Below are 57,671 nucleotides of genomic sequence, written 5' to 3' on the forward strand. Positions count from 1 at the left end.
CTATGAGATGTATGACATTGATGGGAAAACGTATGCACAACCTTATCGTACCGATTTTTGGGTACTTTATTATAACAAAAAGTTATTTGATGAAGCAGGGTTACCTTATCCAGATAATTTGACTTGGGAAGAATACGAAGACTTGGCGAAAAAACTTTCAAAACCAGAAGAGCAAGTATACGGTGCTTACCAACATACTTGGCGCTCGACTGTCCAAGCGATTGCTGCTGCGCAAAATAATAAAAATCTGGTCGAGCCAGATTATGGATTTTTAGGTGCGTACTATGACCGTGTATTGCGGATGCAAGAAGACCAAGCACAGATGGACTTTGGTACAGCTAAATCAACGAATGTGACCTATCAATCTCAATTTGAAAACTCCAAGGCAGCCATGATGTACATGGGTTCTTGGTACATGGGCGCATTATTGACAAATATTGATGCTGGAACAACAGATGTGGAGTGGGGGATTTCTCAAATGCCACAAAATGAAAAAGGAAAGGAAATCCAAACATTTGGGTCACCAACAGCCTTTGCGATCAATAAGAACTCGAAACAACAAGAACTAGCGCAAAAGTTCCTTGATTTTTGTTCGGGTGAAGCGGGAGCTAAAGTGTTAGCAGAAGTAGGTGTAGTACCTTCTTATCGCACAGATGCGATCAATGAGTTGTACTTTAGCCGTAAGGGAATGCCAAATGACGAAGTCTCACAAACAGCTTTCACGCCAGAGAAGATCGCCATTGAGTTTCCAGTGGATGAAAACGGACCAGCTATCGATAAGATTTTACAAGAAGAACATGAACTGATTTTAGTAGGAGACGAAACACCAAAAGAAGCAGTTGGTAATATGGAAAAACGAGTAAAACAAGAAAGTGAATAAAAAGGTGTGAGACGATTTGTCTTGAAGGTGTAAGATTTCTTTCATTTTCATATCAAATAAATAAGGGGGATAAATGATTTTCCTCCGCTATCTTGTCAACTATATGCTGAAGGAGCTGTCTCTAAGCCTTCAGTATATAGCTAACAGGAATACCTGTAATTGCCTTTAATGAAAGGGGGAGCGTTAAAAGAACCAGTTGGTTTTTTTGACATCAAGCTATGGAAGTAACGAAATCAGCTTCACACAAATTAAAACGTAAAAATACGTTGATTGCCTGGTCATTTATTGCACCGAACTTTATTGGATTTTTGATTTTTACTTTAGTACCAGTTATTTTTTCATTGATTTTAGCCTTTATGAAATGGGATTCCTTTAGTACACCCGAATTTGTTGGTATGCAAAATTTCACTCGCATGTTATCGGATGATACATTTTGGATCTCTCTTAAAAATACCTTTTTGTATACGATCGGTGTTGTTCCGTTGACATTGATTTGTTCATTGGGCTTGGCCATATTGTTGAATCAGAAAATAAGAGGAGTCAAATTTTTTCGGACGGCTTTTTTCTTTCCATATGTCACATCATTAGTTGCAATCGCAGTGGTGTGGAGCATGTTGTTCCATCCCACCATGGGACCGATCAACCAGTTTTTACGTATGGTTATCGAAAATCCCCCAGGTTGGTTGTCTAGTTCAGATTGGGCATTGACAGCGATCATTATCGTTAGTGTCTGGCGAGGGATGGGGTACTACATGATTTTATACTTAGCTGGCTTACAAGGGATCTCGAAAGAATTGTACGAAGCAGCTGCAATGGATGGTGCGAATAAATGGAAACAATTCATCCACATCACCGTGCCTGCATTGCGCCCAACAACCTTTTTTGTAACGATCATGTTGGTTATCAACTGCTTCAAGATTTTTGACCTTGTCCAAGTGATGACCGATGGAGGACCGGGGCGTGCGACTAATGTGTTAGTTTACCAAGTTTATAGTGAAGCGTTCGTAAAATTCAATTTCGGCTATGCTTCAGCGATCGCTATGGTCTTGTTTGTAATCGTCCTTGTGATTACAGTTATCCAGTTTAAATGGAATCAGATCCAAGAGAAAGTCTAAGGGAGGAGAACGGATGAACAATCGTTTAGAAAAAAAATCGTTTCATAAAATACTCGTGTTTATGTTGCTTCTAATTTTTTCACTGCTTACGTTAATTCCGTTTATCTGGATGATCTCAGCATCATTCAAAACGAACAATGATGTCTTTTCGGTTCCAATCCAATGGATACCTAAAACCTGGCATCCAGAAAACTATTCGGTCATTTGGACACGCATTCCATTATTGACCTTTTTTAAAAATACAGCCATTTTAAGTATCGTGATCACGTTGATCCAGTTATTTACATCAAGCTTTGCTGCTTATGGTTTCTCTAAAATGCATTTTAAAGGAAGAAATCTTCTTTTTCTTGCATATATTGGTACGATCGCTGTTCCATGGCAATCCTATATGATCCCACAATTTATCATGATGCGGCAATTAGGATTATCTGATACGTTACTTTCTTTGATTTTGTTACAAGCATTTAGTGCATTTGGCGTATTTTTATTGAAACAATACTATAGTAGTATTCCCGATTCACTTTGTGAAAGTGCAAGAATTGATGGATTATCCGAATGGGGCATCTATCGCAGGATCATCTTACCATTGACTAAACCAGCTTTGGCTAGTTTGACGATCATCACTTTTGTCAATACATGGAATGACTACATGGGACCATTCATTTATCTGTCATCTACAGAAAACAAAACGATCCAATTAGGATTGAAAATGTTCGTTGGCTTGTACGATACGGAATATGCCTTGATCATGGCAGCGTCTGTGTTGTCTGTTTTACCAGTTGCGATTGTCTTTTTAGCCATGCAAAAATATTTTGTTGAAGGTATTGCTTCTTCTGGGGTCAAAGGATAGAAAGGAAAGACTATGTTTAAAAAGCAAACATTTGAAACGAATGTTTACATGAAGCTGTTTCGTTTAGCATATAGTTTTCTGGCGGGCAATCTATGCTTATTACTGGTGAATCTCCCATTTTTTTTAGTCGTAGTAACTACTGCGATCGATATCAGGAATAGCCTCATTTTCTTAGGAAGTCTGTTTTTTTTCTTACCTGCCGCCATGACAATTTTTGCCTGGTTTGTTGAGGGAATCCAAGAAAACGAAGTTCCAGTCAAAACTTTTTTTCAATTGTATCGCCGGGCATGGAAAAAAAGTATGTACTTAGGTGGTCCAGGATATCTTGTAATCGTGATCTCTTTTGTCGATATCCTGTTTTTCATGCACCAACCAATCGGAAAATGGCTCATTCCTTTCTTTTTCTTATTGATCATCTTAGCTATTAGTCTGATCGCGAATAACTTTTATCTCCAAGTAAGAAATCCAGAAATCTCCATACGAAAAATCTACCACGTCTCTTTCTATTATGTATTGAAAAAGTGGTACATTAGTTTATTGAATACTATTTTGGTGTTTCTTTTGCTGATCGTGATGGTCGTTAAGCCCCAATTTGGTTTCTTACTCACTCCCTGTTTATTTCTAGGCTTGATTTATTTGAACTGTAAGCAGACCTATCGACATTTAAGTCAAAATCAGTAGACGCTAAAGAATAAAAAATTTGAAAAACAACCAGCCCCCAAAAGTGAGACCAAAAATCTAACTTTTGGGGGCTAATCATTTTGAATAATATTCATTTTGAATAATATTCATTGATCAGTGCCACGAAGATATAGGGGAAAGTTCAATAGATACTAGAATCGAAAGCTTTTTCCAACCAATAGCCATAGGACAAGTGGTATCAGGAACAGCCCGCTTGCAGTCATGATCCAATCAATTGAGATGACATCTGCTAATGGACCTAAAATCAACATCGTAGCCGGTGAAGCAATACTGATTGCCATTGTTACTAAACTCATGACACGCCCCATATGTGCATGATCGGTTTTTGCTTGGAAGAATGAAACCATAGCAGTTCGTGAGATGGGCACAACAAAACCAATTGCTACCATCATGGCGAAATACAGCCAGAAATTTGATGTCAGACCTAACAAAATAAAAGGGATGACCAACAATGAATAGCCTAAAGCAATCGTTTTGATTTTATTTTTGAAACCTCCCCAAGTACTCATCACAGATCCTCCAACTAACATCCCAGCAGCAAAACCAATCTCAATGGCTGATAGCTGCCATAGTCCGTCATGAAAATTACGAGTGATTTGTAAAGGCGCTAAATTTGCAGCAGGTGTAGAAAATATACTGCCCATAAAACCAACAAGGATCAGTGCGAGCAGGATTTTATGAGTACGGAGGTATTTGATACCTGAGTTTATTTCGGATAACACGTTTATTTTATTTGTTTCTTGAGATTTCATTGGGGAAACTGTTACTCGAAAAAACAGCATAGTCACACCGATAACCGCTGTCACAAAGTCGATCATCAATATCATCTCTAAAGGTAAAACTGTCAGTAATGTTGCTGCTAATGCAGGACTTGCAAGCATCATCACAGCTTGGATCGTTTGATCAATGCCGTTGATCCGTACTAAGTGCTTTTCTTTGGCAATTTGTGGAATGAGCGAAGAGACAGCAGGCGTTTGAAATCCTTGACCTACAGAGCGAATGAATATCAGTCCCAATAATAAGAAAAGATTATGCTCCATTTCTTTGTTTATCATCAATAAAATCGCCATGAACAAAGAAGCAAGTGCAACGCAGCTATCAGATAAAATAGCGATTTTTTTTCGGTCGTAATGATCAGCAAGTGCTCCTGCAAAAGGCATGACCAGCACCATTGGTAAGATGCCAATAGCGTTCATCAACCCAACCATCGTTCCTGATTGGGTTGATAATGTGACATGCCAAATAATAGCATACTGTACCAACATCGTTCCGATCATTGAGATGGCTTGCGATGTTAGTAAGTATGCTATGTTCGTTTTCCAATTCTTTTCATCATAAATAATTTTTGACATTTGTATTCTCTCCCTTTTGATATAAATCATGTGCTTAACAATTTATATGCCCAAAAGGGTTTTTCGGAGAATGTGTCCTAATTGCTGTCACGAATTTATCATATCTAAAAAAATTTGTAAAGAACAAATAGGAGGGAAGTACTCATGCAAACGATTATGATACTAAAAAGATCTTTTATTAGGAATGTAATAAATAACAATGTAAAAATGATAGGATGAGTTGCGTAATAAATTGATCTAAGAGATAGTAGTGAAATTGAATCCTTAAATATAAAGATGAATCAACCGCATTGATTTTGGATTTTCCAAAAATGAGCAACTATTAAATAACGATTTATTTTGATGGAGAAGTAGCTGATAAATTGTTTAGAGGATGTTTCTCAGTTTTTCGTTTTTTGATTGTCTTTGACGTATCTATTAAATAGAGAAGCGAAACTTTATTTTTGAAAGGAAAAGAGGGAGAGATGAGAAAACGAACAAACAACTTTTAATGGGTATAGTAGTGCTGATCAGTTTGGTAATGATTGGAATCGGCGGGAAAGTATACATGGATAACAGGGAAGAAAGAAAAGCGCAAGAATTGTTAGCAGTCGAGAAGCAATCGGTCCAAGTATTAAAAAATACATTTGCGGATATTGCAGAAGTTAAATTTGAACGTTCTGCTAAAAATGAAATGACAGGTTCATACACCCTATTTGTAACAATCAAAAATAAAAAAGGGGAACGTGACTCATTTTCTTTTTCTTTTTGGAAAGAGAGAAATGAAATTGGTTCATATATTATCAATAATGTAAATGTTCAAAAAGAAGGGATCACAAAAGAACCGATCCATATCGTATTCTCAAATAATATGGAGGGTAAACTATGACATTTAGTGATAAAGAATATCAAGAATTTAGTGATAAAGTATATCGGTTAGATCAAAATGATGATAAGAAATATGATTCAGATATGACAGAGGGAACTATTTTTAAAATAGATAAAAAATATAAAATTTTAAAGATTCAAGAGAACTTTGGTTCAGATGGCATGCAAGCTATGGCAGTCGCTCCGTTGGATGAAAAAGGGAACGTTGATACTTCCCGAGTAGTGATTTGTTATGCACGAACAAATATATAAGATATTAAGGATATAGAAAATGAATAAACGAATGAAAAGACAAATGTTAATAGGCATCACAGTAATAATTAGTTTGGTAATGATTGGAATCGGCGGGAAAGTATACATCGATAAGAGAGAAGAAAGAAAAGCACAAGAATTATTAATGGCAGAAAAAGAATCGGTCCAAGCTTTGAAAAATACATTTGCGGATATTGGAGAAGTGAAATTTGAAAAAACAGGATATAACAGTGTGACAGTTTCATACAGAAAGGTAGTGACTATGAAAAATTCAAAAGGACAATCCGTCTATTTTGATTTTGGATTTGGAAATCATAGTCAAGAAGTTGATGATTATGGAATTGTAGATAGACATGTACAAATTGAAGGGATAACCTATACCCAAGTAAAAGTAACTTATTCCAACGGTCAGGAGGAAGAGGGATGATTTTGGTAAAATAGTAGTTTGGTGTATTGGCGATAGTCTAAAAGCGAGAGGGATACGAATGAATAAACAACTGTTAATAGGCATCACAGCAATAATCAGTTTGATAATGATCGGAATCGGAGGGAAAGTATACATGGATAAGAGAGAAGAAAGAAAAGTGCAAGAATTATTAATCGCAGAAAGAGAATCGGTCCAAGCTTTGAAGAATATATTTGCGGATATTTTAGAGGTGAAAATGGAAGATGCAGGATATGACAATGTTTCCATGACGGGGGCTTATGGCATGCGCGTTACTCTAACAAATACTAAAGGCCAGTCTGTTTGTTTTTCCTATAGTTTTGGAAACCATAGTCGTGAAATTGGTAGCTATGGAGTTATAGATAGAACAGTACAAGTAAAAGGAATTACTAAAAATAAAGTAAAAGTGATTCATTCCAATGGTAAGGTGGATTATGTATGATAATTACAGATAAAAACTATAATCAAATAAGTGAGCAGGTATACTGGCTAGATCCTAAACATCCTAGATATAATATTGATTTAAAGGAATGGATCATTCAAAATTTCGGTGGGGCTGAATTCAAAATACTAAAACTCCGTGAAAACTCGAAAACAGATGGCATGCAAGCTATGGCAGTCGCTCCGCTGGATGAAAAAGGGAATGTTGATACTTCCCAAGTAGTGATTTCTTATGCAGGAACAAATACATCAGATTTTAAGGATATAGAAACAGATATACGAACGATCGGTGGTTTTTTTGATAAAACAGTTAGTCCGGGTTTTTCTATGACACCTAGTCAAGCACGTGTTTCAGGGCAATTGACGTCAGCAACTGAGTTTGCGAAAGAGGTAAAGAATGAGTATAAAGATGCCGAAATTTCTACAACGGGACATTCATTAGGACAGTATCTAGCCTTGTATGTCGCAGCTGAAAACCAATGGAAAAATGTTGGGTTCAATGGACCAGATCCTTACGAACTATTATCTCCAGAAGCAAAAAAATGGATAAAGGAAAATCCGGGGATGTTGACGAATTATCGTAATCGTGGGGATGAATTGCTTGGCAATCTCATGGGAGATGGAACAGGCGCAGAAATAAAAATAAGCATGGAAATGGGGTTAATGAATCCGTTTGATTATCATGGTTTAGATATTTGGAGGTTTGATAAATACGGAAATCTGATCATTCCAGAGAACGACTATAATACGAAAGCAAGTATACAACAGGAAAAACATAAAGCAATGAGTGATTTTTCAAGTCATTTGGGTACGTTGAAAAAATGGCGTGAGAAGTTTACTGCGAGTGGAGGACATTTATCAGCGAATGAGCGAATTTATTTGAATCATAGTCAAACAAAGGTAGTTGTAGAAACAATGGGACGAAAAACTAAAAGTGCAATGGAAGAAGTCATTCGAATCAATCAGAGTAGTATTGAACGAATCGAAATGAATTGGGCAGAAGAGGTACGAAGAGCGGAACATGCTGCACCTTCTTTAAGTGCTTGGGAAGTAAAAGAAACATTGGCATCTGTTGGCGTGACATGGGAAACACACGTAATGACGCCAAAGGAAAAATGTCAACAAAGAATCCAAAAAGCCAGACGAAAAGGCGAACGCTATGACGAATTGGCGAAAGAAATCAAAAATAAAATCGATGATTTAGTCGCACGAGATCAAGAATTAGCCAATCAACTAAAGGGATGAGGGAAGAAAATGACGATTGAAGAGTTGCAAGCAGACTATCAGAGAAAACGAATCAAACTAGAAGAAGAGGAAGACTTGTTGCGATATTTCAACCGAAAAGGAGAAGAAGTAGTTGAACAATCTGAACAACTGTTAAGGCGAAGTCTAAATGGTTTAGCCCGTGATAACGAACCGTTGATGAGAGCAAGGAAACAATATCAAATTGCAGAAGAGAAATATAAGACAGCATTAAATTCAGAACGACGTCAGTTACATCAACGATTCGATGATTTAGAACGAGAGTATCAAGCGGCTTATCGAAAGTTAAGTCAGTGATAAAAGAGCAATCATTACATAAAAACATACCAACATGTCGTTGAATCGGAACAATCGCACGTATCTTCTGATTGAGGGGAAATCATACCTTTTTACGAGTACAATAAACAGCTAAAAGTTAATTCTGCTTTACTCAATGAAAGTGGAGTTTTGAAATTCGAATTTTCTATATTTGGCAATTTTCTCATATAGATTAGTCTATAAAAATGTATCAATCAGAAGAGGAATTTAAGAATGATTGAGGAGCGCTTTCGTTGGTTATAGCGTAAAGTCTCTCAAAAGTAAGAGGTAGATAAGGAGGAAACTAGTTTGTCAAAATATATAATCTCTATAAATTAGATGTTAGATAACTTTATCTTGAGGAACTAATTATAGATTTTTGGCAACGGGAAGTCATGGATGAATTAGAAGATTTGTTAAATGAATTAAGAAAAACTTTAGAGCGATGGAATGTCCAAACTGTGGGAATTGCCATGCAGGGAAATTTAGCGGCAGAAAAGAAAACGACGGATAAAACCCATAAGGATGCGGTAAAGGAAGCGGAAAATTCATTTTCTAGTAGTCGTGATCAGTTAGAAAATTCTTTAAAAGGAGGATTTGCCAAAAAGGTAATAGAAGTATTCGATGAACAAGAAAAAGAATTGAAAGTGTTTGAATAAGTCAGTGTTATCACAAGAATAATAAGTGTTAGTTTGGCGGGCTGTTCACTCTATGTTTCTTTTTATAATTGATTTATCCGAACCCCAAGCTACCTTGTCTAATAAGTGGAGTTAAAATGTAAAAAAGAACTTGAGAAAACGATTTGTTTTCCCAAGTTCTTTTTCGATGTTGGATGATGGATTTCGTTTCAAAAAACACGCTATGCATTAGTCTATAGTATCAAGCCATTGCTTGGCATGGGTCAACTCATCCATTGTCAATTGATGTCCTTGATCTGTGATTTGTGTTGTTACTTTGGCGCCTCGTGAATCAAATTCGCGAACTAATTGACTAAATGAAGTATTAGAAACGATTGGATCTCCTTCGCCAAAGGATAACCAGACAGAAGTGTCAGGGAGTTCTGATTTTTCCTGATAGTCATCTAAGGACATCGGGTGAAAGAAGAGTCCTTTTTTTAGTTCTGTCTGTTGAGCCAACATGATATGAGCGGCAATATTTGCTCCGTTTGAAAAACCGACAACGATCCAATCAGTTAATGGGATATCTTGTAAGTGACTGATTTCCTTGATTTTATTATATAGGTTTGTAGATTCTTCAGCTAAACTATCATAGTCGAATTGGTTCAAGCCGTTTCTTTTGAAAAAACGATTCAAGCCTTGCTCGTTGATGTTCCCTCTAAAGGATAAAAGAGTACTTTCAGGTGCAAGAAACGCTGCAATTTCCAAAAGTGAGTGCTCATCGCCACCAGTTCCATGAAGTAAAATCAATTTTTTTTGTGTTGCTTTTCCTTGTCTATAAAGATACTTCAAATGACTCACTCCTGTCGTCGTTAATCTACCCGTTTTTGGTTCGCATCACGCGTGTCAAAAGGTCGAACATACGCTTCGATTTCTTTTCTTTTTGCTTCCAATAATGGTGGCAAAGCAAGGATCTCTCCAGCTGTTTCAGCGGGTTCATCTCCAAAGAATCCAGGGCCATCGGTGGCTAATTCAAATAAGACATGAGTAGAAGCTAAGAAATACTCAGATTCAAAGTAAAAGCGATCAACAAATCCAGAGCTAGGTAGGGAGGTCTGACTAATTTTATTGATCCAAAACTGCAGTGCTTCATGATTAGCTACACGTAAAGCGAGGTGATGGACATTGCCGTACCCTTCGATGGCTTTGGGTAGATCGGCACGATGTTCGACGATGATACTAGCGCCGTTTCCACCAGCACCGACTTCAAATAAATAAAAATCATCCACTTGTTCGATTTCTTTAAAACCGAGTAAGGCCAGCAATACTGTTCGGATCGGCTCAAGATCACTCACACGTACGATGACTGGACCAAGTCCAGTGATTGCCACGTCTGTCGGTATACTACTGTTTTTCCAGGGAATACCCGCAGGAACGCCGCTATTTTTTTCATCCGAAATCAATTGATACGCTTGTTCATCGAAATCTTCAAATTCAAGATATTTCTTACCAAAACGTTCTTTGATCTCAGAATGAGTGATTTGGTATTTTTCAAAGCGAGCCAACCAATACTCTAATGCTGTATCGGATGGAACACGAAAAGAAGTGCGCGCGATCGTGTCCGTTCCTTTCGTTCCTTTTGGCTGGTTGGGAAAATCAAAAAAGGTCATATCTGTACCGGCAGAGCCATGTTCGTCGGTGAAATATAAGTGGTAAGTTTCAATATCATCTTGATTCACTGTCTTTTTGATCAAACGCATGCCTAAAATGTCTGTAAAGAAGCGATAGATTTTTGCTGCGCTAGATGTCATTGCTGTCACATGGTGGACGCCTCTGATTGTTGTATCCATAATTTATCCTCTTTTCCTTTAACTTACAAAAAGTAAGTAAACGTTATTAAAGTTAGTATAGGACGTTACCAAAAATTTTGCAATAAATATGTCTTACTAGTTGAAAGAGAGGTTGCTTCTGGAATATTGTTCACTCGATTCAATGAGTGTGAGGGGGTGTAATCAGCTAAAACGATATAAAAAAGCAACGCTCACGATAGTAGGATCGTAGACGTTGCTTAGTTGAAATGACGATAGGAAAAGTCATAATACTTACTGATTTCCACGGACATCCAAAAGTGAATAGTTGCGGACATCAAAGCGATTGCGACTTGAGGAATACTCGATCGGTTGACCATCTTTGAGATAGACTACTTGCTGGACTTCAAGAACTGGATCGGTCTCTGCACAATTCAAATATTGTTGATCAAACGCAGAGCTTTTATCTGCTGAGATCGCGCGATAGGCTCCAGCAAAATGGACATTGAGTTCTTTGTGCAAATAATCATAGATCGATGATAGGAGATGCTCTTTCTTTAATCCTGGAACAAGTTGCACTGGCATAAAAGTATGTTCTAGAATATACGGTTCATCATCTAAGATACGTAGGCGATGAATATTATACACAGGCTGTTCCGCATCGATCATCAAGCGTTCTTGAATAAAAGCATTAGGAAACTCAACATCGAATTGAATGATCTGACTTGTCAGCGAGCGTTGTCGGCGTTTCATTTGTAAACTTAATCCTTCGTATTCATTAGCTGGAGAAGTATCTTTGTTTAAATAAGGATGGCTTAAAATCTTAGTTCCAGACCCTCTTTGGGAATATACGAGTCCTTCCATGGCTAAGATGTTGATGGCTTTTTTGATCGTCATTCGACTAGCATTGAATTCTTCGACTAGATCCACCTGATTTGGTAAAAAACTATTTGGTGGATATTTTTTTGAACGAATTCGATCTCTTAGGACATTTGCGATTTCTTCATATTTTGGCACGTTTTTCACCTCACTTTGAGTATAACGAAAGATCATAGCGCCGACAACCAATAAAAGCATGAGAAGCGCGGATAGCTTTATCAGAGAATTTATTTTTTAATTTTGGTACAGGAAATAGCTGACTGATATTTTATAGAGGACAGTTGCTCATTGCGATCAATGAAATACCAATTTATGTATGTTTCAAAACTTAAAGAAGCACCCATGAAAATGCAACGAGCAAATTTTCGTGGATGCTTCTTTGATTATTGTTCGTGAATATGATTATTTCAACTTCAAATACTACATTCCTTTAGTATAAGATCAAACAACATCCAAATCAGGTTGTTTATCTAAGATCATCAAGAATGGATACCAGATAACTGCAACGATCACAAAATCGATCACTTGGAGTAAGCCACCTAACCATGAGTTAGTGGCTAAGACACCACTTGCGATGATTGGCACTGTCCATGGAACGGAGACACCAGTTGGCGCTGGTACGATACCTGCTGCCATTACAAGGTAGTTGAACGTTGTTACGACTAATGGTGCGACAACCCAAGGAATCAAAATAGTTGCATTCAATACGATCGGTAAACCAAAAATTGCTGGTTCATTCACGTTGAAGATTCCTGGTGCAAGAGCTAAACGACCGACATCACGATATTGTTTTTTCTTCAAAACAAAGGCCATCAATAGTACAACTGCTAAAGTCATACCTGATCCACCGATTCCGACAGTGAATGTTTCCATAAATGGTTTTGTGATGATGTGTGGCAATTCTTGACCATTTTGGTAAGCTTCTAAGTTATCAAGCATTAAGGTGTTCCAAATCGGGTCCATCACAGAGTTGACAATGATTTGACCATGAAGACCAAAGAACCATAAGAATTGTACAAAGAACAAGGCAATTAAAGTTGCAGGTAAACTACTTCCTAAACCAGTCAATGGTTTTTGGATAACTTCGTAAACCACATCATGCAAGTTTGCGTGGAAGACACCAGTCATTACAGCATTGATGATCAAGAAAACGGTCAAAGTAACAACTGCTGGTATCAACGCCGCAAATGATTTTGTCACAGCGGGTGGCACGCTTGCAGGCATTTTGATCTGCCAACCACGTTTAGTGATTCGGCAGTAGATTTCACCTGCGATGAAAGCTGCGATCATCCCGATGAACATCCCTTTTGCACCTAAGCGATCAAGAGTCAACACACCTGATACTTCTTCGCCACCGACAGTTGTCATGACGAAAGGTGTTAAGATCAAGAAGCTGGCAAATGAGACAGCACCTCCAAAAATACCTTCTACATCATATGATTTAGATAAATAATAGCCAATACCAAAAGTAACAAAGACAGACATGATACTCATTGTTGCATTTTGTCCATTTCCAAATAAGCTAGACAACGTTCCTTTAGTCGCATCACTAAAGAAAGGTAAGTTATTGAAAACGACAACAATCGATCCGAACATTGTTAAAGGAAACGACAACATAAATGCATCCCGTAACACTGTCAAGTAACGATTTTGCCCTAGTAGGTTCGCTAAAGGCATGATTTTCTGAGCAAGTTTATCCATAAAACCGTTCATTTTATTCACCTCTATTATAATTTGCAATCGATTACAAAATGAGTATAACTTCAATTTAAATAAATGTCTAGTCATTTATTTAAAAAGTATTGATTTATTTTTAAGGTTTGGTATGATTACGTTATCAAAAGAAAAATAAGCGAGGGACTAAACATGACAAATTATGTATTTCCAGAAAATTTTTGGTGGGGTTCAGCTGCAAGTGGACCACAAACAGAAGGACGTGTAGCAGGAGATGGAAAAGGAGAAAATATTTGGGATCATTGGTACGACTTGGAGCCTGAGAAGTTTTTCAATCAAGTAGGACCAAGCAAGACTTCTCAAGTCTACACGAAGTATAAAGAGGATGTCGCATTGATGAAAGCTACTGGTCATAATACGTTCCGAACATCGATCCAGTGGAGTCGTTTGCTTCCTAATGGTACAGGGAAAGTAAATGAGCAAGCAGTCACTTTCTATCGTACGTACTTTGAAGAACTGATTGAAAATGGTATTGAACCCTTCGTCAATCTCTTCCATTTTGATATGCCGATGCCTTTACAAGAAAAAGGTGGCTGGTTAGCGAGAGAGACTGTTGATGCTTATGCTGAGTATGCCAAAACATGTTTTGAGTTATTCGGCGATCTTGTGAAGAAATGGTTTACGCACAATGAGCCAATCGTCCCTGTAGAAGGTGGCTATCTTTATCAGTTCCACTATCCAAATCATGTGAACTTCAAAGAAGCAGTTCAAGTGGGTTTCCACGAAAACTTAGCAAGTGCGAAGGCGATTCAGATCTACCATGAAACAGGACAAGATGGGGAGATCGGTATTATCCTGAATTTGACTCCAAGTTATCCACGTGACGAAAATAATGCGGAGGATGTGAAAGCTGCGGCGATTGCGGACGCCTTTTTCAATCGCTCATTCCTTGATCCAGCAGTAAAAGGTGAATTTCCACAAGAGTTGATCGATATCGTCAAAGAATTGGATATCATGCCTGTAATGGAAGAAGGCGATTTGACGATCATCCAAGAAAATAAAGTGGATCTATTAGGAATCAATTACTATCAACCCCGACGGATCAAAGCGAAAGAAACACCGATCGACAAAGATCGTGCGCCGTTACCAGATGATTATTTCGATAACTACGATATGCCGAATAAAAAAATGAATCCTTATCGTGGTTGGGAAATTTATGAGAAAGGTATCTATGATATCTTGACGAATACGAGAGAAAATTATGGCAATATCAAATGCTTTATCTCTGAAAATGGCATGGGTGTCGAAGGGGAAGAGCGCTACGTGAATGAACAAGGCATGATCGAAGATGATTATCGTATCGAGTTTGTGACAGATCATTTGAAATATGTGCATCAAGCCATTCAAGAAGGAACAAATTGTTTAGGGTATCATATGTGGACATGTATGGATAACTGGTCATGGACAAATGCGTATAAAAACCGTTATGGCTTTATCGCAGTCGATCTAGACCAAGATGGGAAACGGACGATCAAAAAATCAGGTCACTGGTTTAAAGAAGTAGCAACAAATAATGGTTTTGATGCTTAACTAACAGCTTAAAAAACGAGTGTTTTATAACTAAATGAATGGGATAAATTATTTTGAAATAAGGCGGTGAATCTAAAAATTAGATTTTCTGCCTTGTTTTTTCTGTTGGAACCATGGGCTTTTGAATCATATCCATAAGAATTGTTCTTCGTTTCTAATCGTGCTACACTAAAAGAAAAGAAGGAGGCGGTTTCAATGGTAGATACGTATAAAAATATTTTAGTAGCAATCGACGGTTCAGAAAAATCAGAAAAAGCATTTATTGAAGCAATCGCAACAGCAAAAAGAAATCAAGCAAAGTTACACATCTTGTATGTAAATGAGGTGTCAGGAAATTATTTTGGTGACTTTGCTTTTGTCACAACAAGTTTACAAGAAGAGTTAGATGAAGTGGCAGACAAACAAATGAAGGAACATCAAAATCTAGCGATCGAAAAAGGTTTGACGGATATTAAAACATATGTGTTATACGGTTATCCCAAAACATTGATCGCAAACTTCAACGAGTCACAAGAACCAATTGACTTGATCGTTATGGGGTCAACTGGGTTAAACGCCGTTGAACGTGCATTGGTTGGTTCAACGACTTCTTATGTGGTAAATCACGCGAAATGCAATGTGTTAGTAGTAAAATAGAAGATGATGTTCGAACTATTTACTTTTAACATATAATTTATCCGTTTTTGAGGATGCTGCATGATTCATTGCGCATCCTTTTTTGTTTTTCAGCAGAAAATGCGGTAGGATAAACAAGACAAACGTATTTCAAATAGGAGATGGATGAAATGGAACAACAATATGTCCAAGTAATGACGATCGCTGGATCAGATAGCGATGGAAGTGCAGGGATGCAAGCAGACTTGCATACGTTTTTTACAAGAAAGGTCTATGGGGTATCTGTTTTGACTGCTTGTGTCGCTGGAAATTCTTATGGAATCGGTGCAAGTGTTCCTTTACCTACGGATTTTATCGATAAAGAATTTGAACTGCTTGCAGATGATTACCAAGTCAAAGCAGCAAAGACTGGGATGTTAGCCGATGCGACATTGATCAATACCGTGGTCAAAAATATTCAACTGTATGATTTTGGTCCCTTAGTCGTTGATCCAGTCATTATGACGAAACATGGGAATCAATTATTGGAAGAAGAAGCGTTGACTACATTAAAAACAGCATTACTGCCATTGGCAGAAGTAGTGACCCCTAATTTTTATGAAGCCGAAAAACTAACTGGTCTCAAATTGAGAACAGAAGAAGACTATGAAAAAGCGGCTAAGATCCTCCAAGAGCTGGGACCCAAAAATGTTCTGATCAAAGGACATCATACTAGTGATTCCAATCAACAAACAGTGAGGGATTATGTTCGTTTAGCTTCAGGAAAAACATTTTGGTTAGAAGCGCCATTTTATGCAACAGATCGCATCAATGGAACAGGTGATTCTTTGTCTGCGTGTATTGCTGCAGAATTAGCAAAAGGAGAAACAGTGGAAGCAGCCATCCGTATTGCGAAACAATATGTCAATCAAGCAATCAAAGAAGAACTTTTTATTGGACATAAATATGGCCCAATCAATCATTGGGCGGCAAGTACGATCGACTAACTGATAGCAAAAATGATTTTAAACAGCACTCCCCTGATAGCTACTAGTGCATCCTAATGGATTCTGGTGGTTCTCAGGGGAGTTTGTTGATTAAGTAGATAACTTTAGAAAAATAAGTAGTTGTTTTTTGAAAAATAGTTAAACACTGTCTGGACTCCAAACGCCAGAGACGTCAAAACCAAATAGATCTCCCGTCTGACCTTTGATTTTTACATTGACACCGTATCCTTGATCTTCATAGGCATAGTTCGGAATAAAGTATTCTGCATTGATTGTCGCAATATCAACAAACCAGGTTTTACTGAAATTACCATTATTCGATTTTACGACACTGGCAGTAAATTGTTGATTCTTTGAACGCGAATTTGCTTTCATATAGGCAGAAGTAGCATTTTCTTTATGACGTACCCCCGTATAAGCGGAACTACCTCCAATACTAGGAGTAAAGGTAAAGTGAAAGGCAGTGTCTGCATTGTTGCTTAGCGTGTTGACCTCATTTGCAAATGAAGGGATTGCAATAATAGAACCTCCTAAAACTCCTAACGAAACTGTTGCATAAAATAACCTTTTTTTCATCTTTTTAACATCCTTTCTTAATTTTTGTGTGTTATTATATGTTTCGTAATAAGTATATCCCATGTTTAAAGAAAGCGCAAACAAAAAAATTTTAGTAGGAGAAGGTTTATGAGAGCAATTCTATATCGTGTGCTAAGAAGACGTCAATTTATTTATATGTTAGCTTTTATGGTAGTTCTAGGTTTATCTTGCTTGTTTACATATGGTATCATTGGGCAATACCCATGGAAGGGAGGGTATGACGAACCGACCAGTCTTTATTCATTGCATATGCTTGTTATTCCGGCAGTAACTTTAATAACGTTTAAGTTTTCTTTTTCATTGCTTGCAACGATTCCGATAGGGGATATTTTAGCGGAAGATCGCCAGAGTGGTTATATGAAATCGATGGTGTCTCACATCACGTTAAAAAAGTATTTGATCAATCATTTTTTGTTGGCTTTTCTCATTGGTGGGTGCTTAGTGGTTATTCCTGTCCTTGTTAATTTTATTAGCCTCCTGTTTTTTATTCCTGTGACGCCTTTGCATCGATTTTATAGTATGTTTTTGGTCCCTTCTGATGAATTCATGCCCCATTTGTATTATGACCATCCAGGCATCTATTTGTTAGTGCGAAGTGCCTTTCTCTTTTTGTATGGTGGCTGTCTCTCTTTATTTGCTAGTATTTGCGCTTATTTAACACATAATCGTTACCTTGCTATCTTGATTCCAATGTTTTTTGTTTTAGTCAGCGATATGTTGATCAGTGTGTTGCGTGCTGCAAAGTATAGTTTGAGTGATCAATTTATTGGTACAGAAAATCTTCAGTTGACAGGCGTTTTGTTTGTCATAACTATACTGCTATTTGCAGTCATGACGGTGATCTATGGGGTGAAGAAGAATGAGATTTAAGCAAACCATTTGCTATTATTTGTCGCTTACTTCACATAAGAAAATCTGGGGATTTTTTTTCATAGGGATGATCTTCAGTTTGGGTAATTTAGTTTATCAGTATTATCAGATGGGACAACAATACGACGAGTTAGATTTACTGCTTTATGGACCATACGGTATTTTAAATGGAGGAATAAATGGATTTATCAGTTCTATTTATTTGATGCTATGGCTGTTTTTTATCCATAGCATAGATAAAAAAACAGAAGAAAATTTTTACTTATTACATGTTAAAACAAAGTTGAAACTATTGGTGAATAAGGATCTAATCATGGTTTTGAGTCTGATCCTCTACATAATTTTCGTTTTCCTGGGATTTATTTTCGCCTACCTCATCATGTACGCTCTCGTTAAGGGAGAATTGGTGGAGGCAGAGCTAACTTTATTGAATGTTGGTAAGATCGCAGCCATCAAGTACTTACAATTTCTATTTATGGGACATCTTTTTCTCTTATTAAATAGAGTAATTAGAAATTATTTAGTCGTTGTATTAATGGTTATGACAGTATTTATTATAAACTTAGTTGACTCATTTCCGGCTTTTAATCTCGTGTTTATCGTTAATAGACAACAAATAATGGCTCAAGGTACATTTATCGCTTGGCTTGGTTTATTGATTTCTCTGAACCTTTTGCTTTTTGCAGCAAAATATACAGTCATTCTACTAAGGAGGTCCAACCAATGGTGCTTACCTCGATCATGATAGTCACTAGACGGATGATCAGTTTTACCTTTACCTATGGGAAAAAATGGTGGATCTCTACTGGGGTGTTTTTGATAGGTTACCTTTTAGCGATTAAGTATATGTATCCTAGGATTCTTTTTGATGGAGAAAGTATCCTTACTTTCTTGTTTCAAGGTCCTTATCCTATTCATAACTATACAGACTATTTACTTCCTTATCTTTGGCTTTTGTTTCATCTGTTCTCATTGCTATTTATTTTTTTCCCGATCATTGAATTATTGGAAACACAAAGTATTTTTTTATTGATCCGGATCAAAAGTAGACGTAAATTGGCAATTTCAATTTTTCTTACGATCATAGTGGATTGTTTTGCCTATCTTCTCATTTTTTTCAGCGTACTTTTTTTGATTTTTTATTCCGCTGATTTTTGGTCGTTGGCTGTTATACACTATAGCTTTCTTTTATTTTCGACACTAATCTTGCTTAATTTTTTAGCCGTATTCATTTATTTTATTTATTCAAACGGTATCTTCTCGTTATTAATCTGCATGGGCATGCTGGTTGTTGCAAGTCTAGTCAATTTTAAGTTTATGCCTTATAAATATTCATTGATTCTAACTAATGATATTCATTTCTATTTGACCCATCCTACATTATTCGTGGTTTTAGGAATACAGTTGGGATTATTGTTAGGTTATTTGGTTGGTATTTTATTTTTCATTCGTAGGCACATATTTTAGGAGGGTTTCCATGGCATTTTTAGAAATAAAAGAAGTAACCGTTGAAAGAAAAAAACAACGAATCCTTAATGAGGCAACGATTTCAGCTGAGCTTGGTGACGTTGTAGGTTTCATCGGTCAAAATGGTTCGGGTAAAACAATGCTTTTTAAAGCAATTTGTGGCTTTATTCGTCTTTCAAAAGGAAAGATCAAGGTAGGGGAAGAAACAATCGGCAAAGAAGTAGACTTTCCTTCTCATACAGGAATGTTGATTGAAAATCCTGGATTTATTGGTTCGATGACAGGTTTTGATAATTTATATAGCTTGTCGTTATTGACCGATAATGTCAAAAAAGCTGAGATTGTTGAACTATTAACACTCGTAGGTTTATTGGATAAACAGAAAGTTAAGGTTGCTAACTATTCTTTAGGAATGAAACAACGTTTAGGAATCGCACAAGCGTTGATGGGCGACCCGACGATGATCATTTTAGATGAGCCTTTTAATGGGTTGGATAATCAAGGCATCGAATTATTGATCGAGATAATTGAAGAATTGAAGTTAAGAAATAAGCTGGTTTTATTGACTAGTCATCGAAACGAAGATTTGCAAAGAGTTTGCACCAAATTTTATCAAGTTGATCGTGGAAGTTTTTCAAGAATTGAGGTATCGAATGATGAGAAAAAGTAAAATTTTCTTTTTTTGTCTGGGCGGTTCAATAATCTTAGCAGTCGCGGCAACTCGTATTATCGAAATCAATCGTGGAGTACCCAAATCATTTGCAATTACCACTTACCATTTGAACGATGTAGTCTCTTTAAATGATTTAGAACTCACTGTTTTAAACTATTCTAAAGGAAAGTCCTATCATTATGATGGTGGGAACCCGATGGACCAATATGAGTTTATGCCTGTGACAGTTACAGTAAACGTCAAAAATATATCGCCGGATGCCCAGGATTTGGCAATTTTGAAAGAAAGTCGGTTATTTAGTGGCTACAACTATTACAATACAGGTGATGTTGACTTTCCGCAACAGGTACTAGATCCTCAACAGCAAACGACGCTTACATATGTCTACACGGTCGATGCAGAAAAAGTAGAAGAATCCTTTCAATTTGTGTTAACAACTCAAGCTTTACTTCGATTTGATCAAGCGAATTATCATGCTAGTTACGATAAAGGAGTCTATAAAGGTGTAGCTATCCAGCTATGATCGTTCCAATTCAATGGAAATTTTGAAGGGTCTCTTTTTTTCTTAATACTGTAAAGACAGCTCAACAAAAGAAACTCCCTTAGCAGCCTTTGAGAAATCTGCTAAGGGAGTTTCTTTCTTGAAATATCCTATCAATGAAATAAGGTTGTCATTACAACTGTTGATTATTGAAGGAAAAATAGGTTACAAAATCGGTGAGAATAGTCTGGAGATTTGTTGTTTGAACAGCAACCAATTTGACATTTCTTTGACTGTTTCAGTAGTCATCGGGTTGCTTGCTTGTTCATCAAGTACGAATTGATCAGCTAATTGTTGCAAGAAAGCTGCATCATAAATGATTGCACTGCTTTCAAAATTCAAGCGATAGCTTCGGATATCTTGGTTGGCTGAGCCGACCATGCAGATTTCGTCGTCCATGATCAATGTTTTCGCATGTAAAAAGCCATTTTCATAAACTAAGATCTGTACATTTTCTTTGATCAATTGGCGAGCGTAGTACTGAGTTGCTCGGTAGATGAAAGGATGATCTGGTTTGTTAGGGATCATGATTTTCACCTCTACGCCAGAAGCAGCAGCGATTTTTAACGCAGCAATCACACTTTCATCAGGCACTAAATAAGGTGTTTGGATCCATACACGTTTTTTTGCTGAACTGATCAGCTTGATAAAGGATAACTTTATCTGTTCCCGTTCATTGTTCGGTCCGCTAGACACAAGTTGAATCGATGTTTGGTATAGTTGATCCTGATCTTCTTTCTCTGCTTTAAAGAAATAATCTAAATGATAGCCGACTTTTTTTTGATCTGGAACAGAGACATTCCAATCCATCAAAAAGCGAAGCTGTAATAAAGAGGCAGCAGCCCCATAAATTCGAATATGCGTATCTCGCCAATAGCCAAATTTTTTGGTGTGGTTGACATATTGATCGGCGATGTTGAAACCACCTGTGTATCCGATCTTGCCATCAACAACGATGATTTTCCGATGATCATGATAATTTAGACGAAAGCGTAGAAGTGCCCGTTGCGAAGTGATGAACGTGTGGACATGACCGCCATTTTCGACTAACTTTTTAAAATCTTTTGTTTTTGTGCCGTGGGAGCCAAAGGCATCATAGAGTAAACGGACTTCGACACCTTCCGCTGCTTTTTTTTCCAATACTTTCAAGATTTGTTGGCCGATATTGTCAGTAACGAAGGCATAATATTCGATATGGATCGAATGCTCAGCTGCTTCGATATCTTTCAGGACGGCTGTTAATTTTTCTTGACCGTCTGTTAGTAAAGTGACGGCATTTTTTCGCGTGAGTGGCATTTGATTCAAGGATGAAAAGAAATCAACGAAATGCTGATGATCTTCATTCTGGATGATGGGATCATAATGTTCTAAGGTATCTCCCTTGAAATCCTGGAAATTTTCCAGTTCGGTTAAATCACTCTGACGCAGATAGAATTTTTTCTTGTCGGTCAACCCCCGGCCAAAGAAAAGGTAGAGAATAAAACCAAAACCAGGTAAAGCAAATAAAACGAGCAACCATGCCCAGATCGCTGCGACGTCACGAGGTTTGATCAAGATAGTTACAAGTGCAATAAGTGCGTTCAGTACATATAAGAAAGTAATAATGCTTCCTACCACGAGTGAATCCTCCTTTATATAATAACACTAGTATAGCATGAGAAAGGTGAGAAGCCTATTCACAAGAAAACAAAGGTGGAAATTTTTTGAAAATATCATGAGCGATAAGCAAAAGTTGTTGCAATTTAAAAATAAATCATGTAGGATAAAAGTACAGTTGAATATCTCCTTAGGGGAGTAACCGACAACATTTGTTGTGATAATATCAACAGTAAGTTAACCAATTGGTTTTCTGGTATTGTATGAAATGGTGAGACCTAAGACAAATCCGTATTTGTCTTAGGTCTCTTTTTTTTCAGGCGATAGCGGAAACAATAACTAAAATGGGGGATGAAAGTTGGAAAACAAGGAACACGCACAATCAACGGTCTACAAAGAATCGATCGACACGTTGATGCAACAAACGCAAAGCTCACCTGATGGGTTGAGTAGTACGCAAGCAAAAGAAAAATTGGAAAGAGATGGCTTGAACCAACTGAAAGAAGCGCCGAAGAAGCCAACTTGGAAACTGTTTCTCGAAACTTTTAAAGATGCGATGGTAATTGTGTTATTAGTTGTTGCATTGATTCAAATGGTGATGGGTGATTATATCGAATTTTTCGTTATCTTTGCCGTGTTGCTATTGAACTCAGTGATCAGTGTGATCCAAACGAAAAAAGCAGAAGGTTCGCTTGAAGCGTTGAAAAATCTTTCTGCACCAGATGCAAAAGTGATTCGTGACGGAAAAGAAATGACGATTCCGGCGAATGAATTAGTGGTTGGGGATATCGTTTTACTTGATGCAGGTGACTATGTACCGGCAGATGGACGTTTGTTAGAAGCTGGTTCATTAAAAGTTGACGAAGGGATGTTGACAGGTGAGTCGACATCAGCAGAAAAAGAAGTAGTAGAAATCACTCAGACTGTGCCGATCGGTGATCGCTTGAATATGGTCTTTAGTGGGACGATCATTACTTACGGTCGTGGGAAATTCTTAGTGACTGCTACAGGAAACAATACAGAAATCGGTGAAGTTGCTGGTTTGTTAGAATCAACAACGGAACAAGTGACACCACTACAACGTGGGTTGGATAAATTCAGTAAGAAGTTAAGTTTAGCCATTTTAGGCTTATCATTAGTGATTTTAGGTATCCAGTTATTCCGTATCTACATGGGTGGCGGAACAGGAGATATGACGGCGGATATCGTTAGTGCCATCATGTTTGCAGTTGCGGTTGCCGTAGCAGCGATCCCAGAAGCATTGCAATCGATCGTAACAATCGTCTTATCATTAGGAACAAATAAAATGGCGAAACGACATGCCATCATCCGTAAACTTCCAGCCGTAGAAACACTAGGTTCAACGAGTATCATTTGTACAGATAAAACTGGAACATTGACACAAAACAAAATGACGGTTGTTGACTATTATTTAGCTAATGGGGCAACTGGTGATTTTTCAAATGATCCAAAAAACTGGTCTGTCGATGAGCGTCGTTTAATTGAGATCAGTGTCTTGGCAAATGATGCGTCAATCAGTGAAGATGGTTCTAAACTAGGTGATCCAACAGAAGTAGCGTTTGTTGACTTCAGTGAAAAAATGAACCAACCTTATCGCGAGATCCGCCAAACGTATCCAAGACAAGCAGAATTACCGTTTGACTCGGATCGAAAATTGATGTCAACAGCACATGAAATCGACAATCAAAAATTCTTATTTGTCAAAGGTGGACCAGATATCGTGTTTGGTCGCAGTACAAAAGCATTGGTAAATGGTGAAGTCGTGCCAATGACAGATGAGTTAAGAAAAAAATTCCAAGAACAAAACGAAGCATTCTCAAATCGCGCATTGCGTGTGTTAGCCTTTGCTTACCGTCCAATCAATAGCTTAGAATTATCATTTGATGATGAAGATGATTTGATTTTAGTCGGTATCATGGCAATGATCGATCCGCCAAGAGAAGAAGTTACACAAGCGGTGAAAGAAGCGAAAAGTGCTGGAATCAAAACGATCATGATCACTGGTGACCATAAAACAACTGCGGTAGCTATTGCAAAAGAAATCGGTATTTTTGCTGAGGGTGACCAAGCGTTGACTGGTACAGAATTAGATGAGCTATCAGAAGATCAATTGAATGAAGTATTGGAAAAAGTAACGGTTTATGCGCGTGTATCTCCGGAAAATAAAATCCGTATCGTGCGTGCTTGGCAAACAAAAGGTCATATCTCTGCGATGACTGGTGACGGAGTAAATGATGCTCCTGCCTTGAAACAAGCAGATATTGGTATTGCAATGGGTACAGGTACTGACGTAGCCAAAGATGCTGCAGCAATGGTTCTGACAGATGATAATTTCGCATCGATCGTCAGTGCAGTGGAAGTAGGACGTAATGTTTTTGATAATATCAAAAAAGCCATCTCTTACTTGTTCTCAGGAAACCTAGGTGCGATCATCGCGATCATCTTTGCCTTAGTTGCAGATTGGTCAAATCCATTTACAGCCTTACAATTATTGTTCATCAACTTAGTCAACGACTCATTACCAGCAATCGCGTTAGGAACTGAAAAAGCAGAGCCAGCGACAATGAAACGCCCACCAAGAGATCCAAATTCAGGTATCTTTACGGACAAAACATTGATCTCTGTGACGTATCGTGGCGTATTGATCGGTATTGCAGTTATTTTTGCTCAATGGTTAGGAATGCAACATTCACCTGAATTTGGCGTAGCGATGTCCTTCACAACGTTGATCTGGTGTCGTACATTGCAAACATTCCCAGCCCGTTCAAATACCCAAACAGCAATCCAAGCTGGTTTCTTCTCAAACCGCAGTGTCCTATTAGCAGTTGCTGTATGTAGTGCGCTTTACTGTATTGCGATGATCCCAGGACTAAAAGAAGTCTTCTCGATCCCAGCAGCATTTGGATTGACTGAAGTCTTCACATGTATCGGAATCGCGCTAGTAACAGTTGTATTGATGGAAATCACTAAGATGATCTTGGTACGTGTACAAGGAAACAAATAATCATCAAAGAAAAAATAGTTCATCTATTACTTACGAATAACGATGAAATGTGATAGTTTTTAGCCTTTCGAATCAAAAAGAGATCCACGAGAATCGTTTCTTCGATTTTCGTGGATTTTGATTTCTACTAAGAAACAAAGCTCATCGTTTTTCTGATAAAATATTTATTCCGAAAAGTGAAGATGAAGGGAGAAACATCCAAATGGACAAAGAAGAATGGAATACCTTTGCGAAAGACTATTACGAATCACAAAAAGAATCTAGTACGACGATCGTAGAGGATGTCGTTGCTTATCTAAAAAGCGAGGATTTATTACCAGCTGGCTCATTCGCAGATGTTGCCGGTGGTGCAGGGCGTTATCTGCCGTTAGCAAAAGAAATAGAACACTATGAGTTGATTGATTTTTCAGAAGAAATGCTTGTATATGCTGAACATGAAGCACAAGTACTGGGGCTAAATAACTGCCAATTCATATTGCAAGATTTTAGTAATTTTTTACAAGAAGAGAAGACCTATGAACTTGTTTTTTCGGCAGCAAATCCCGCCTTGGTTTCTTGTGAACAATTGGAAAAACTGCGTGGGAAAGCGACGAGAGCTTGTTTGATCCTAAGAGTAGTCTCCTCAGAAGATAATGTCTTCGTACCCCTTGAAAAGCATTTAGGGATCAAGGAATCTGACCCTAACACCTCGCCAACTATTATGGATCGGTTTGAGACGTATTTATCAAAGAAACACCTTTCTTATAAGAGAACTGAATTCACTTATGATTCACAGGAAGAAGTCACGCCTTCATTCTTGCGGGCTTATTATGAAGAAATGCAAGATGATCCACGTTTTCAGTCAGCTCTCCAAGAATTATTTAAAAACAGTGAGACAATTCAGAGTACAAATAAACTGACCTATCGATTATTGACTATCTATTAGTCAACGATCGAGGTCAGTTTTTTGCATTCATTATTTTTCTTTGTAAAAACGAATATCATTTTCTACTTTATAGATCGAGTAAGGTAGATCTGAATGATATTCAGCTGTTTCACCATTTCCCGGTAATGTTTCATTGAAGATCTTTTCATATTGATCAACCGTCAATGCTTCACGGTTATCTAACATCGCTTGATTGTCTTCTTTGGATAAGAAGTTTTGATAGCCTTCTTCTAAATATCCAGTGAAAAATTCACTCACAGCACCAGAACCATAGCTGAATAATCCGATACGGGCACCCGATTTCAATACTTGAGAGTTTTCCAATAAAGAAATCAATCCCAAATAAAGGGACCCAGTGTATAGATTTCCTATTCGTCGACTATAGGTGATGCCTTCTTCATAACGAGCCATCAAACGTTTTTGCGTTGCCTCATCTGTTTCTTCGATCACACTTTGTAACGCTTTTTTCCCCATTTTTGTGTAAGGAATATGGAAGGTAAGCGCATCATAATCAGCAAGTGTTCGACCTGTTGTTTCTTTATATCTATTCCAGACTTTTTGGAAAGACTCAATATAAGTAGAGTTGGACAACGGACCATCTACTACAGGATATTGACTATAATTTGGACGCCAAAAGTCATAAATATCTTCTGTTAAAAAGACGCTGTGGTCTTCAAGAGAAAGAATCCGAGGGTTTTGTGTGATCATCATAGCGACCGCACCTACACCTTGCGTCACTTCACCACCACTTGCTAAACCGTAGCGGGCGATATCGCTCGCAATCACTAAGACTTTACGATCTGGATGATTTTTGACATATTCTTTTGCCATATGCAAAGCTGCTGTTCCCCCGTAACAAGCTTCTTTTACTTCGAATGAACGAGCAAAAGGTTGAACTTTTAACAAATGATGGATGATCACAGCACTTGCCTTTGATTGGTCGATGCCTGATTCGGTACCTACAATGACCATATCGATTTTCTCACGATCTTCTTCTGTGACGATTTTACTCGCTGCATTTGCTCCTAGCGTGACGATGTCTTCATAAACTTGATTGACAGCCATCTGATCTTGACCGATCCCAATATGGTATTTGGCAGGATCATCTCCACGTCTGTTTGCTAATTCAGTCATATCTAAAAATAAATTAGGAATAAAAAAGGAAAGACGATCAATCCCTATTTTCATTTCAACACCTCTTTACTCATGATAAAAAACTTACTTTATTAAAGTATCACAAAATCGCTAAAAGAAATACAAAAAAGCTAATTTTTAAGGATTTGTAAAAAAATATAGCGCTTTTTTTAAAAGGTGTATGTTATATTTGTATTTCCGGTAAAGAATGGTATATTTTTGTAGGAGATACTTGACAGTTAGAAAATAATCAACTGTCCATCTTTTATACAATTTAATAAGAAGTGTATTTTAATTTTTACGAAACCATTCAGATTGTTCTATCCATTTGATATAGACAAACGTTTTGAAGAATGTCTCGTCGGTTACAGCGTGATGTTTTTCGCAAATACAAGAGAAATAAGGAGGGAATCCGTTTGCGCAAAAGATTGTAACATCTATAAATCCGTCGCGTTTTTTATAATACGTGGATGAGTAAATTTATAGACTTTGGCAACGGGTGGCTTAACTTGAAGGAAGTCGTTATTATAGATGCTGCACGAACACCGATTGGAAAGTATCGTGGTAGCTTAAGCAGTTATTCTGCTGTTGAGTTGGGAACATTCATTACAACAGAAATCCTTGAACGAACAGGGATAAACAAAGAAGCAATCAATCAAGTCATTTTTGGAAATGTGCTTCAAGCAGGGAATGGGCAAAATGTTGCACGGCAGATTGCGATCAATAGCGGAATCCCCGTTAGTGTTCCGGCAATGACAATCAATGAAGTCTGTGGATCTGGGATGAAATCAGTGATCCTTGCGCGTCAACAGATCCAACTAGGCGAAGCGGATCTGATCATAGCCGGTGGTGTGGAAAGTATGACTAGAGCGCCGATGATCCAAGTGAACGATCCAGAAAACGAGAAAATCGAAGAAATCTCAAGTATGGTCAATGATGGATTAACCGATGCATTTTCCAATACTCATATGGGACTGACAGCAGAAAATGTGGCAAAACAATTTGCTGTGACGAGGGCAGAGCAAGATCAATATGCACTGGCTTCACAATTAAAAGCAGCACAAGCCAGCGAGTCAGGGGTCTTCAAGGAAGAAATCATTCCAATTTCACGTAATGAAGAAGTTTTTGCAATAGATGAAGCCGTGCGAGGAAATAGTACATTAGAAAAATTGAGCACCTTACGGACGGTTTTTGCGGAGGACGGCACAGTTACTGCTGGAAATGCTTCACCTTTGAACGATGGTGGCTCTGTACTGATCTTAGCGTCTAAAGACTATGCAATTGCTCATGACTTACCGTATTTAGCTACGATCAAAGGAGTCTCTGAAGTTGGTATCGATCCAAGTATCATGGGGGTAGCTCCAATCAAAGCAATCAATACTTTGATGGAGAAAACTGGGCTTTCCTTGGATGACATCGATCTATTTGAAATCAACGAAGCGTTTGCTGCGTCATCGATCGTTGTGAATCGTGAATTGAATCTCCCATCAGAGAAAGTCAATATTTATGGTGGTGCGATTGCGTTAGGCCATCCGATTGGTGCTAGTGGCGCTCGTATCTTGACTACTTTAGGCTATGCGTTAAGAAGGCAGCACCAACGATACGGCGTAGCTTCATTATGTATTGGTGGCGGCCTCGGATTAGCTGTTCTTTTGGAAGCAAATTTGCAAGGAACTGGTGATAACGAAAAAAAAAAGTTTTATGAACTAACGCCAGAACAACGTAGACAGCGATTAGTTCAAGAAAAAGTGGTTTCTCAAGCAGAAGCAACAGGTTTTAAAGAATCTGTTTTAACAGAAGATATCGCCAACCATTTGATTGAAAATCAAATCAGCCAAGTAGAGATCCCATTAGGTGTCGCATTGAATTTTCAAGTGAACGGTCAAAAAAAATGGATTCCTATGGCAACGGAAGAACCTTCAGTAATTGCTGCAGCGAGCAATGGCGCAAAAATATGTGGCGATATCAGCGTTCAGATACCGCAACGATTGATGCGTGGGCAAATCGTCTTGACCGGTCGTTGTGATTATCGAAAAATCAAAGAAGTCATTGAAGCAAGAAAACCAGAATTGATCACTTGTGCAAACGAAAGTTATCCTTCGATCGTCAAGCGTGGTGGAGGTGTTCGAGAAATTTCTACTCGAGAATTTATGGGGAGCGAGCATGCCTATCTTTCACTTGATTTTTTAGTGGATGTCAAAGATGCGATGGGTGCGAATATCATCAACTCGATTTTGGAGGGAGTTGCGGTTCGTATCAAAGAATGGTTCCCTGAAGAAGAAATCTTGTTCAGTATCTTAAGTAATCTGGCGACGGAATCTTTAGCGATCGCGACTTGTATGATTCCTTTTGAGCGATTGGCAAAGGACAAAGAAACGGGTCAGCTGATTGCTGAAAAGATTCGTCAAGCGAGTGAATACGCAAAGTTGGATCCTTATCGGGCAACGACCCACAACAAAGGAATCATGAATGGTATCGAAGCGGTCATCTTAGCTACAGGAAATGATACACGAGCAGCCGCAGCGGCTATTCATGCCTATGCTGCTCGAAATGGTAGTTACCAAGGGTTGACTGACTGGCAAATCAAGGAAAATCATTTGGTAGGGAAATTGACGGTTCCTTTAGCTGTTGCTACAGTAGGGGGCGCTTCCCGCGTCTTACCGAAAGCGAAAGCTTCTTTAGATATGTTAGCAATTGATTCTGCACAAGAATTGGCACAAGTGATTGCAGCTGTTGGTTTAGCACAAAACCTGGCGGCACTGCGTGCACTTGTTAGTGACGGTATTCAAAAAGGACATATGTCCTTACAAGCGAGAGCATTGGCAATCACAGTTGGTGCCAAAGGGGACGAAATCGAGAGAGTTGCCGCAAAGCTTAGAGAATCAGGAACGATCAACCAACAAAGCGCACTAGCTGCCTTAGCAGCTATCCAGGAGAGCAAAAACTAGGAATAATTTGCGAAATAGTCGTAGTAGCTGAGGAAAGGTGACAAATAATTTTCATTATTATAACGTTTCTCTCGAAACACATAAAAAAATACCTATGCTAAGTATGAAGAATCTATAATCTAAAATTTATTTTTTTCATAAATGGTTATCACGTCTTTTTGGCTATTTTCATTTTTTTGTGAAGTTGTATAATATTAAATAAAACGTAACAGACCTTGTAGATTAAAGGTTTTCTGTTACGTTTTTTTACATACTCTGAACTAAAAATTATAGAACGTATATTATTAAATTTTAAAAATAATTTATATAACATTAAAAAAAGCTAAAGTTTTTTAAGCTTATTTGAGGTTCTCTTGTGAATAAATAATCTAACAGGTATACTTTTCCTCAAATAGAATAACTTGTTAGGCGAGACTCCTAAACAAACATAGGCTATTGCGCAGAAACGTCGAAAGACGCCAATGTGTAAAACAGGAATTGTCGGATTAAGGCTCTTCATAAGATAGCTAAGAGAAATCTTTACGTTGTTTAGTGTCAAAACTCACACGATGAGACTGAAAAGCCAATCGTTTTTTTCGTTTGGCTTTTTTTATTCAAGATGGGTAAGTGACGTATCTCCGCTGTAACACAAAGGAGAAATATAGGATGGGTGTAAAAGACATAAGAAAAATAGATTTGTATTTGCTCGTACCATATCTGTTGATCAGTGTAATAGGATTATTGATGATCTATAGTGCGAGTACGTTTCGTTTGATGTCATTCGATCAAAGTACGAATCAACTTTTAGTTCGACAAATGGTATTTGTAGTGCTTAGTTGGGCAATGATTTTTTTCATTTACCGAGTGAAACCTGCATTCATACTCAACCATCGAATCGTAAAAATAATGATGGGGATCGGTATTGTGGGGCTGATCTTGACTAAGGTACCTGGGATTGGTGTCAATATCAGTGGCGCGCAACGATGGATCTCCATTGCAGGTTTTCAATTTCAACCTGCTGAAATTGTCAATGTCGGGATGATTTTTTATTTAGCTTATTATTTTAGAAAACCCAAGCAATCATTGAATGAATTAAAAAAGCCCTTTTTTATCATCGCTTTATGTTCTCTGCTGATTTTATTCCAACCAAAAGTAGCTGGTGCGATCTTGTTGATCATCTTAGCTGCAATCATGATCACGACTGTTCAATTACCAGTTCGCTATATTTTATTGTTTTTTGCAGGACTGTTCAGTCTCCTTTTGCTCCTTGGAGGCATCATTTATTTACTAGGGCAAAATGATCTATTACCAAGTATTTTTGCCCATACTTATGATCGCTTGAGTATTGCCTTTAATCCTTTTTTAGATCCTTATGGAAAAGGATTTCAGATGAGCCAATCTTATTATGCCATGTACAACGGTGGGCTTTTTGGATTAGGTCTGGGAAATAGTATTACCAAAAAGGGCTATTTACCAGTAGCTGAGACTGATTTTATTTTTTCGATTATTTTAGAAGAGTTAGGGCTGATCGTAGGATTGCTGATTCTAGCAATGTTGTTTTCGATTATTTTGCGCTTATTTGTCTTGAGTGCGAATGAGCCAAACCAACAAATCGGGTTGATTTATTTGGGAACAGGGATGCTGTTATTGCTACAGACAAGCATCAATATTGCAAGTATCAGTGGCATGATCCCAATGACAGGTATTCCGCTTCCTTTTATTAGTTATGGAGGATCAAGCTATTTGATTTTATCCATGCTTTTGGGCGTTTGCCTGAAACTGTCCTCACGAGGTAAGCAAAATGAAATTTAAATTTAACGAATTCAACTACGCATTATTTTTACCGATTTTTCTATTTTATCTATTAAGTGTCGCTGTGCAATATGGGGCAGCGGTATATGACCAAATCCCAGTCAGAGGTGTCGTTTTCAAACAAATCGTCTTTTGTCTGATGTCCTTAGGGCTGTTGTTAGTCACCCAACGTGTGAAAACAGTTGTTTTTTTGAAATACTCCCCTTATTTTTATGGGTTTTCTCTAGTAGTGATGGCATTACTACATCGTTTTTATGATCCTGCGATGTTTCAAATCACAGGAACAAAACGTTGGCTTAGGATCGGTGGTTTTTCTTTCCAACCATCTGAACTAGTAAAATTGACCTTTATTTTAGTCATCGTTTATCTGACATTGATCTATGAACAAAATGTAAAGCAACGGACTGTCAAATCGGATTTACTTTATGTGGGTAAGATTCTACTCGTTAGCGTGCCGACCTTTTTATTGATGTACATGCAAAAAGATTTTGGAACAAGTTTGGTTTTTGTCATATGCTTGGGGGCATTATTCATGATCGCTGGGGTCCATTGGAAGATCATGACGACAATGACTGCGATTCTAGTTATTCTCGGGGCCATTTTGATTGCTTTAGTTTTTACTGAATACGGACACCAGATTTTATATCGTCTGAATTTTAAGACTTATCAGTTAGATCGAGTACGCGCATGGGTTGATCCATTTGCTTATAGCCAATCGATTGGGTATCAACAATCACAAAGTTTGCTTTCCATCGGGGCAGGTGGGTTTAGTGGAAGGTCTGAAGCAATCAATCCAATTTACGTTCCTGTTCGCGAATCGGATATGGTATTTACGGTGATTGCTGAAACATTTGGCTTTTTAGGAAGTGTTTCTGTGCTCTTTCTATATTTTTATCTTTTTTACCAAATCATTTATAGTGCAATCGAAACAAATAATAAAGGGAATGTATATTTTGCGATTGTCTTCGTATTTGGTTTGTTATTTCAAGTGTTTGAAAATATTGGAGCTACGATCGGTCTACTCCCATTAACAGGGATTCCTTTACCATTTTTAAGTCAAGGAGGAACCTCTCTCTTGGTTATTGGCTGTGGTTTAGGCATTATTTTAGGATTTAAAAAGTATGAATGAGAAGTAGAAGGGAAGTTATTATGAAACAGATACCAAAAGGAACATTGGTGGTAGCACTCGTATCATTCGTCTTATTGACGACTTTAACCACACTAGTTATGACAGAAAACACCTTATTCAACCAACTCGATTTAGCCATTTATCGACAGGAGCGATTGATCGCACTCCCAGTATTAACAACATTTTTCAGTTATTTTGCAAAACTAGCAACGATTATTCCTACTTTATTTTTCACAGGATTGCTTGCAATTTTTAGTTGGCGGAAACAGTACCATAAATTAGCCTTTTGGCAAGTCTTAATGGTTTTGACAGTTAGTTTGATTGGTTACGTGATGAAACAAGCTATCCAGCGGACACGACCTGATGTGGAGCAATTGATTCCTAGATCTTCTTACTCTTTTCCAAGTGGTCATTCGATTTTGTCTATGACGCTATTCTTAGTATTTTTGATCACCATGTACATTATCTATCGTGAGAAAAGGGTAAATAAACTAGTATGGGTGGGGGCTCTTTATCCCTTATTGATTGCTAGTTCTAGAATTTATTTGAGAGTACATTATCCTAGCGATATCTTAGCAGGTTTTTTGCTGAGTTTTTCAGTTGTTTTCTTATGCTATAGTCTATTTTTCTCTTTTATCACTGAAAAAACAGTAAGAAAAAAGCACCAACAAAAACGATTATTCACTAGAAAACAAAAGGTTTTATTGTCTATTATGGCATTTCTTTTCTTATTAGTAGGTTCTGCAGTTGCATATGGTGTTCGCTTTTACTACGATGCAAGACAGACAGTGACTTCGATGCAACAACCGCTACAAAGAGAAACCGTTCAGCGGGAAAAAGATACGCCAGTCAGCATTTTAGTTTTAGGTATCGCCAATAATTCAATTAGAAAAACGGACTATCGTGCAAATACAATCATGTTGGTTACATTGAATAATCAAAAGAAAACAACGACGATCACGAGTATTCCTCGAGATTCTTTCGTAGAAATTGCCAATATGGATGGATTGGTCGATAAAATCAACCATGCCCATTCTTACGGTGGTATCGACATGATGGTGGATACGGTTGAACAATATCTTGATATACCGATTCATCACTATGTATCGTTGAATATGGATGGATTAGAAGCGTTGATCGATGCTGTGGGAGGAATCACTGTAAACAATGCGTTTGAATTTACAGCAGAAGATATCCATTATCCAGAAGGAACGCTAGAATTAAATGGTTGGGAAGGATTACAGTATGCGCGCATGCGAGCAGAAGATCCTGAGGATGACTATGGGCGACAGAAAAGGCAAAGGGAAGTCGTCAATATTTTAGTCAATGAGTTCTTATCTGTGAAAAGTTTATTCAATTATCGCCAGCTTTTAGAGGTAGTCGGTGAAAACGGGACAACGGATATGTCCTTAGATGAAATGCTCGGAATGATGAATGAATACCATTCGGCATTATCCAATATCACGAACCATCAGTTGAAAGGTGAACAATATATTGGTGATGGCATCTTGGGAGAAGCAGGGATCTACTATGAGAAGATACCTGATGAGGAACGGATGAGAGTGATGCAGTTGGTGCAAGAGCAATTAGAAACAACAGGGAAGAATGCAGCGCAACAATAGGAACAATTTACATTTATAAATGATAAAAAAAGCAGTTGAAATGAACGATGATCGTCATTTCAGCTGCTTTTTTAGGTAAAAATCATCACGCAGTCTATTTGCTTGCGTTTATCTTTCGTTAATCGGTGTAGCGGCAAATTGTTCGATCAATGGCACTAATGTCAATTTCACTTTGTATTTACGTTCTAAAGCTTTTTCAATTGTAAATTCATTGACAGCAGACATAGAGATCTCTGCTAATTTTCGTGTGTCGTCTTTGACTGTTTCATTGATCACTACAGCATCTGCTGTTTTTTCAGCAGTGAACTTCGGATATTCTGCTACTTGTTTTGCAAAATCATCGAAACTCAAAGAATCTGTCGCTGCTTTTTCATCAATTGTTTTCTTGTCAGTTGTTGCTTCTTCACTGACTGATTGAGAAGTTGTCTCAACTTTTTCAACTTCTTTTGTTGGTGTTTCTTTTACAGAAACGTCATTAGTGACTGGTGTCGCCACAGGTTGAGCCGTTGGTTGATCTTTTTTCATGCGTTGATCATTCCAGTAAGAAACGATCTCAATCAATAGGTTGTCACGGAAACGTTCAAAAATCGTTGCTTCACCAGAACGAATACGTTTCAAGACAGCAGTAAAGTTATCGTCGATTGGTACATTGATGCGTGTATCTTCATTTGCTTGTCCTGCTAAGCCAATGATTAAGACTTGACGGTTTTTAGGATCAAGCATGACTTGCAATGGTAGACCATAACGGCGTAAACTTTCTTCTTCCAATGAACGGAATAATTGCGTGCGAATTCCATCTAAAGAAGGACGGAATTGTTTTAATAATTTTTGTTTTTGTTTTTTCTTCATAAATACTCTCCTTCATTCATACCCTTTCGATTATAAGAAAAAAACGAGCAAATGAAAAGGTTTATCAAGAAAAAACTTTTATTACTTCGATGGAAAAACAAAAAATTAAGTGGGATATTCGACTTTTTACATATTCTAAAACCTAATAAACGGTGGGAATAGAAGTCACCTTCTCGGAAATAAGGCTAGATACTTCTGTCCCGACCTCTCAAAAAGGGGAGCAAAAGTCCATTGACTAATGCTCCCCTAATCTAGTTATTTTTTTGGCAATAAGGCAAAGGTGACTAGTTCAGGTGAATAGATGACCTCATGTCCTTGCCATTGCATCGTCATCAATGAATGATCCAAGCGTTTTTTTATTTCCGCAATTTTTTCATCTCTTGACCAATTTCGAGCAGGAAAATGCTGGATTTTTTCTGGGCGGATCAAAAAGATGAAATCTGGATCAAATGTCTGTGTCACTTTTTCAGATAAACGATTTAAGCGGTCCACGGGGTTCATAGAATATCACTATCCTTTACCTTTAAAATTGTGTAGTATCTGGATCTTTTGCTTTGCCAACGACACCATCTAATTGGTCGATCGTCTTCATTTCTTCTTCTGATAGCTCAAAATCAAATAATTCAGTGTTCTCCTTGATTCTGCTTGGTGTGACAGATTTTGGTAATGGTAAGAAACCATGTTGTAATGACCAACGTAGCGCTACTTGGGCAACGCTCTTATTGTGTGTGTTGGCAATCTCTTGCATTTCTGTGACGTCGAAGATTTTACCAGTGCCAAGAGGGCTATATGCTTCAAGGACCATATCATGTTTTTTCGCGTACTCAACAACAGGTGGTTGCAATTCGCCAGGAGCAAGAAATACTTGATTGACCATTGGCATGATTTTTGCTGTTTTTGCAAGTTCATCTAAGTGATGCGGTAAGAAGTTGCTGACACCGATTGCTTTGATTTTGCCCGCTTCGTATAATTCTTCAAAAGCACGCCATGTTTCGGCATTCGCTTCTTGCCAATTTTCGCGGAAAGAAACTGGATTAGGCCAATGGATCAAGAAAAGATCCACATAGTCTGTTTGTAATTTTTTTAAGGACTCTTCGAAAGAGGACATTGCTAGATCGTAGCTATGGTTTTCGTTCCAAAGTTTAGTCGTTAAGAAAATCTCTTCTCTTGGAACACCACTTTCTTTGATTGCTTGTCCGACACTTTCTTCGTTTTTGTACCCTTGAGCGGTATCAATATGACGATAACCGGCAGCTAATGCTTCTTTAACTGAGGAAACAGCAACGTCTCCGTCAGGGGTTTGCCAAGTACCGAAACCGACAACAGGGATTTCATAGCCATTTGATAAACGGTAAGTAGATGTTAGTGAATTCATACTTTCAGCTCCTTTGATTTTAGTACACTTTAAGTGTAGCTTATTTTCTAAAAAAAGAAATGTATTTTGTTTGTTATAAAATATTTTTTTGTTCGTTCCATTTTGTCTCTGGTATTTTTGTTTGATTTTCCGTAAACTAGAGCAGAAAGGAATGAAACGATGGATATCTATTTAAAACAAGCAATCTTGCATATTATTGATCGAGAAACAGGATCTCCTGTATTTTCACAACAAGAACTGGATCTTACGAAAGATTTCGTCAGGGACTTTCTACAAAAGAAGATCCAAAAAATCTCTTCTGCACAAACTAAAACAGGGCAACTCACTGAAGAAAGCCTATTTTCTCAAAACTTGAAACAGTGTCAAGAAAATTTTGTCGAAGAAAGTGAGCGTTTAGTCCAACGGTGGTTTGACATCTATGCAGAAAGTGAGGAAGCACCTAGTGCAGATGTCTTCGTTGTCTTGTATGAAGTAGACACTGTGATGTATTTAGCTTTATTGAAAGTGAATTATCGTGATGCTTATACTCACTATGTGGAAGCAGATGAAGCCGGTATTGACAACCGTTTGATTTTGAACCGAGCGATCCTTGGCTCAAAATCTCAAAAAGCAGATGAAGCCTTAGCAGTCAATCTGACAGATCTGACGTATGAGTTGATTGAAAAACGCTATGAGTTCTCTGGTAAAAAAGAATGGTACTTTTCGGGAAAAGTGATTGAGAGCGTCCCGGCACCTTCTTTGGAAGACAACGTCAAAGTGATAAAAAAAGTGGCGAAGCAGCTAGGCAAGAAGTTTGAAGCAGAAGAGTTCGATATCATGGCGGACTTAAAAGAAGCTGTGTATGATACGATCGAAGAAAAAGGTAGATTGGATCATGAAATGATCGCGGAGAAAGTATTCAAAGAAAATATCACTGCCAAGTTAGCATTCCAAGAAGAAGTCAAAGAACAAGGCTTTATTCCAGAAGCACCACCAGTGAAAGAAGTACAAGAAATCTCAGAGAAAAAATTCGGAAAGCAAAAATTCCGTTTATCAAATGGCATTGAATTGATTGTACCAGTAGACGTTTATCGTAACCCGGATCTGATTGAATTTGTCAATAATCCTGATGGTACGATCTCTGTCATGATTAAAAATGTGGACGAAGTATTGAATCGTCTATAGTTTCTTTTAGATGAATCAAAGAAACCAAATAAAAGTGAATAGTAAAAAAGCAGTCAATATCCACGAAGATCGTTTTTCAAGTCTTGTGGGTGTTGACTGCCTTTTTTGTGTTGTTTATTGTAAACTGGTTCATTGATCTAATTGATCTAACGCTTTGTCCGGCACTTGAGAAGCTGTTACTTCTTCCCAACTGATGACGCCTTTACGTGAATTGACTTTTAGTTTTAAATAAGCATCCATTTTTAAAGGACGTTCTCTCGCTTCACGTAAAGTGACTGCTTTTTCTTCTCCTTGTGCGTTGTAAGCATTTTGGTCGTATACATAAATAGAAACGTCCATGTCATTGTCTGCTGAGTCAACTTCTTTTTCTCCGTTAGTGGTGATTTTTGTATAATAAGTTTCACCGCCATAGAAATAATCATAAGCGATAAAGCTTCCTCCTAGAAAAATTCCCAATACAATCAATAATGCTATCAATTTTTTTATCATTTTTTTCACCTCGGATACTATTATTCAACAAAATCTATTATTCGTCTATCGAAAGTCCAAAATTTATCGTATTTATATATAATAATGGCATATTCGCCGTTTTATGTATAAAATACTTAAGTTTTCTGTGAGAACATTTTTCAAAGTTGAGGTTACGATAATCGAATTTTAGGAGAGCTAGTTGCTTTGCTTAAAAAAACACAAATTATATAATAATGTTATGAAAGGTGGTATTAAAATGGAACTGTATTATTTAGTTGGTTTGTTTGGTATAATTTTTGGACTTTATGTGTTAGCAAAAAGAAACAATAAGATAAAACCATTCTTTTCCAAATTAACTTTAGCATTTTTGGTTGTATACTTGATCTGGCGTCTTTTCTACACGATCCCAAATGATGGCGTGATATCATTAACTTTCGGTCTTATTTTATATGTGGCAGAATTTATTGGTTTATTTGTGTATGGTTTTTTTATTTACTTGTTTTCTAATAAGTTGTCGAAAGAGTCCATGAGAGTTCATTACGATGTGGAGCCATTTCAACCAAGTGTAGCAGCGTTTATATGTACGTATAATGAGGATAATAAATTAGTGATTGCGACTGCTTTGGCTGTCAAAGCGTTACGTTATCCAAATAAGAAAATATATATTTGTGATGATGGTCATCGTGAGGAATTGAAAGAACTTGCAGAAAAATACCATATTGGTTATCTGACAAGAGAAGGTAACGAGAACGCAAAGGCAGGAAATATCAACTATGCACTTTCACAAACAAGTAGCGACTTGATTTTGCTTTTAGATGCTGATTTCATCGTTAAGAAAAATATTATTTACGAGGCTATCGATTATTTTAGAAATCCAAAGGTTGCGTTAATTCAATATCCTCAAACTTTTTATAATAAAGATCCCTTTCAATTATTGAGAAAATCATTTTACAATGAACAGGAATTATTTATGCGTTTTTTAGAACCAGCTCTTTCACGTGAAAATGCGTTGATCCATATCGGGACCAACGCTATCATTCGACGCAGTGCTTTAGAGGAGATAGGTGGCGTTCCAACAAAAAGCATTACTGAAGATATGGCAACAGGGATGTTATTGCAAAATGCTGGTTATGAAACGATTTTCATAAATAAAGCTTATGCTTTGGGAATCACGCCTTATACAGCTCGAGAGCTGTCCTCTCAACGGACACGTTGGGCCCAAGGTACAAAGCAAATATTTGACCATTTTAAACCACGTAAATTTAAAGGGTTATCTCGTATGCAAAAATTGTGTTACTATAATTCTTATTTGTACTGGTTTACTTCATTTCAAAAAATCATTTTTTTATTAGCACCAACTCTTTTTATGGTCTTTGATATATTTATTGTTCGAAGTAACAACAATCAGTTATTATTGTTCTTTTTACCACCGTTTGTCATGATTTCTCTTTCGTTTCGGTTGTATGTTCCTAAAATCAGGAATCTTACTACTTCGCATATCTATGATTGTTTTGTCGCGCCGATCCATACTAGAGCATTGATCAAAGAGTTCTTTCATTCGGAAAAAAAATTCAAAGTGACAAAAAAGGAACTTGTTGACAGTCAATCATTTGATTGGCGAACAGTTTTTCCTCACATGTTACTATTTGGTTGGATCGCTTTCGCCTCTATCGTTGCATTGTACAGACTTTATCGAGGAGAAGGATATGAAACAGGCTATATTGTGACACTTCTATGGTCAGTGTATAACCTCTATGGATTATTCTATGCGATTTTGATTGGTAAAAATCGAACAATTGAAAGCGACAGTGAAGCATTGAGCATTGTAACAAAGAAACAACTAAGTTATCTATCCCAATCATTTGAGATGTATCAAATGAGTTATAACGGATTTAGACTTCGTTCCAAAAAATTAGTTACTCCTACTTTTACACCTGGGAAAGCTTATTTATTTATGGATGAGAAAACTGGACTTAGAATCAATTCGATATGTAAAGAAAATCATGGGAGATATGCGACTTTCTCATTTAACAATTTGACACAAGCTTCTGCAGAAGAACTTGCAAGTTACTACAGTGATCAGTTGAATGCAGCAAAACAATTAGAATTCGATATGGAAACCGATACTTTACAAAGTTGAGAGTATGACCATTACTAATAGTAAACGAACGCTGTCAATAATAACAATAGCGTTATGACAGAGGTCGGCACAGAAGTAATTAGCCTCGAGAAATAAGACGGCAGCTACGTAAATTGTTCTTCAAATTTTTGTGGCTGCCGTCTTATTTCCGAAGAGTTTACTTCTGTCCCCGCTGTATATTCCCTTTTAGAATATGCGTGAAGACTAATGTCCTACTCACTTTTTATTGAAATAGTGTATCGAAACACTTTAATTGACTTTGACCAATTTTGACGTATAATAGGGTTTGTTCATAACTTACAAAAAGTAAGTGTAGATGATTTTTTTGAGTTTATACTGAAAAAACTGTTATGGACGATGAGCTGAAATCATTCAGTGCATAAGACTATTTAGGAGGTTTGTTAATTATGGCAAAAGAACATTTTGATAGAAGTAAACCACACGTAAACATCGGTACCATTGGGCACGTTGACCATGGGAAGACCACATTGACTGCTGCAATCACGACAGTATTAGGGAAAAAAGGCTTAGCAAATCCTCAAGATTATGCAAGCATTGATGCAGCTCCTGAAGAACGTGAACGTGGGATCACCATCAACACAGCACACGTAGAATATGAAACAGATAAACGTCACTATGCACATATTGATGCACCAGGACATGCGGATTATGTGAAGAACATGATCACAGGTGCCGCTCAAATGGATGGTGCGATCTTAGTTGTTTCTGCGACAGATGGACCAATGCCTCAAACTCGCGAGCATATCCTTTTATCACGTCAAGTTGGTGTAAAATATTTGATTGTATTTTTGAATAAAGTTGATTTGGTCGATGATGAAGAATTGATCGATCTTGTAGAAATGGAAGTTCGTGAATTACTGAATGAATATGGTTTCCCAGGTGATGACACACCTGTCATCAAAGGCTCTGCATTGAAAGCATTGCAAGGTGACCCAGAAGCAGAAGCTGCGATCAATGAATTGATGGAAACAGTGGATGACTATATCCCAACACCAGAACGTGATACCGACAAACCATTGCTTTTACCAGTTGAAGATGTTTTCTCAATCACTGGTCGCGGAACGGTAGCATCTGGTCGTATCGACCGTGGAGCTGTTCGTGTCGGTGATGAAATCGAGATCATCGGAATCAAACCTGAAACGAAAAAAGCGGTTGTGACAGGGGTAGAGATGTTCCGTAAAACGTTAGATTATGGCGAAGCTGGAGATAACGTAGGAATCTTGTTACGTGGTATCCAAAGAGAAGATATTGAACGTGGACAAGTAATTGCGAAACCTGGTTCAATCACACCACATACAAAATTCAAAGCGGAAGTTTATGTATTGACGAAAGAAGAAGGCGGACGTCATACACCATTCTTCAATAACTACCGCCCACAATTTTATTTCCGCACAACAGATGTAACAGGTACGATCGTGTTGCCAGAAGGAACAGAAATGGTCATGCCTGGAGACAACGTAACCATCGAGGTAGAGTTGATCCATCCAGTGGCAATCGAACAAGGAACGACTTTCTCTATTCGTGAAGGTGGTCGAACTGTCGGTTCAGGAATGGTAACAGAAATCGAAGCGTAAGTATTTTTTATAAAAAAATATAAAACCTGTGGACAAGGTATTTACTTGAATATCTTGTCCAATGGTTGTAATAGAAGTGTTAATCACCGATAAAAAAACGAGCAAACTCCAAATTTTCTTTGAATTTTTAGGTTTCTCGCTTTTTTTTGTGGGGGGAATCTTCGAACAACATGTTATGAGAATTTAGTAGGTGCAATACGACTAGTATCCTTGTTGCTTGTTTCCATCGATTTTTCTTGTTTTTACCATGTCTATAAATTTGTTATAATAAATATATCTGTGTTTCTAAAAAACTATGACAAAAAGTTATGGGGGATTCAATGATTTTAGAAAATAAATTAGGATTGACCAGTCAAGTCGAGTTGGCAAAAGCGGAAGAAAAAATCAGTAAGCAAAAAGCAAAAAAATTATATGATTCTGGAAGAATAGATGAATTAGAAATTGGAACGTTCAAAGGGTTAAGTGAAATCCATGACTATTTGTTTTCTGAAATCGATGGTTTTGCTGGGGAAATTCGCTCAGTAAATAGTGCAAAGGTAAATTTTCGGTTTGCGCCGGTCATGTATTTGGAGTATTCTCTAAAGCATATTGACCAAATGCCACAGTCTACTTTTGAAGAAATCATCAAAAAATATGTAGAGATGAACATCGCTCATCCTTTTCGTGAAGGGAACGGTAGGAGTACTAGAATTTGGTTAGATCTCATTGTGAACTACTCACCACTTAGCTAAACCTACCGGTTTTTAACGCTTGAAGTGGGAGCTTCTTGGGAATAGAGCATACTTGATAGTGTATTTCTTTACTAACAGCGGTGTCTCTTATTTGCCAAGCTATCCCCGTAGTTCCTACGGTTCTTGATTTTATCTAAGCTAATTGTTTTATTCGGAGACCTTCGATCAGAATATTGATGCTTGCGTTTATATCACGGTCATGATGAGCATGACAAACCGGACAAGTCCATTCTCGTATTTCGAGCGTTTTCTTGCCATCTTGATGACCACAATCCGAACAGAGTTGACTAGATGGGAACCATTTATCTACTTTGATGATTTCACATCCATACCAGTCAGCTTTGTATTGTAGTTTAGTTACAAAACTAGACCACGATACATCAGAAATACTTTTAGCTAATTTATGATTGCGTAACATACCTTTTGCATTTAAGTCTTCAATACAGATAGTATCGTGATTTTTGATAATCTCTGTGCTCAACTTGTTTAGAAAGTCATTGCGTTGATTCATTACTTTTTCATGTAGTCGTGCTATTTTACGTTTTTGTTTTTGATAATTTCTAGCTTCAAACAGATTGATACCTTTTTGTTTAGCTAATAATGCACGTCTTGACAACTTACGTTGTTCACGTTTTAGTTTCTTTTCCATTTTTGACGTGAACTTATTATTATCAATCTTTTGACCGTCAGAAAGAATGGCAAAATCAGTTATACCAAGATCAATTCCAATAGAAGAATCGTTTTTAGGAAGTTCAACTATTTCTTCTTTACACAACAAAGAAATATGGTAATTACCACTTGGATGACGTGAGATTGTGGCAGATTTGATAATTCCTTTAGGTTGTCTATGGAGTTTAATCTTGACTAAAGACTTCAACTTAGGAACTTTGATGAATTTATTATCAATCAAAGCTACTGTTCCTTTTTGGTTGTTAGTAGTATAGCTTTGTACAGGATTCTTCTTACTTTTGAATCGAGGAAACCCAACGGATTTATCTCTAAAAAAATTCTTATATGCCTTATCTAAATTAAGTTGTGCATTCGCTAGAGCCAGGCTATCTACTTCCTTCAAAAACGGAAATTCTTGCTTATATTTTGCAGGCGTTGGAAAACTCATTTTTTTAGAGGAATTTACCCTAGTTTCTTTATAAGCTTTCATTCGGTCATCAAGCATTAGATTGTAGACCTTACGGACACAGCCAAAAGACTTAGCAAAGAAGGTTTCTTGTTCTTCTGTTGGATAGATTCTAAATTTATATGCTTTTAGTCGCTCCATAAGACTCACCTACTCTCTATTTGTGGTTATTACCTTGATTCTGAATATACTTTTTGATGACATCAATTGGTGCGCCACCAGTTGTCAACAGGCAGAAACTTTTAGACCAAAACATTTCTTTCCAAAGATATTGTTTTACTCTAGGATAGTCACGCTTTATCAAGCGTGAACTCGCGCTTTTATAAGCGTTGATGAACTTCGTCAGCTCTGTTTTTGGCTGTGCTTTGAACATAATATGAACATGATCTTTATCATGATTCCACTCAACGAGAGTGATGTGATATGACTCTGCAATTCGTACAAAAGTTATTTTAGCAAATTCAGATATTTCATCATCAATCACTTGTCTACGGTATTTAGTTACCAGTACAAGATGATAATAGAGAAGAAACACTGAATGATTATTAGTATCTAGTTCCATTGTTATATCAGCTCATTTCTTATATAGACTGATTATAACATAGTACAAAATAAAAAGGCAATATGCATTACATGTCGGTTTTCGAGTTACCAACGGTAACCCTCATACCGAACGGCATTCATCACCCACCTATAGAGGATGGGCGACTTCTGCCTGAATTAAGTTAAAATCGGAGATACAGAAAGTGGTTGACTGGAATCTAATTGACAAGTCGGATTATTTATCTGCAATGGAACGTAGTCCGATCAATGACTTAGAAATCAGCTATTTGATTTCTAACGCGTTGACAGATAAGATTTCCGATCGTGAACTTTATATGAAAGGAATCGATGTGAGTTATTTTTATGAAGGTTACTCTGAATATACGATTGATGATCTATAACAGAAGGAAAAAATGTTTTATGAATAAACAAAGTATGCCTGATTTTGACTAAAACAGCAAAATCAGGCGTTTTTTTATTTACGGAACCATTTTTTTAAGCCATTCAAAGGTTTTGTTTTTTGATCAACGGGCGCATTGTCAATGATCAATAACGTGATCATTACATAAGCGATCCAACTATCTCTTGAATAAAGTGTATAGCGAGATCTCCAGTTGGTGGCATATTTATCTTTGTATTCTCTTAACCCTTGGAATGAATAAAAATGTGACCCAAATTCATAAACCAAGTACGCAATCCGTTCTTGGATAAAACTTTTTCTTGAGGTCCCCACATTAGACAAAGGAGCCATACCCAAATTGAACCATTGGATATTTTCCTCCTTCATATATTCAAAAAGATGGATGAATAAATAGTCCATGCTACCGGAAGGGGCAGTCTCTGGATCATAGCGCATCAAATCAATCGTTCCGATCTTATCATTCGTATAAGTCGGCATGATCGAAGCGAAAGCGACCAACTCACCTTGATCGTTTTTGACGACTGCAATCGGTGCTCGCTGTAAATAGTCTTCTGAGAAGAAACCTAATGAGAAGCCTTTTTCTTTGCGACTGCCTAGCCAACGATCAGAAATGGTTTTAAGCTCAGCCATTTGTCGGGATGAAAATGGGGGCTGAAGTACCTCAAACGTGAATCCTTCTCGTTCGATGCGATTCAGTATCGCACGTGTGCCTTTCATTTTTTTCCCAGAAGTCGTGAAGTCGGCTAACGAAACATGGCCTTCTTCGCCCATTTTGATAAAATCATAGCCAAATTCATGAAGGATCATAACCAGTTCTTCGCTCGTTTCATAAAAGACTGGCAAGTAGCATAAGCGATCTGTTTCTGCGATAAACGCTTCGATAGCTTCTGGAAAATCTTCTTTTTTGCCTGAGGGATCGCCCATCACCACACATTTATTGTTATAACTAGCAAATTGTAACAAGACGGTTGCTTCCCCGTCTTTTTCATAGGTAAACATCCGTTTATCTTTCAAAAATATCAGTTGACTATCTGAATTACCGCCGTAAGTTTCTAAAATCGTAGTGGCGACCGCTTCATCTAACTCTTGTCCAACTTGTGCTTTTTTACCTTGGAGATAGTGGACAAATAAAATCATGATAAAGGCTACTGCTAAAATTGCCAGGAAACCAGACAACCAGATTTTTTCTGATGGAAACAGAAAAAATGAAATAAACCGATGATTACGATGTGGGAAAGTGGGCATATTATAAACACCGATCACGATATATAAAACGGTCAATGCACCTATGATCAACCCGTCGATCGTCAACCATTCCCACGAGTAGATCAATTGATCCCTGAACAATTCATTACGTGAAGCGATCACGATACCTAATAGCAATAGTAAGAAAATAATGCCAGTAGTGCTTAGATCATTCAGCCCAACATAAATTAATGAAACAAGGATCAAAAAAATGGTTGGCCAGTAGACACGCTTGACTCTGGCTGCGATGCCTCGTCCCATAATAACAAACAAGAAGCCTAACAATATGCTTGGAAATTGCATAATAAAATGCATCTTTATAGGATTGATATGATGCAACCAACGAAACTCAGTAAATGCTTGCGGGATCGTTGCTGAAAGAACCAACATGATGCCAGAAAAATACATTAAGATCACCAGGATCTTCCGAGCAATCTGGGTCGCTAATTGCTTTGGAATACCAGAGTATCGTTGGTCGATCGATACACCGACATTTTTAAAGAAGAAAACTAATCCAATGAAAAATGGAATAAAGTAATAGAAGATCCGATAAAGCAAGATCCAGATCACAACGGTTTCTTTAGGGATACCTAGAGCTGATAAACCAAAGATCATCATCACATCAAAACTACCGATTTCTCCTGGGATCATTGAGATGATCCCGATAACTGAAGCAGCGATAAATAGAGGGATTGTTTGCCATAGATCGATGGGGATCTCCATCAAATAGCCGACTGCAAGAAAGGTTCCTAAGACACCCGTCCATTCCAATAAGGAAACGAGTAACAATTGCCCTTGGGATTTAATTGAAAGACCACCAACATAGCCTTCTTTTTTGATCGTGGTAAAAATAAAAACGATGGGGAAATACAAACCACCGGCAATCAACCAAATCCAATACTGTTTAAGAAACGGAGCGACAGGAGTAAAGAAGACCATAAAAAACGAGACTAAACTATACAGAGATAAACCCGCCATCAAAAATAAAAATACTTTAGATAAAGCTTGCATGACTTGTTTGCTATCTTTTCTTTGACCGTAGAGTTCGGATCGTAAACCGATACTGACAAAGCCACCAAATCCAGCAATGTTATTAATAGTATTGATCATCCAACTTGTTTCAAATAAATATAATGGCTTTTGCTTTTGATTTAGTAACTTGTTGAAAATCAAATCATATCCAATCATGGGTAGAATAGAAATCAACCCAATCAAAAACATGACACCAATTTTCCAGAGTGGGATCGTGGAAAATGTTTGAGCTAGTTGGTCCGCAGATAACAAAGTACTGATTGTCATCAATTCACGAATAATAATTACTAATACGGAAATCAAAAAAATCGTTTTGATAAGTCTCAAGTGGCTTTTGAACCACTGAATGATTGGCTTGAACAAAAAATCACCTACTATTTTCAAATTTATTTTGTCAAGAAGTCTAAAACTTCTTGATTGAAGCGTTCTGGGTTTTGGCGAGCTAATTGGTGTCCTTGTCCTGTGACGAGAACAAATGAAGCATTAGGGATCGTTTTCGCTAAATAAAGCGAATGTTTCAGTTTGATGACATCTTTTTTACCGACGATGATCAGTGTTGGACAATTGATTTTTTCTAAATGTTCTGTCGTGAGACCAATGTCATGAAGCAATAAATCGATGACCAATAAATGCTGACGTAAATTTGGCTGGAACAGTGCGCGCAACCAAACAAAGAAATAGTGAAAAGCACTGAGTAGTCGTGAGGACCAAAGAACCCCATTCAACCGTGTATTACCCGAATTTAAAATCAAGCGGTTGACCCTATCTGGATAATTGCTTGAAAAAACTAAAGCAAGATTGGCTCCATCACTAAATCCCAAGATATTCGCTTGTGGGATTTGTTCCAGCAGCATGACTGTCAATAAATCATCTGCCATCAAACGAAAATTCAATGTTCCCGCTTGATTTGTCGATTGTCCATGCCCACGACTATCGATGAGATAAATCGTAAAGTATTGTTCTAAAACGGGCACTTGTTCTGAAAAGAAATCACCGCTCCCGTCATTTCCATGTAGTAGCAAGAGGGGAAATCCATGTCCACTTTTTTCATAATAGATGTCAGTACCATCTGCCATTTTTGCAAATTTCTTTTCTCTTTTCACATTTATCACCTACTATTTTGAATTATAACGCTCTTTATCTATTTTATAAATCGAAACTCTATAAAACGAACGATCATTTTCGTAAGGTGAAAGCGAAAATGAAACATTCATTTTTTATTAAATTAAATAAGAAAAAACAGAGAAAAAATAGCCAAGAATGAAAAGAAATAGTAAGATAAAAAAAGATGTCAAATAGCTAGGTGGGTTTGGATGAAGAAAAAAAGAAAATCAATCTTCCGTATGATCGTAAGTCTATTTGTCTTCGCGATTCTGGCAACGATTCTTTTTCTATTCGGTAGAACATATCAATCGATCAAGCGTGTCGAAAATTATCAGCCAGAGATTTCGACAGCATTAGAAAAGTATCAAATGCAAGAACATGAGAATCTAGTGAAGGCAATCATACTTACTGAATCAAGAGGAAATGGTGTCGATTTGATGCAAAGTTCGGAAAGTGCCTATGGACAGATGGGGGCGATCACGACACAAGAAGGAAGTATTGACCAAGGAGTCAAATACCTCTCAGAGATGATAGCTGAGGCGAAAGCATTAGGTTGCGATCTGGCGACAGCGATCCAAGCGTACAATTTTGGCAAAGACTATATTGCTTACGTCAACGAAAGAGGCGGGAAGAACACGGTCCGTTTAGCCGAAGAGTATTCTAGGGATGTGTTGAGTCCGCTTTTAGGCAATGACAACAAAAAAACCTATCGCTATTGGCGAATCCAGTCATTATTGTATAATGGTGGGTATTTATACCATAATGGTGGTAATATGTTTTATGCAGATGTAGTGAAGATGAACCAACAGTTTCTTGAATGGTATGAAAATATTTTTTAAGCCTGTTGGATCGAACCAACTGCAAATCAAAGCAAGACGAATAATGAATACAATGAATGGAAAGAAGGAGTGCTTGGACGAGTGGAAGAAAATCAAAAAGTAATGGAGAAAAGAGAGAATACAACGAAAGATTGGGGATTAAGATTTTTCAAAGGAATGTTTATCGGCTCAGGCTTTATCTTGCCGGGAGTGAGCGGAGGGGCTTTAGCAGCAGTATTTGGAATGTATGAGCGGCTGATTTCTTTCTTAGCACATATCACTAGAAACTTTAAAGAAAACGTCTTATTCTTTTTACCAGTCGGCCTAGGCGGTGTCACTGGCGTATTCTTGCTGTCTTTTTTAGTCAGTTTTTTACTAGGGGCCTATGAAACAACGATTTTGTGGTTCTTTGTGGGATGTATTGCTGGAACGGTGCCCGCTTTATGGAAAGAGTCAGGGAAAAAAGGCCGAAACAATGCAGATCTCATTATTATGGTTGTGACATTTATTTTAGGTTATCTTTTCTTGTTATATGGTGCTCGTTTATTCGATGGGCAAGTAGAACAAAATGTCTATACCTGGATGATGGCAGGCGGTTTGATTGGTCTCGGAATGATCGTTCCTGGATTAAGTCCATCGAATTTTTTAGTTTACATGGGACTGTATAAAGCGATGGCTGATGGATTTAAAGAAGTGCGTTTAGAAGTGATCATTCCTATTGCAATCGGTGGAATCGTTTGTGTTCTAGGTCTTTCAAAGGTAATGGACTTTATTTTCTCAAAAGCTTATAGCAAATTATTCCATTTTATTCTAGGTATTGTTTTTGCATCCACGATCATGATCATTCCTACAAATTATAGTGGTTTGGGAATTTTAGGCATTTTGGCATGCCCAGTGCTATTCATTGCTGGTGCTGCACTAGGCTGGTGGATGAGCCGTTTAGAAGAGCAGTATAAGTAAGGGAGTCACAAGAAGAAAAGTCACTTATGTTTTTTAGTCGATTGTTCAAGTCAAGGACAAATGACGATAGAGACTATCTTCGATCACCTCCAAAAGAAGCACAATATGAGATAGAAAAATAGAAAACAGATCCGCTGTTTTTTGATTTTTCTATCTTTTTTTAAAACTAAAAAAAACGAGTTGTTTTTAATCGTAGAAACAGCTAGACTAATTGAAGTGATTATTTTTGAAAGTTGGCGTGATATGGAAATGAAAGAATTAAAGGGACTTACAGAAAATGAAGTGAGTCAAAGATCTGCCTCTGGTCAGCAGAATGATTACCAAGAGGATGCAACAAAAAGTACGAAACAAATTTTCAGCGATAATATTTTAACATTATTCAATTTTTTGAACTTAGGTATAGGAATCTGTTTATTACTAGTTGGGGCTTATTCGAACATGGCTTACTTAGCCATCATTTTTGTGAATATCACCATGGGAATCTATCAGGAAATCCATGCGCGAAACCTTGTGCGACGTTTATCGATCGTCTCACAAGCGGAAGTAACCGTCATTCGTGATGGGAAAGAGCAGATGATCCCAACGAAAGAATTAGTTTTAGGCGATCTTGTGAAAATCGGTGCGGGTGAACAGATCCCCTCAGATTTACAAGTGATCAGTGGACGGGCAGAGGCAAATGAAGCCTTACTGACTGGTGAATCAGATTTGATCGTCAAAGAGTCAGGGGCTGAATTACTTTCAGGTAGTTACCTTACTAGTGGCTCTGTGTTTGCTACAGTTATCCGTGTTGGAGCAGATAATTATGCTGTCCGCTTGACCAACGAAGCAAAAACACACAAAGAAATTCGCTCGGAACTTGTGGAATCAATCCGCAAAGTATCGAAGTTTACAAGTTTTGTGATCATTCCTTTAGGGATCATCTTATTTTTGGAAGCTTTGTTCATTCGAAATGCATCGATCCAACTATCAGTCGTTGCTTCTGCGGCAGCCTTATTGGGAATGTTACCAAAAGGATTAGTGTTATTAATCAGTATTGCTTTGACGACTGGTGTAACGAAACTAGCGAAAAAACGGATCTTGGTCCAAGATATGTACTCCATTGAAACACTGGCACATGTAGATACATTATGTCTTGATAAAACAGGGACGATCACCGAAGGGAAAATGAGCATCCAACGAGTTGAACCTTTAAATGATGCTTACGAAAAGATGATTCCTACCATTATGGGCACATATTTAGCTGAAAGTAGCGATAACAATGTCACGATGCGCGCGTTGAGAGAGTATTTCGAGATTTCTAATCGCTATGATGTCGGAGAAAAATTAGCCTTTTCATCTGACCGTAAATGGGGCGCAATGGAATTTCCTGAACTAGGTGTGGTCTATGTTGGTGCTCCTGAACGGTTAGTGCCAGAAAATCGGCTGCCAGAGAGTTTAGTTGAAGCCCAAGCAAACGGATTTCGTGTATTAATGTTAGGACTTGCTCCTAATCAAACGTTGTCTTCAGGTGATCCTCAAGGGGTAGAACCGATCGCTTTGTTTGAGATCGATGATCCTATCCGAAAGAACGCGCAAGAAACCTTAGCTTATCTGCACGAAGAAGGGGTAGACTTGAAAGTGATTTCTGGAGACAATCCTTTTACAGTCTCAAATATTGCGCGACGTGCGGGACTGCCAAACTATCAGTCTTATGTTGATCTTTCCGATTTGACGGAAGAAGCAGAAGTCAGAAAAGCTGCTCATCAATATACAGTTTTTGGGCGAGTGAGTCCGCAACAAAAGAAACTCTTAGTCAATGAACTGAAAGCAAGTGGACGAACAGTTGCTATGACTGGGGATGGCGTGAACGATGTATTGGCTTTACGTGAGGCCGACTGTAGTATCGCTATGGCAGAAGGAGACGGAGCCACACGACAAATTGCTAACCTTGTCTTGTTGGATTCTGATTTTACGACATTGCCCGAAGTATTGTTTGAAGGGCGCCGAGTCGTGAATAACGTGACGAAAGTTTCTGGCATCTTCTTTATTAAAACGATCTACTCATTTATTTTATCGATTCTATGTGCAGTGACGGCTATTGGATTTCCTTTTATCCCGATCCAGATCACATTGATCGACCTTGCCATCGAAGGGTATCCATCTTTCTTCTTATCATTTGAGAATGACAAACGAAAAGTCGATTATCGCTATCTACCAACTGCGCTAGTCAATGCGTTACCTAATGCATTACTTGTTGCTTTCAATACCGTTGCAATTTATTTGATCGGTCATAGTCAAGGTTGGGCTGCTAGTGAAACAACGACCTTGATGTATTATTTATTGATCGGTATCAGCTGTCTGGCAGTGATCAAAGCCTGCTTGCCATTCAATCCACTACGGATTTTCTTAGCAGTCACCACAGTGGTCGGTATTTATGTTGCTGCGATGCTTTTCCATCATTTATTAGAAGTCAATCTTGGATTAGGGAATACTTGGCCTTACTTTGTTGGCTTTATGCTTTTGAATGTGCTATTACGTTTAGGTTATTGGAAATTAGGCATACAAAACAAATTATTGGATAAAGTAAATGCAAATAAAACTCCTCATACTCATGTGGAAGAAAATGTCATATAATCCAGTATCTATCACTTGAAAAAGTATAGGATTATGGTACAATGAAACATGTATAATTGTGTCCTTTAAAATCGCACTGATTTTCGTTAGTGCGATTTTTTACCGGTTATTCTCCTGAAATGTCTTGTCGCTGAGTATGAGATATCAACTAATGCAGGGGGTGAGAATATGGCTCAAAGGATCCCTCAAGAAACCATTGAGACGATTCGTAATCAAACGAATATCGTTGAGGTGATTGGGCAATATGTCCAGTTGAAAAAATCCGGGAAAAACTATTTAGGTCTCTGCCCTTTTCACGAAGAACGCACACCTTCATTTTCGGTTGCGGAAGATAAGCAGATTTTCCATTGCTTTGGTTGTGGAAAAGGCGGGAATGTCTTTACGTTTCTTCAAGAATTGGAAGGTTTGTCTTTTCCAGAAGCAGTGGTCAAGGTCGCTGATTTAGAACAGATCCAGCTCGAAGATCAGTGGCGACAACAAACGCTGACTGCTCAAACTGGAGATTCAGCTACCGGTAAACTGATCGCGGCTCATGAAAAAGCAGTAGAAGTTTATCATCACATGTTGTTGCACACAAAAGTAGGTGAGCCAGCGTTAAATTATTTACTCGAACGCGGTCTGACCACCGAGTTGATCGAAGAATTCAAGATCGGTTTTTCGCCAAATGAACGCTCATTTTTACAACAAGTATTCCAAAATGAAGACTATTCTGAGGAAGTATTCCAGCAGTCCGGCTTGTTTGTGACCCATGATGATGGACGGATGTCGGATCGTTTTTATCAACGGATCATGTTTCCTCTTCGTAATGGTCAAGGTCGGACGATCGGGTTTTCTGGTCGTTACTTGGCTGGTGAACACGATACAAAAGATCAACCAAAATATTTGAACAGTCCTGAAACGGATCTGTTCAACAAAAGACAAGTCTTATTCAACTTAGACAAAGCACGTAGTGAGATCCGCAAGTCGGGTGAAATCTTACTATTCGAAGGGTTTATGGATGTTATCGCTGCATGGCAAGCGGGTGTCAAGACTGGGTTAGCCTCCATGGGAACAAGTCTCACGACTCAACAGATCCAGCAGATGGAAAAACTGACAAAAGAATTAGTGTTTTGTTATGATGGTGACCGTGCGGGAGTAGAAGCTACGAACCGAGGCATCGAGCTATTGCGTCAAAATAGTCGAATGCAATTATCTGTCGTAGCGATCCCAGAAAAACTCGATCCAGATGAGTACTTGAGAAAGTATGGGGAAGAGGCTTTTCAAGAATTAGTTTTACACGGACGAGAAACCATTTTTGCTTTTAAATCGCGTTATTTGAAGCAAGAAAAAAATCTGGAAAATGAAAAAGATAAAATTGAATATCTTGAAGCGGTACTAAGTGAATTGAGTAAAGTTGTTTCGCCAATCGAACAAGACATGTATTTAACGCAGTTATCAGCAGAATTTCAGCTGAGTCGAGAAACGATGCAAAAACAAATACGTGATCTGCGCCGAAAGAATCAACCAACCAAGCAAGAACAAGCTCAACCAACGACAGAGCAGGTGTCCGTAAAATCTGGAACGATCAGACAAAAACGTCCACTATCTCAGGTTGAAAAAGCAGAACAAATGCTATTGTATCGCGCGTTCAAAGAACTTGCTGTGCGTAATCTACTCAAGGAACAAGGCGTTCAATTTATTCATGATACTTATGCAGAAATCTATTTTTTATTTGATGCGTTTGTATCTCAAAATGGAGAATTCAAACTTGCGGAGTTTTTAGACTTCTTGCAAGATGAAAATTTAAGGCGGATAGTGGTTGAGATCGAATACATGCGAATGGCGGAAGAAAGTACGCCGCGTGAGATCCAAGACTTACTGAGAGTGATCAGTAAATCGGGCTTAGCTGAAGAAATCATAACAAAAAAACAGATGCAGCAAGAAGCACGACGTACCGGGAACAAACAGTTAGAATTGGAATTGACGATTGAGATCATTAATTTAACGAAACAGTTAAAACAAGCCGAATAGCTACTTAAAGGGGGCCTTCTTTTATGGCAAATGGAACAGATGTTAAAAAATATGAAGCAGCAGTGGCAGCGTTCATTAAAGAAAATAAACCAAAAGGGCAAGTGATTTATGATGATCTATCAAATAAACTTGCGACACCATTCACTTTAAATGCAGATGAGATGGATAAGTTGATCCAAAAAGTAGAGGACGCAGGTATCAGCGTCGTTGACGAAAATGGTGAACCATCGATCCACAGTCTGAAAAGTGCTGAGAAAAAAGCAGAACAAGCTAAAACAGAAGATCTTTCTGCACCAACAGGCGTCAAAATCAATGATCCTGTTCGGATGTACCTCAAAGAAATTGGCCGCGTCTCCCTTTTAACTGCAGAAGAAGAAGTAGCATTAGCATTGAAGATCGAAGAAGGTGACCAAGAAGCGAAACAACGCTTGGCTGAAGCCAACCTTCGTTTAGTTGTAAGTATTGCCAAAAGATATGTGGGTCGTGGGATGCAATTTTTAGATTTGATCCAAGAAGGAAATATGGGATTGATGAAAGCTGTTGAAAAATTTGACTACCGTAAAGGGTTCAAATTTTCTACCTACGCAACTTGGTGGATCCGTCAAGCGATCACACGTGCAATTGCTGACCAAGCCCGCACGATTCGTATTCCAGTGCATATGGTAGAAACCATTAATAAATTGATCCGTATCCAACGTCAATTACTACAAGACTTAGGAAGAGAACCAACGCCTGAAGAAATCGGTGCTGAAATGGATCTTCCTACAGAAAAAGTACGCGAAATCTTAAAAATCGCTCAAGAACCTGTCTCATTAGAAACACCGATCGGTGAAGAAGATGATTCGCATTTAGGTGATTTTATCGAGGACCAAGAAGCAACTAGTCCTGCGGAACATGCAGCGTATGAATTACTGAAAGAGCAATTAGAAGATGTCTTAGATACTTTGACAGATCGTGAAGAAAACGTCTTACGTTTGCGTTTTGGCTTAGATGATGGCCGTACACGTACGTTGGAAGAAGTAGGTAAAGTCTTCGGCGTGACTCGTGAACGTATTCGACAAATCGAAGCAAAAGCATTAAGAAAACTTCGCCACCCATCACGCTCAAAACAATTGAAAGATTTCTTGGAATAATCAAGAAATAATTTTTTAAACAAAAAAACAGATCATTTTTCTTGAATGATAGAAAACCCTCAAAGTAGGAGATCTCTCCAGCTATTGAGGGTTTGTTTTTTATCAAATGATTCAACTGGTTTTCAACAAAGGATCGTTTAAACAGAGTAGTTCATTACGGTCGTTATTTATTTTTTACTGAAGGACTTATTTGTTTTTTTATAAAATCCTTAGGATATCCTATTGGCGTGTGGATTAGATTATGGTAGATTTAATGGTAGCGAAAACCTAGTAAAGGAGCCGATCGCTAAGTGATAAAAAAATGTCCAAAATGTGGATCAGAAAAAATCAAAGATCAATCAAAATGTCCAGAATGTGACTTTGAACCACAACAAGATGAACTAACACAATTACCGCAAACAGATGACAATCAATCATTAGACGAAACAGCTGAGGAAGTTTATCCAGACAGTATCGTGAATGATCCAATCGAATGGTCAGAACTAAAAGATCTACCATTGGAATCTGTCATGGAGTTGTTTGACTCAAGTGACACGAGCACTGAGTCAAAGGATGATCAAGTAGATAAAAAAGAAAATACCAATCTTGACAAAGAAAAAACAGAGACAGATCACTCTGCTACCTCTGAGCAAAGAGAAAAAGCGCAGCAGAAAAAACGAGTAGCTGAATTAAAAGAAGCAGTAAACAATGAAGAAGAAAATTCCATTCTAGCTGCTTACATCAAGGCGCATCGTGAAGATACGACTGAAGAACACGCAAAAGAGCTGCTTCGAATGATCGAAACGGCGGCAGCAACGGGTGAGGATTCAGTCGACATTCGCTTGTCGGAAAATACAACGGAGCAAGTTTCTCCTGAAAAATCTCAAGAGGATGCAATGAAAGAGTCACCAGTGGAAAAACCAACAGAAGAAACGATCATTGAAGATACTGTGGTCGAAGATTCTTCAACAAGTACAGAAGAACAAGTAGACGTAATTACAAATATAGAAGAAACTGCCCCAGTTTCTACGGAAGAACCTGTAGAGCCGACTGAACCGATCGAAGAGGAAAGTTCTAAGGTTGAGAGTACGAAAGCTGCTTCAACAGATGCACCGCAACCAAAAGAAGCTCCTGAAACAACTGAACTGGTGGAAACACAGCCGGAACAGACAAAGGTTGAGGAACAAGAAACAAGCAATGCGTCCATCAAAAAAGAAGAATTGCCAAATGATCGAGGATCAAAGAAATCCAAAAAAAGATTATACCTGACGAGTGCGGCAGTGCTTTTACTTGGTGCAGGTGGTTGGATGTATTATGATCATCAGCAAAAAGTCCAAGCAGAAATCGCTGCTGAAACCCAACGTAAACAAGATAAAATGGCTGATTTACAATCAGATTTAGC

General features: G+C 37.8%; 49 protein-coding genes, 2 pseudogenes and 1 riboswitch (2 of these 52 only partly in view). Of the genes and pseudogenes, 35 read left to right on the forward strand and 16 right to left on the reverse strand.

Annotation, left to right across the window (positions count from 1 at the left end):
* From IGJ19_RS04960 to IGJ19_RS04975, 4 genes are all read left to right on the forward strand, one after another.
* Positions 1-880 carry the 3' portion of an ABC transporter substrate-binding protein gene (locus tag IGJ19_RS04960; RefSeq protein ID WP_074801828.1) on the forward strand. Its footprint begins 386 nt before the window's first position, so only the last 880 of its 1,266 coding nucleotides appear in the window; its start codon lies beyond the left edge, outside the window; it ends in the stop codon at positions 878-880.
* Positions 881-1,098: 218 nt separating this feature from the next.
* Positions 1,099-1,995: a carbohydrate ABC transporter permease gene (locus IGJ19_RS04965; protein ID WP_430604453.1), complete on the forward strand. Its 897-nt coding sequence runs from the start codon at positions 1,099-1,101 to the stop codon at positions 1,993-1,995.
* 61 nt (positions 1,996-2,056) lie between these two features.
* The gene (locus IGJ19_RS04970) at positions 2,057-2,845 is read left to right on the forward strand and encodes a carbohydrate ABC transporter permease (RefSeq protein ID WP_430604561.1); all 789 of its coding nucleotides are present in this window, start codon (positions 2,057-2,059) and stop codon (positions 2,843-2,845) included.
* Positions 2,846-2,857: 12 nt separating this feature from the next.
* Positions 2,858-3,526, forward strand: a complete 669-nt coding sequence (locus IGJ19_RS04975; RefSeq protein ID WP_071868031.1) for a DUF624 domain-containing protein — start codon at positions 2,858-2,860, stop codon at positions 3,524-3,526.
* A 152-nt stretch (positions 3,527-3,678) separates the two neighbouring features.
* Here IGJ19_RS04975 and IGJ19_RS04980 read toward each other — a convergent pair whose 3' ends face one another.
* Complete coding sequence (locus tag IGJ19_RS04980; protein WP_086334473.1) at positions 3,679-4,899, reverse strand: MFS transporter; 1,221 nt, start codon at positions 4,897-4,899, stop codon at positions 3,679-3,681.
* A 490-nt stretch (positions 4,900-5,389) separates the two neighbouring features.
* Between IGJ19_RS04980 and IGJ19_RS04985 the strand changes: the two genes are divergently transcribed.
* The 7 genes from IGJ19_RS04985 to IGJ19_RS05015 all read left to right on the forward strand — a co-directional run bounded on the left by IGJ19_RS04985 (position 5,390) and on the right by IGJ19_RS05015 (position 9,123).
* Positions 5,390-5,767, forward strand: coding sequence for a hypothetical protein (locus tag IGJ19_RS04985; protein ID WP_071868029.1), 378 nt, complete (start codon positions 5,390-5,392; stop codon positions 5,765-5,767).
* Complete coding sequence (locus IGJ19_RS04990) at positions 5,764-6,018, forward strand: hypothetical protein (RefSeq protein WP_100917241.1); 255 nt, start codon at positions 5,764-5,766, stop codon at positions 6,016-6,018. Before IGJ19_RS04985 ends, IGJ19_RS04990 begins: the two co-directional genes overlap by 4 nt.
* A gap of 19 nt (positions 6,019-6,037) precedes the next feature.
* Complete coding sequence (locus tag IGJ19_RS04995; protein WP_430604454.1) at positions 6,038-6,445, forward strand: hypothetical protein; 408 nt, start codon at positions 6,038-6,040, stop codon at positions 6,443-6,445.
* Between the two features lie 58 nt (positions 6,446-6,503).
* On the forward strand, positions 6,504-6,905 hold the full coding sequence (locus IGJ19_RS05000) for a hypothetical protein (protein ID WP_074801843.1): 402 nt from the start codon (positions 6,504-6,506) through the stop codon (positions 6,903-6,905).
* A complete protein-coding gene (locus IGJ19_RS05005) occupies positions 6,902-8,149 on the forward strand; it encodes a lipase (protein WP_074801846.1) in 1,248 nt (415 codons plus the stop codon). The genes IGJ19_RS05000 and IGJ19_RS05005 overlap by 4 nt, the downstream gene beginning before the upstream one ends.
* A gap of 9 nt (positions 8,150-8,158) precedes the next feature.
* A complete protein-coding gene (locus IGJ19_RS05010; protein ID WP_074801849.1) occupies positions 8,159-8,464 on the forward strand; it encodes a hypothetical protein in 306 nt (101 codons plus the stop codon).
* Between the two features lie 395 nt (positions 8,465-8,859).
* Positions 8,860-9,123 (forward strand): hypothetical protein, encoded by a 264-nt coding sequence (locus IGJ19_RS05015; RefSeq protein WP_010735819.1) that lies wholly within the window; start codon positions 8,860-8,862, stop codon positions 9,121-9,123.
* Positions 9,124-9,330: 207 nt separating this feature from the next.
* Here IGJ19_RS05015 and IGJ19_RS05020 read toward each other — a convergent pair whose 3' ends face one another.
* From IGJ19_RS05020 to celB, 4 genes are all read right to left on the reverse strand, one after another.
* On the reverse strand, positions 9,331-9,933 hold the full coding sequence (locus tag IGJ19_RS05020; RefSeq protein ID WP_074801852.1) for an alpha/beta hydrolase: 603 nt from the start codon (positions 9,931-9,933) through the stop codon (positions 9,331-9,333).
* Positions 9,934-9,953: 20 nt separating this feature from the next.
* The gene (locus IGJ19_RS05025) at positions 9,954-10,931 is read right to left on the reverse strand and encodes a ring-cleaving dioxygenase (protein WP_074801854.1); all 978 of its coding nucleotides are present in this window, start codon (positions 10,929-10,931) and stop codon (positions 9,954-9,956) included.
* A gap of 252 nt (positions 10,932-11,183) precedes the next feature.
* Positions 11,184-11,906 carry a GntR family transcriptional regulator gene (locus IGJ19_RS05030; RefSeq protein ID WP_023519447.1) on the reverse strand — a complete coding sequence of 241 codons (723 nt, stop codon included), beginning with the start codon at positions 11,904-11,906 and terminating at the stop codon, positions 11,184-11,186.
* A gap of 303 nt (positions 11,907-12,209) precedes the next feature.
* Entirely contained in the window at positions 12,210-13,481 is a 1,272-nt protein-coding gene (celB, locus tag IGJ19_RS05035; protein ID WP_010735815.1) for a PTS cellobiose transporter subunit IIC, read from the reverse strand.
* Between the two features lie 153 nt (positions 13,482-13,634).
* Between celB and IGJ19_RS05040 the strand changes: the two genes are divergently transcribed.
* The 3 genes from IGJ19_RS05040 to thiD all read left to right on the forward strand — a co-directional run bounded on the left by IGJ19_RS05040 (position 13,635) and on the right by thiD (position 16,633).
* Positions 13,635-15,032, forward strand: coding sequence for a glycoside hydrolase family 1 protein (locus IGJ19_RS05040; protein WP_071866322.1), 1,398 nt, complete (start codon positions 13,635-13,637; stop codon positions 15,030-15,032).
* Positions 15,033-15,227: 195 nt separating this feature from the next.
* Positions 15,228-15,668, forward strand: a complete 441-nt coding sequence (locus tag IGJ19_RS05045; protein ID WP_086334483.1) for a universal stress protein — start codon at positions 15,228-15,230, stop codon at positions 15,666-15,668.
* A gap of 149 nt (positions 15,669-15,817) precedes the next feature.
* Positions 15,818-16,633 (forward strand): bifunctional hydroxymethylpyrimidine kinase/phosphomethylpyrimidine kinase, encoded by an 816-nt coding sequence (gene thiD / locus IGJ19_RS05050; protein ID WP_142433608.1) that lies wholly within the window; start codon positions 15,818-15,820, stop codon positions 16,631-16,633.
* 138 nt (positions 16,634-16,771) lie between these two features.
* Here the strand turns inward: thiD and IGJ19_RS05055 are convergent, their stop codons facing one another.
* Positions 16,772-17,209, reverse strand: coding sequence for a hypothetical protein (locus IGJ19_RS05055; RefSeq protein ID WP_142433607.1), 438 nt, complete (start codon positions 17,207-17,209; stop codon positions 16,772-16,774).
* 108 nt (positions 17,210-17,317) lie between these two features.
* On the opposite strand from IGJ19_RS05055, the gene IGJ19_RS05060 reads away from it, so the two are divergent.
* The 4 genes from IGJ19_RS05060 (at position 17,318) to IGJ19_RS05075 (ending at position 20,763) form a co-directional block, all read left to right on the forward strand.
* Complete coding sequence (locus IGJ19_RS05060) at positions 17,318-18,100, forward strand: hypothetical protein (RefSeq protein WP_142433606.1); 783 nt, start codon at positions 17,318-17,320, stop codon at positions 18,098-18,100.
* Complete coding sequence (locus IGJ19_RS05065) at positions 18,090-18,845, forward strand: hypothetical protein (RefSeq protein ID WP_066025613.1); 756 nt, start codon at positions 18,090-18,092, stop codon at positions 18,843-18,845. Before IGJ19_RS05060 ends, IGJ19_RS05065 begins: the two co-directional genes overlap by 11 nt.
* 732 nt (positions 18,846-19,577) lie before the next feature.
* Positions 19,578-20,237, forward strand: coding sequence for an ATP-binding cassette domain-containing protein (locus IGJ19_RS05070; protein ID WP_142433605.1), 660 nt, complete (start codon positions 19,578-19,580; stop codon positions 20,235-20,237).
* Positions 20,224-20,763, forward strand: coding sequence for a DUF4352 domain-containing protein (locus tag IGJ19_RS05075; protein WP_142433604.1), 540 nt, complete (start codon positions 20,224-20,226; stop codon positions 20,761-20,763). Before IGJ19_RS05070 ends, IGJ19_RS05075 begins: the two co-directional genes overlap by 14 nt.
* Positions 20,764-20,946: 183 nt before the next feature.
* On the opposite strand, the gene cls is transcribed toward IGJ19_RS05075, so the two are convergent.
* On the reverse strand, positions 20,947-22,398 hold the full coding sequence (gene cls / locus IGJ19_RS05080; RefSeq protein WP_430604455.1) for a cardiolipin synthase: 1,452 nt from the start codon (positions 22,396-22,398) through the stop codon (positions 20,947-20,949).
* Between the two features lie 337 nt (positions 22,399-22,735).
* Between cls and IGJ19_RS05085 the strand changes: the two genes are divergently transcribed.
* Both IGJ19_RS05085 and IGJ19_RS05090 read left to right on the forward strand, forming a co-directional pair.
* A complete protein-coding gene (locus IGJ19_RS05085) occupies positions 22,736-25,402 on the forward strand; it encodes a cation-translocating P-type ATPase (RefSeq protein WP_142433602.1) in 2,667 nt (888 codons plus the stop codon).
* A gap of 202 nt (positions 25,403-25,604) precedes the next feature.
* Positions 25,605-26,327, forward strand: coding sequence for a class I SAM-dependent methyltransferase (locus tag IGJ19_RS05090; protein ID WP_142433601.1), 723 nt, complete (start codon positions 25,605-25,607; stop codon positions 26,325-26,327).
* A gap of 30 nt (positions 26,328-26,357) precedes the next feature.
* Here the strand turns inward: IGJ19_RS05090 and IGJ19_RS05095 are convergent, their stop codons facing one another.
* Positions 26,358-27,515, reverse strand: coding sequence for a hydroxymethylglutaryl-CoA synthase (locus IGJ19_RS05095; protein ID WP_142433600.1), 1,158 nt, complete (start codon positions 27,513-27,515; stop codon positions 26,358-26,360).
* 455 nt (positions 27,516-27,970) lie between these two features.
* Between IGJ19_RS05095 and IGJ19_RS05100 the strand changes: the two genes are divergently transcribed.
* From IGJ19_RS05100 to IGJ19_RS05115, 4 genes are all read left to right on the forward strand, one after another.
* Positions 27,971-30,409: a hydroxymethylglutaryl-CoA reductase, degradative gene (locus IGJ19_RS05100; RefSeq protein ID WP_430604456.1), complete on the forward strand. Its 2,439-nt coding sequence runs from the start codon at positions 27,971-27,973 to the stop codon at positions 30,407-30,409.
* A gap of 393 nt (positions 30,410-30,802) precedes the next feature.
* A riboswitch (M-box (ykoK) riboswitch) is annotated at positions 30,803-30,970 on the forward strand.
* Between the two features lie 84 nt (positions 30,971-31,054).
* Positions 31,055-32,200 (forward strand): FtsW/RodA/SpoVE family cell cycle protein, encoded by a 1,146-nt coding sequence (locus IGJ19_RS05105; RefSeq protein ID WP_071866336.1) that lies wholly within the window; start codon positions 31,055-31,057, stop codon positions 32,198-32,200.
* Positions 32,190-33,329, forward strand: coding sequence for an FtsW/RodA/SpoVE family cell cycle protein (locus IGJ19_RS05110; RefSeq protein ID WP_074801205.1), 1,140 nt, complete (start codon positions 32,190-32,192; stop codon positions 33,327-33,329). The genes IGJ19_RS05105 and IGJ19_RS05110 overlap by 11 nt, the downstream gene beginning before the upstream one ends.
* 20 nt (positions 33,330-33,349) lie before the next feature.
* Positions 33,350-34,951, forward strand: a complete 1,602-nt coding sequence (locus tag IGJ19_RS05115) for a phosphatase PAP2/LCP family protein (RefSeq protein WP_142433598.1) — start codon at positions 33,350-33,352, stop codon at positions 34,949-34,951.
* Between the two features lie 108 nt (positions 34,952-35,059).
* Here the strand turns inward: IGJ19_RS05115 and IGJ19_RS05120 are convergent, their stop codons facing one another.
* The 3 genes from IGJ19_RS05120 to IGJ19_RS05130 form a co-directional block, all read right to left on the reverse strand.
* A complete protein-coding gene (locus IGJ19_RS05120) occupies positions 35,060-35,800 on the reverse strand; it encodes a hypothetical protein (protein WP_086334492.1) in 741 nt (246 codons plus the stop codon).
* A gap of 255 nt (positions 35,801-36,055) precedes the next feature.
* Complete coding sequence (locus IGJ19_RS05125) at positions 36,056-36,301, reverse strand: hypothetical protein (RefSeq protein ID WP_071866339.1); 246 nt, start codon at positions 36,299-36,301, stop codon at positions 36,056-36,058.
* Between the two features lie 22 nt (positions 36,302-36,323).
* Entirely contained in the window at positions 36,324-37,175 is an 852-nt protein-coding gene (locus IGJ19_RS05130; protein ID WP_010735800.1) for an aldo/keto reductase, read from the reverse strand.
* Between the two features lie 159 nt (positions 37,176-37,334).
* On the opposite strand from IGJ19_RS05130, the gene IGJ19_RS05135 reads away from it, so the two are divergent.
* Complete coding sequence (locus IGJ19_RS05135; RefSeq protein WP_142433596.1) at positions 37,335-38,339, forward strand: nucleoid-associated protein; 1,005 nt, start codon at positions 37,335-37,337, stop codon at positions 38,337-38,339.
* Between the two features lie 129 nt (positions 38,340-38,468).
* On the opposite strand, the gene IGJ19_RS05140 is transcribed toward IGJ19_RS05135, so the two are convergent.
* Entirely contained in the window at positions 38,469-38,825 is a 357-nt protein-coding gene (locus IGJ19_RS05140) for a YxeA family protein (protein ID WP_029594083.1), read from the reverse strand.
* A gap of 241 nt (positions 38,826-39,066) precedes the next feature.
* Between IGJ19_RS05140 and IGJ19_RS05145 the strand changes: the two genes are divergently transcribed.
* The 3 genes and pseudogenes from IGJ19_RS05145 to IGJ19_RS05155 all read left to right on the forward strand — a co-directional run.
* Positions 39,067-40,950, forward strand: a complete 1,884-nt coding sequence (locus IGJ19_RS05145; protein ID WP_142433595.1) for a glycosyltransferase family 2 protein — start codon at positions 39,067-39,069, stop codon at positions 40,948-40,950.
* Positions 40,951-41,357: 407 nt separating this feature from the next.
* The gene (gene tuf / locus IGJ19_RS05150) at positions 41,358-42,545 is read left to right on the forward strand and encodes an elongation factor Tu (RefSeq protein WP_019723509.1); all 1,188 of its coding nucleotides are present in this window, start codon (positions 41,358-41,360) and stop codon (positions 42,543-42,545) included.
* A 320-nt stretch (positions 42,546-42,865) separates the two neighbouring features.
* Positions 42,866-43,255: pseudogene (locus IGJ19_RS05155) on the forward strand (Fic/DOC family protein); the annotation flags it as partial.
* 154 nt (positions 43,256-43,409) lie between these two features.
* On the opposite strand, the gene tnpB reads toward IGJ19_RS05155, so the two are convergent.
* Together tnpB and tnpA are read right to left on the reverse strand one after the other, a co-directional pair.
* Positions 43,410-44,552 (reverse strand): IS200/IS605 family element RNA-guided endonuclease TnpB, encoded by a 1,143-nt coding sequence (tnpB, locus tag IGJ19_RS05160; protein WP_142433594.1) that lies wholly within the window; start codon positions 44,550-44,552, stop codon positions 43,410-43,412.
* 16 nt (positions 44,553-44,568) lie between these two features.
* Positions 44,569-44,973, reverse strand: a complete 405-nt coding sequence (gene tnpA / locus IGJ19_RS05165) for an IS200/IS605 family transposase (protein ID WP_071866345.1) — start codon at positions 44,971-44,973, stop codon at positions 44,569-44,571.
* Positions 44,974-45,136: 163 nt separating this feature from the next.
* Here tnpA and IGJ19_RS05170 point away from each other — a divergent pair.
* Positions 45,137-45,355, forward strand: a pseudogene (locus IGJ19_RS05170) (protein adenylyltransferase Fic); the annotation flags it as partial.
* Positions 45,356-45,429: 74 nt separating this feature from the next.
* Here IGJ19_RS05170 and mprF read toward each other — a convergent pair.
* Entirely contained in the window at positions 45,430-48,015 is a 2,586-nt protein-coding gene (gene mprF / locus IGJ19_RS05175) for a bifunctional lysylphosphatidylglycerol flippase/synthetase MprF (RefSeq protein ID WP_430604457.1), read from the reverse strand.
* A gap of 23 nt (positions 48,016-48,038) precedes the next feature.
* Positions 48,039-48,755: an alpha/beta fold hydrolase gene (locus tag IGJ19_RS05180; RefSeq protein WP_142433592.1), complete on the reverse strand. Its 717-nt coding sequence runs from the start codon at positions 48,753-48,755 to the stop codon at positions 48,039-48,041.
* Between the two features lie 210 nt (positions 48,756-48,965).
* Here IGJ19_RS05180 and IGJ19_RS05185 point away from each other — a divergent pair, with 210 nt between their 5' ends.
* The 6 genes from IGJ19_RS05185 to IGJ19_RS05210 all read left to right on the forward strand — a co-directional run.
* Positions 48,966-49,595 (forward strand): lysozyme family protein, encoded by a 630-nt coding sequence (locus IGJ19_RS05185; protein ID WP_115357498.1) that lies wholly within the window; start codon positions 48,966-48,968, stop codon positions 49,593-49,595.
* Positions 49,596-49,697: 102 nt separating this feature from the next.
* Positions 49,698-50,534 (forward strand): DUF368 domain-containing protein, encoded by an 837-nt coding sequence (locus IGJ19_RS05190; RefSeq protein WP_375148320.1) that lies wholly within the window; start codon positions 49,698-49,700, stop codon positions 50,532-50,534.
* A 243-nt stretch (positions 50,535-50,777) separates the two neighbouring features.
* On the forward strand, positions 50,778-53,147 hold the full coding sequence (locus IGJ19_RS05195) for a cation-translocating P-type ATPase (RefSeq protein ID WP_185953877.1): 2,370 nt from the start codon (positions 50,778-50,780) through the stop codon (positions 53,145-53,147).
* 168 nt (positions 53,148-53,315) lie between these two features.
* Positions 53,316-55,157: a DNA primase gene (gene dnaG / locus IGJ19_RS05200; protein WP_430604458.1), complete on the forward strand. Its 1,842-nt coding sequence runs from the start codon at positions 53,316-53,318 to the stop codon at positions 55,155-55,157.
* Positions 55,158-55,180: 23 nt separating this feature from the next.
* Complete coding sequence (gene rpoD / locus IGJ19_RS05205) at positions 55,181-56,290, forward strand: RNA polymerase sigma factor RpoD (RefSeq protein WP_010735787.1); 1,110 nt, start codon at positions 55,181-55,183, stop codon at positions 56,288-56,290.
* A gap of 290 nt (positions 56,291-56,580) precedes the next feature.
* A protein-coding gene (locus IGJ19_RS05210; RefSeq protein ID WP_430604459.1) for a cell division site-positioning protein MapZ family protein crosses the window boundary here: on the forward strand, positions 56,581-57,671 show its 5' portion. 964 nt of this gene lie beyond the right edge of the window; the window shows 1,091 of its 2,055 coding nt (coding positions 1-1,091); the start codon lies at positions 56,581-56,583; the stop codon falls past the right edge of the window.

The sequence above is a fragment of the Enterococcus sp. DIV1368b genome (genome assembly GCF_050529595.1).
In the GTDB taxonomy this organism is placed as follows: domain Bacteria; phylum Bacillota; class Bacilli; order Lactobacillales; family Enterococcaceae; genus Enterococcus_B; species Enterococcus_B mundtii.

Excerpts from the sequence above, each read along its gene's own strand:
- IGJ19_RS04965 (WP_430604453.1), top strand. The coding sequence starts at position 1,099 with ATGGAAGTAACGAAATCAGCTTCACACAAATTAAAACGTAAAAATACG.
- IGJ19_RS04970 (WP_430604561.1), top strand. The coding sequence starts at position 2,057 with ATGTTGCTTCTAATTTTTTCACTGCTTACGTTAATTCCGTTTATCTGG.
- IGJ19_RS04975 (WP_071868031.1), top strand. The coding sequence starts at position 2,858 with ATGTTTAAAAAGCAAACATTTGAAACGAATGTTTACATGAAGCTGTTT.
- IGJ19_RS04980 (WP_086334473.1), bottom strand. The coding sequence starts at position 4,899 with ATGTCAAAAATTATTTATGATGAAAAGAATTGGAAAACGAACATAGCA.
- IGJ19_RS04985 (WP_071868029.1), top strand. The coding sequence starts at position 5,390 with ATGGGTATAGTAGTGCTGATCAGTTTGGTAATGATTGGAATCGGCGGG.
- IGJ19_RS04990 (WP_100917241.1), top strand. The coding sequence starts at position 5,764 with ATGACATTTAGTGATAAAGAATATCAAGAATTTAGTGATAAAGTATAT.
- IGJ19_RS04995 (WP_430604454.1), top strand. The coding sequence starts at position 6,038 with ATGAATAAACGAATGAAAAGACAAATGTTAATAGGCATCACAGTAATA.
- IGJ19_RS05000 (WP_074801843.1), top strand. The coding sequence starts at position 6,504 with ATGAATAAACAACTGTTAATAGGCATCACAGCAATAATCAGTTTGATA.
- IGJ19_RS05005 (WP_074801846.1), top strand. The coding sequence starts at position 6,902 with ATGATAATTACAGATAAAAACTATAATCAAATAAGTGAGCAGGTATAC.
- IGJ19_RS05010 (WP_074801849.1), top strand. The coding sequence starts at position 8,159 with ATGACGATTGAAGAGTTGCAAGCAGACTATCAGAGAAAACGAATCAAA.
- IGJ19_RS05015 (WP_010735819.1), top strand. The coding sequence starts at position 8,860 with ATGGATGAATTAGAAGATTTGTTAAATGAATTAAGAAAAACTTTAGAG.
- IGJ19_RS05025 (WP_074801854.1), bottom strand. The coding sequence starts at position 10,931 with ATGGATACAACAATCAGAGGCGTCCACCATGTGACAGCAATGACATCT.
- celB (WP_010735815.1), bottom strand. The coding sequence starts at position 13,481 with ATGAACGGTTTTATGGATAAACTTGCTCAGAAAATCATGCCTTTAGCG.
- IGJ19_RS05040 (WP_071866322.1), top strand. The coding sequence starts at position 13,635 with ATGACAAATTATGTATTTCCAGAAAATTTTTGGTGGGGTTCAGCTGCA.
- IGJ19_RS05045 (WP_086334483.1), top strand. The coding sequence starts at position 15,228 with ATGGTAGATACGTATAAAAATATTTTAGTAGCAATCGACGGTTCAGAA.
- thiD (WP_142433608.1), top strand. The coding sequence starts at position 15,818 with ATGGAACAACAATATGTCCAAGTAATGACGATCGCTGGATCAGATAGC.
- IGJ19_RS05055 (WP_142433607.1), bottom strand. The coding sequence starts at position 17,209 with ATGAAAAAAAGGTTATTTTATGCAACAGTTTCGTTAGGAGTTTTAGGA.
- IGJ19_RS05060 (WP_142433606.1), top strand. The coding sequence starts at position 17,318 with ATGAGAGCAATTCTATATCGTGTGCTAAGAAGACGTCAATTTATTTAT.
- IGJ19_RS05065 (WP_066025613.1), top strand. The coding sequence starts at position 18,090 with ATGAGATTTAAGCAAACCATTTGCTATTATTTGTCGCTTACTTCACAT.
- IGJ19_RS05070 (WP_142433605.1), top strand. The coding sequence starts at position 19,578 with ATGGCATTTTTAGAAATAAAAGAAGTAACCGTTGAAAGAAAAAAACAA.
- IGJ19_RS05075 (WP_142433604.1), top strand. The coding sequence starts at position 20,224 with ATGAGAAAAAGTAAAATTTTCTTTTTTTGTCTGGGCGGTTCAATAATC.
- IGJ19_RS05090 (WP_142433601.1), top strand. The coding sequence starts at position 25,605 with ATGGACAAAGAAGAATGGAATACCTTTGCGAAAGACTATTACGAATCA.
- IGJ19_RS05095 (WP_142433600.1), bottom strand. The coding sequence starts at position 27,515 with ATGAAAATAGGGATTGATCGTCTTTCCTTTTTTATTCCTAATTTATTT.
- IGJ19_RS05105 (WP_071866336.1), top strand. The coding sequence starts at position 31,055 with ATGGGTGTAAAAGACATAAGAAAAATAGATTTGTATTTGCTCGTACCA.
- IGJ19_RS05110 (WP_074801205.1), top strand. The coding sequence starts at position 32,190 with ATGAAATTTAAATTTAACGAATTCAACTACGCATTATTTTTACCGATT.
- IGJ19_RS05115 (WP_142433598.1), top strand. The coding sequence starts at position 33,350 with ATGAAACAGATACCAAAAGGAACATTGGTGGTAGCACTCGTATCATTC.
- IGJ19_RS05120 (WP_086334492.1), bottom strand. The coding sequence starts at position 35,800 with ATGAAGAAAAAACAAAAACAAAAATTATTAAAACAATTCCGTCCTTCT.
- IGJ19_RS05125 (WP_071866339.1), bottom strand. The coding sequence starts at position 36,301 with ATGAACCCCGTGGACCGCTTAAATCGTTTATCTGAAAAAGTGACACAG.
- IGJ19_RS05130 (WP_010735800.1), bottom strand. The coding sequence starts at position 37,175 with ATGAATTCACTAACATCTACTTACCGTTTATCAAATGGCTATGAAATC.
- IGJ19_RS05135 (WP_142433596.1), top strand. The coding sequence starts at position 37,335 with ATGGATATCTATTTAAAACAAGCAATCTTGCATATTATTGATCGAGAA.
- IGJ19_RS05145 (WP_142433595.1), top strand. The coding sequence starts at position 39,067 with ATGGAACTGTATTATTTAGTTGGTTTGTTTGGTATAATTTTTGGACTT.
- tuf (WP_019723509.1), top strand. The coding sequence starts at position 41,358 with ATGGCAAAAGAACATTTTGATAGAAGTAAACCACACGTAAACATCGGT.
- tnpB (WP_142433594.1), bottom strand. The coding sequence starts at position 44,552 with ATGGAGCGACTAAAAGCATATAAATTTAGAATCTATCCAACAGAAGAA.
- tnpA (WP_071866345.1), bottom strand. The coding sequence starts at position 44,973 with ATGGAACTAGATACTAATAATCATTCAGTGTTTCTTCTCTATTATCAT.
- IGJ19_RS05185 (WP_115357498.1), top strand. The coding sequence starts at position 48,966 with ATGAAGAAAAAAAGAAAATCAATCTTCCGTATGATCGTAAGTCTATTT.
- IGJ19_RS05190 (WP_375148320.1), top strand. The coding sequence starts at position 49,698 with ATGGAGAAAAGAGAGAATACAACGAAAGATTGGGGATTAAGATTTTTC.
- IGJ19_RS05195 (WP_185953877.1), top strand. The coding sequence starts at position 50,778 with ATGGAAATGAAAGAATTAAAGGGACTTACAGAAAATGAAGTGAGTCAA.
- dnaG (WP_430604458.1), top strand. The coding sequence starts at position 53,316 with ATGGCTCAAAGGATCCCTCAAGAAACCATTGAGACGATTCGTAATCAA.
- rpoD (WP_010735787.1), top strand. The coding sequence starts at position 55,181 with ATGGCAAATGGAACAGATGTTAAAAAATATGAAGCAGCAGTGGCAGCG.